The following is a 57671-nucleotide window of genomic DNA, read 5'->3' as shown; positions in this document are numbered from 1 at the left end:
TAGGTGTGACACATATTTGGTATACTGGTGTTCCACATCATGATGTCATTACAGATTATACAAAATACGGAATTTCAAATGATGATCCAGATATCGTTAAAGGTCGTGCAGGTTCGCCTTATGCTGTGAAAGATTATTACAATGTGAATCCAGATTTAGCCAATAATGTAGAGAATCGTTTGCAAGAATTTGAAGATTTAATAGAACGTTCTCACAAAGCTGGATTAAAAGTGATTATTGATATTGTGCCAAATCACGTGGCAAGAAATTATCAAAGCTTAACCAATCCTGAAGGTGCTTCAGATTTTGGAGCAGAAGATGATAAAACAGTGGTTTACGACGTCAATAATAACTTTTATTACAATCCAGGTGAAGACTTTATAGTGCCCAATTGGAAAAATGATTACAAACCTTTAGGTGGAGAAAATCATCCAATGGCTGATGGAAAATTTGAAGAAATTCCAGCAAAATGGACAGGTAATGGTTCTAGAGCATCACAACCAGATATGTATGATTGGTACGAAACGGTAAAGGTAAATTATGGTGTTAGTCCTGATGGTAAAAAAGACTTTGATGAGCTGCCAGAAGGTTCTGAAAATGAAGATTACAAATCTCATTTCGAATTTTGGAAAGGTAAAACCATTCCTAGTTCGTGGAAAAAATTCAAAGATATTACATTGTACTGGACAGAAAAAGGTGTTGATGGCTTCCGTTATGATATGGCAGAAATGGTTCCTGTTGAATTTTGGAGTTATATGAATTCGCATATTAAAATGAAAAATCCTGATGCTTTTTTATTAGCGGAAGTTTATAATCCTAGTTTATATAGAGATTATGTCAAAAAAGGAAAAATGGATTATCTGTATGATAAAGTCCAACTTTATGATACACTAAAACATGTGATGCAAGGTCATGGGAAAACGGATAATATTCCACCTATACAAGAGGATTTAAAAGATATTGAACACCACATGCTTCACTTTTTAGAGAACCATGATGAACAACGTATCGCAAGTTCTGATTTTGCTGGAAGCGCAGAAAAAGGAAAACCAGCAATGGTAGTTTCAACAACAATTAGTTCATCGCCAACTATGGTGTATTTCGGTCAGGAATTTGGAGAAGATGGAGCTGAAGATTTAGGTTTTGGAGATCCTACTCGAACATCGATTTTTGATTATGGTTCAGTGCCAAGTTTAGTACGTTGGATAAACGAAAAAGCCTTTGATGGTGGTCAATCAACTAAAGAAGAATTAGCACTCAGAGATTTTTATAAACGTCTCTTGAACTTTACGATTAATAGTTCTGCCTTAGCTGGAAACTATCAAGATATTCATCAATACAATCGACAAAACACAGAATGGTATAATGATAAAGTATTGTCTTTTGTGCGTTGGAGTGCTGATGAAAAATTAATTGTGATTTCTAATTTTAATGCTGAAAACACTTATGGTTTTGAGTTGCAATTACCTGAAGATATTGTGTCAAAATTACAATTGAAAGATGGTGAGTATTCCGTTTCCGATCAATTATTTAATGAATATAAATCAACTTTAAAAGTTGAAAATGGAAAAGCTAAAGTAAGAGTAGATATTAAACCATTGGAGTCATTCATATTAAAAATAAAGTAATATGAAGAAGCTAATAGTATTAACTTTAATCTTATTGACATTGAGTTGTAAAGACACAAATGTAAATGATAATCAATCTAAGGCTGAAGATTTAGATTCAGAACATATTGAACGCCCTTTTGTTTGGGAAGGAGCTAATTTGTATTTCTTATTAACAGATCGGTTTAATAATGGAGATACATCTAACGATGTTAATTTTGATAGAACTAAAGAAACTGGTAAGCTTAGAGGTTTTGAAGGTGGAGATATAAAAGGAATTACTCAAAAAGTAAAGGAAGGTTATTTTTCAGATTTAGGTATCAATGCCATTTGGATGACTCCAATAGTTGAACAAATTCATGGAGGAACAGATGAAGGTACTGGTGTGTCTTACGGTTTTCATGGCTATTGGGCTAAAGATTGGACAAACATTGATCCAAATTTTGGAACCAAAAAAGACTTGCATGAACTAGTTAAAGAAGCGCATGCTCGAGGAATTCGTATCGTTTTAGATGCTGTAATTAATCATACAGGACCTGTTACTGAAAAAGATCCAGTTTGGCCAGAAGAATGGGTGAGAACTGATAAGCAATGTACTTACGATAACTATGAAAATACTATTAGTTGTACACTTGTAGCAAACCTTCCTGATATTAGAACTGAAAGTAATGAAGATGTCGAATTACCTCCTCAACTCGTTGAAAAATGGAAATCTGAAGGTCGTTACGAACAAGAAGTTGCCGAATTAGATGCGTTTTTTAAGCGTACAGGTCACCCAAGAGCACCTCGTTTTTATATTATGAAGTGGCTTACAGATTACATCACAGAATTTGGCATAGATGGCTACAGAGTAGATACCGTTAAGCATACAGAAGAATATGTTTGGCAAGAATTTAAAACAGAATGCGATTTTACATTTGCTAAATTCAAAAAGAATAATCCAGAAAAAGTAGTTGATAACAACGATTTTTATATGGTTGGTGAAGTTTATAATTATGGTGTAAGTGGTGGACAATTATTCGATTTTGGTGATAAAAAAGTGAATTATTTTGATCCAGCAAGTTTTCAAAGTTTGATCAACTTTGAGTTTAAATGGAATTCAAAAGAAATGGGTTACGAAGCTTTATTTAATAAATATTCAAAGGTTTTAAATGGTGATTTAAAAGCATTTGGAACCCTTAATTATTTAAGTTCTCACGATGATGGAAGCCCGTTTGATCCCAATAGAGAAAAACCAATCGAAACAGCTAATAAGTTATTGTTGTCACCAGGAACCTCACAAGTGTATTATGGAGATGAATCTGCTCGTTCTTTAAAAATTGAAGGCACTGTTGGTGATGCCACATTGCGTTCGTTTATGAATTGGGATGCTATTTCTAAAGATTCAAACACAAAAAAAGTACTGAGTCATTGGCAAAAGTTAGGTAAGTTTAGAGAAAGACACCCTTCGATTGGAGCAGGAATACATCTAATGATCTCACAGAAACCTTATGTGTTTTATAGAGGGTATTCAAAAGATGATTATACAGATTCTGTTGTAGTTGGTTTAGATTTAGGTAAAGGAAAAAAGATTTTAAACGTTTCAAAGGTTTTTAAAGATGGAATGGTACTTCATGATGCCTACTCTAATCAAGATGTGACTGTAAATAATGGAGAAGCCATGTTAGAAACAGAATTCGATATCGTTTTATTAGAAAAGAAATAAAGTTAAACAATGAAAGCTATATTAATAGTCATATCTGCCTTTTTAGTGTTGTCATGCAACGCTTCCGAAGTACATGCTTTGAAGGTGAGTTCGCCTAATAATATTCTTAAAGTTAGTTTTAACCTTTCAGAAAATGGCCAGCCTTTTTATCGAGTTGTCAAAGATGATAAGGTGATTATTGATGCGTCGTATTTAGGGTTTGAGTTAAAAAATAAACCTGCTCTCGATAAGAATTTCATCATAAAAAAGTCTAATAATGTTGCATTTAATGAAACTTGGCAAATGCCTTGGGGAGAACAATTAGATGTTGTAAACAACTACAATGAATTAAAAATAGAGCTTGAGGAAACTTCAGAATTAAACCGAAAACTAAACATAGTATTCAAAGTTTACGACGATGGTATCGGATTTAGATATGAGTTTCCAGAACAAGAAAATTGGGATGAAGTCCTTATTACAGAAGAGCGTACGCAATTCAATTTAACTGAAGATTATAAAACCTTTTGGACTCCTGGAGATTGGGATATTTACGAACATTTATACAGTACAACAAAACTTTCAGAAATTGATGCACTTAAATATTTAAATCAGCCAGTTGCACAAACTTATATAGCAAATAATGCTGTAAATACACCAGTAACTATGGTTGGGAATGATGGAATTCATTTGAGTTTTCATGAAGCAGCTTTAATTAATTATTCAGGTATGACTTTAAAAGTAGATACCAAAAATTTAAGCCTTGAAAGTCATCTCGTTGGTTCAAAAAACACCAACTATAAAGTTAAACGAAACTTGCCATTTAATACACCTTGGAGAACCATTCAAATTACAGATAATGCAACAGATTTAATTGAATCGAATTTAATTGTTAATCTAAATGAACCTAACAAAATTGGCGATGTGTCTTGGTTTAAACCTATGAAGTATACTGGTGTTTGGTGGGAAATGCATTTAGGGAAGTCATCTTGGGATATGGCATCAGGAAAACATGGTGCAACAACAGAAAACGTAAGAAAGTATATCGATTTTTCTGCAAAAAATAATATTAAAGGTGTGCTTGTTGAAGGCTGGAATACAGGTTGGGCCTCAGAAGAAGATGGATTTGATTTTGTGACACCTTATTCAGATTATGATTTAAAGGAAGTTCTAACCTATGGTAAAGAAAAAGGAGTCAATTTAATCATGCATCATGAAACCTATGGAGATGTTGAACGTTATATCAAACAGCAAGATACAGCTTATGCTTTGATGCAAAACCTTGGGATTCATTCAGTGAAAACAGGTTATGTCGGGAATCTCAAACCTAATGGAGAATACCATCACGGACAATTTATGGTGAACCATTATAACAATACAGTTGAAAAAGCTGCTAAATATCAGATTGCAATAAATGCACACGAACCTATAAAACCTACAGGTTTAAGACGTACCTATCCAAATACAATTTCCCGTGAAGGCTTAAGAGGTCAAGAATTTAGTATTTGGGGTTTAAAAGGTGGAAATCCACCAGAACATTTGCCTATTGTAGCTTTTACCAGAATGTTAGCTGGACCAATAGATTATACGCCTGGAATTTTCAATATTAAATTCGATGAGTTTAAAAAAGAAAACCAAGTCAATACCACTTTAGCGCAACAATTGGCATTATATGTTGTGATTTATAGTCCGATTCAAATGGCTGCAGATTTAATAGAACACTATGAAGCCAATCTAGAACCACTTAAATTTATAAAAGATGTTGGAGTTGATTGGAGTGAAACAAAAGTGCTCAATGGAGAAGTTGGTGATTATGTGACTATAGCAAGAAAAGAACGCCTAACTGATGACTGGTTTTTAGGAAGTATTACTGATGAAAATGCCAGAACATTTGAAATTAGTCTCGACTTTTTAGATGACAATCAGGATTATATTGCTACAGTTTATAAAGATGGAAAACATGCACATTGGGACACTAACCCTTTAGATATAAAAATAGAAACGATAACCGTTAATAGTCGCTCCAAATTGACTTTAGAACTCGCCGAAGGTGGTGGTACTGCAATAAGTATAATTAAAAAGGATTGATTATGAAGAGTATTATAGTAGCTTTGTTGAGTAGTTTATACTCATTTGCTCAAGTAGGTATAGGAACAACATCACCTCTAAGCACATTAGATATTAACGGAACTCTGTCTGTTAAACATGTCACATTAACAGGAGCAGCTACAACTACACTAATTTCTGATACTGATGGTGTTTATATTTCTTTAAATCCAACTGCAAATGATCAAGATTTTGAGTTGCCAGATCCTAGACCAATTCCAGGAAGAGTCTACATCATAAGAAATGTGCATGACACTAATAATGCAGATATAACTTTAGATCCTGCAGTCATTACTGATGGTGTTTTATTCTTTGCAGGAGATAGCAGTACAGGTTATGCAGGACCTGTAGATATGGATACAACAGTAGGCGGAAACAATAGAACAAAGACCCTCATATTTATTAGTGACGGTTCAAACTGGACCTATGGAATCTTAGGATTTTAATACTTTTAATTTTATCAATTTATATTTTTTTTCTTGTAACATTTTGACAGTAAGAAAGTCTTATTTATAGCGACTAAGCTATTAATTTGTAACTTTGTGTGTTTCAAAATGTCATTATGAAAGATCTCAACGATAATTTAGAATCGCCTTTTAAACTTTTAGTTAGTTTTAATAAACTTTTGAAGCATTACGAGGCTTTAGCCGAAAGTGATGATGAATTTATTGTTGCTAAAGCAAGGCGTGTTTTAAAAACTGCGGATGCTTTTCCAATTTTGCGTGATGGATTTAGTGATGTTTCTATTTTGAAAGAGCGAGAAAAGGAAATTGGTATTATTCTTCAAGATTCTTTTAGCCCAGTCTTAACTAAGAATGAAATTAAGACCGCATCTGTACCTATTCATAATCTTATTTTTAATTCTTCTGAACGATTTAAGAACATCATAAAAGAGGCAGGTGACGATTTTCAATTAAAGATAAAAAACATGCCTGAAGACGATAAGTACATTATTGCCTGTACTATTGTTTTGGCATTTTGTTATGGATTTGATATAAATTTTAAACGTCCTTTTTATTACGAAATTCCAAATGCTAAAGGGATCATGCAATATTATAAAATATTGTATAATGCAGATTTTACTGAAATTATTCCTACTAAAAATGCTCCAAAAATCACTCAAAACGATGTCGATGAACTGTTAGATAATTTTGACAATATTGAGTTATGGAAAGAAAAATTCCCTAAAGATAGCTACACATTTAAAGGGTTTGTAATTTCTAATGTTTTTAATGTTACAGATGATCAATCGATTTCAAATATTAAAACAGCTTTAATTGGTGAAGAAAAGAGACAAAATGAAGGTTTTATGAATGATTTTCATAAAATATTTCAATCGCTTTTAGGCTTAAAAAATATTAAAGTTGGATTCTCAATTTATAATGAAGAAGAAGATCGATTCGAACGTGTATATGGAGCTGAAATGAATAGCTTTTTGCTTAATGATTTAGAATCTAATTCGTGTTCGGGTACTTTATGTAGTATGTCTTATCGAACCTTGCTTAAAGATAAGAAGTTTTATTCAGTCTCAGATGTTGACAAATATTATGAGTTATCAAAAGGAAAAGCTCCTCAATATAAAACACTGAAAGAACAACATATAAAAAGTGCAATTTTTGCGCCTATAGCTAATGAAAAAGAATTATTGGGAATTCTTGAAATTGTTTCAGAAGAACCTAAAGTTCTTAATAGCATTAATGCTAATAAGTTGAATGATGTGATGTCGTTTATTGTCACAGCTGTTGAACGCTCTAAAAATGAAGAGGAAAACTTAATTGAAGCCATCATTCAAACCGAATGTACATCGATACATCCAAGTGTGCATTGGCGTTTTAAAAAAGAAGCTAAAAATTTTATCAAGGAACAACTTAAAGGCAACGAACCTAATTTTAATAAAATAGCCTTCGAAAATATTTATCCATTATTTGGTCAAATAGATATTAAAGGCTCTTCAGAAGCAAGAAACTCAGCGACAAGAAAAGATTTATCAATTCAGTTAACCGCTATAAAATCTATTGTAACTAACGCATTACAAATTGAAAACTTGCCAATTTATGAGCAATTCTTGTATCAAATTAGTACATATTTAGAAGGTTTAGAATCCAATTTTCAAGTGGATAGTGAGCAACAAATATCAGCTTTTATTAAGCATGATATTGATCCAGTTTTGAACCATTTAAGAGTTATAGGTGCTTTAAAAGATAAAGTTCAAAATTATTTTAATAGTATAGATAATAAAGTTGAAGGTTTATATCTTCATAGAAAAAACTACGATGATACTATTGCTTTAATCAATAAAGAAATGGCTGCGCTTTTAGATAAAAAACAAGTTGATGCTCAAGAGATGTATCCACATTATTTTGAACGTTTTAAAACTGATGGAGTCGAGCATAACATGTATATAGGTGAATCTATTACTAAAGAAGATAGCTTTAATCCTATTTACTTGTACAACTTAAGATTGTGGCAATTACAAGTCATGGTTGAAATGGAAAATGCATTTTATTTAATGCAAAAGAGCTTTCCGGTTTCACTAGATGTAGCTTCAATGATTTTGGTATTTAATCAACCATTATCTATTAGTTTTAGAATGGATGAAAAACAATTTGATGTTGATGGAACTTATAATGCTCGATATGAAATTGTTAAAAAGCGAGTAGATAAAGCTTACATTAAAGGAACTACAGAAAGAGTTACTCAAAAAGGAAAAATTAGTATTGTATATTCTCAAAAACAAGATGAAATTGAATACTTACGATATATCAAATTCTTACAATCTAAGAAGTATTTAGATGATGATATGGAAATTGTAGAACTACAAGATTTACAAGCAGTGACAGGCTTAAAAGCAATTAGAGTAAGTGTTCTATATCATAAAGAAAATAATGATAAAGACTTTTATACTTATGATGATTTAATGAAAGAGATTAAAGTTTAAGAATTTCTAAATTAAAGGACTTGTTGATCCAGTTTCAGCTAAATGAAAAGCAACTCCAAAACAAATAACACTGATAACAATTCCTATCATAAATACGGTATAGGTTAAACGAAGTAAATTATATTTTCTATTTAAAACCAAACCTAAAAAGTACAAATCTTTAGTAAGCGAGCTATAAAGGTAGTCTCTATCCTGCATCATTTCATGCATTGCCCATTCAAATTCATCTAGCTTCATTTTATGAAAATTCCCAAAGAATAAAAGGTTTACTTTTTTATTAGCAACATCGTCTTTTGTAAATTTTCCTTGAGTTACATTTGGTCGTGTTGCGAGTACAGATAAAACTATGGATGCAACAGTAAATAATGCAAAAATAACAGTCGGCCAAATTAGATAGTGATTTGAAGGATTGTCTAATTTTGATACCAGATTTGAAAGTACTAAAGAGATGATAATTGCATTCACAGATAATAAAATATTAGCTTTTGTATCTGCAATATCACTCAAAGTAATATGATTCCGAAGCGCAACTCTAAACATGGTTTCAATACCGCGTTCTGGTAATTCTAATTTTTCTTTTTTAAACTGTAATTCTGCTTTTTTTTGCTTTAACTTGTTTGTACTTTCTTTAATTTTATTTTGACCTTTTAAAAGATTTGCTAAGTTTTTTCCTTTTCGTTTTTCCCATTTTGCTGATGCTAGCGCAGAATGAAATGTATGATTGGTAATAAACTTAATGTTTTCTTGTAACCATTCAGATTTAGTCACTTTTTTGCCTAATGTTAATTCCCACTCTTTTCGTAAAAGTGAGGCATAGTCTTCATAATTTTTACTAGACACATGAGCGCAATCGGCATCTTTAATAAGTCCTTCCAAATTGTTTTTTGGCTCATAGTTCATTTGGGTTGCCATTATAATTTCTGAAACACTTTTAATAGTTTCTTCTGAAACGTTTTCATCTTTTAAAAAATCTGAAGCAATTTTCACACTTTCTTTTTCATGACCATCAATGGTTTTTGTGAATCCAGTATCATGAAACCATGCAGCCAATAACAATTGCTCCTTTTCAGTATCACTTAATTTTAACTCTTCTGCAAGTTCATGTGCTTTAGCGACAACTCTTTGGGTATGAGCAATATTATGATACACATATGTTGAATCTAAATTATCATTTAAATACTTAGTGACAAATTGCTCTGTTTTAATAATAAGAGGACTCATAGAAATGATTTTTAGTAAAAATACTAAACTTTAGTTAATGTAAAATACACGCTTTTATTTGTCGTAAATTTATAAAATGCTTTCATATGAGTTGGAACAGATTTGATTGTAAGAAATTAAACTTTTTTTCGACTATTATTTAGTTGAAAGCATATAGTATTAACTAATAAAAGAAAGGACCCATTTTATGCTTACTTGGAAAGACGTTATTAGCTTTTCCGTAAAAGGAAATCCTACTCCAGACAAACGAGTAGAAAAATCAGAAGCCATATGGCAAGCTCAATTAACTCCAGAGCAATTTAGAATTACTAGACAAAAAGGAACTGAGCGTGCTCATAGTGGAGACTTGTGTAGTATTTATGATGAAGGACAATACAACTGTATTTGTTGCAACACACCTTTGTTCGATTCTACGATTAAGTTTAGTTCTGGATCTGGTTGGCCGAGTTTTACACAACCAATTAAAGAAAATGCCATTAAGTATGAAAGAGATGCTTCATTCGGAATGGTTAGAGTAGAAGTGATGTGTAATACTTGTGACGCACATTTAGGACATATTTTTCCTGATGGTCCAGAACCTAGTGGATTGCGTTATTGTATTAATTCTGAATCTATGCAGCTCGAAAAGGAGATGACTAATGACAACTAAAAAATTACAAACCGCAACTTTAGGAGGTGGATGTTTTTGGTGTACAGAAGCAGTATTTCAAGAAGTAAAAGGTGTTGAAGAAGTGGTTTCTGGCTATTCTGGCGGAACTGTTCCTGGTCATCCAACATATCGTGAGATTTGTTCTGGATTAACAGGTCATGCTGAAGTTATTCAAATCACCTTTGATGCTAATATCATTTCATTTGAAGATATTGTTATCATTTTTATGACCACGCATGATCCTACAACTTTGAATCGTCAAGGTGCAGATCGTGGTACGCAATATCGTTCAGTGATTTTTTATCATGATGAAACTCAAAAGGAGATTTCTGAAGTTGTTATTAAAGAACTTCAACCTTATTTTGAAAACCCCATTGTCACTGAGATTTCACCTTTAGATGAGTTTTATGAAGCTACAAAAGAACATCAAGAGTATTATAAAAACAATCAAGGTAATGGGTATTGTAGTTTTGTGATTACTCCTAAATTAACAAAGCTGAGGCAGTTTCATGCTGATAAACTCAATTAATTTATGTTCCTAAATGAAAAACATAATTAAACTTTATGGCACCGAAAGGTGCCATAAAACTCAGTATTATAAAACGTTTTTTGAGCATCGAAATCTTGATTATAGGTTTCTTGATGTAGAAAAAAACTTAGATTTTGCTGAAGAATTATGTAACTTATACAGCAATAAGAAGCTCAATTTTCCTACCATAACTATAACTACAAAACGATTAAGAAATCCATCAGAAAAAGAACTCTTAAAATGGCTCGATAAATACCTATGAACCTAAATTTAAAACATACATTCACAAAAGAATTACCAGCAGATTCTATTTTAGAGAATTCTAGACGACAAGTTAAAGACGCCTGCTTTTCTTATACAAATCCAAAACAAACCAAAGCTCCAGAAGTGATTCATGTTTCAAAGGAAATGGCCTCAGTTTTGGGTGTTTCAGAAAACGATTTGTCAAATGAATTGTTTACTAAAATAGTCACTGGCAATGAAGTTTTACCAAACACAAAACCTTACGCTATGTGTTATGGTGGTCATCAGTTTGGACATTGGGCAGGACAATTAGGAGATGGTAGAGCTATTAATTTGTTTGAAGTTGAACACAACAATAAGCAATGGGCAGTTCAGCTTAAAGGCTCAGGAGAAACGCCTTATTCAAGAACTGCAGATGGTTTGGCAGTTTTGCGTTCTTCTATTAGAGAATACCTGTGCAGTGAGGCCATGTTTCATCTTGGAGTACCAACAACTAGAGCTTTGTCTTTAGCATTAACTGGTGATGAGGTTTTAAGAGATATGCTTTACGATGGTAATCCTGCTCATGAAAAAGGAGCAATTGTGTCTCGTGTTTCACCTTCGTTTTTACGGTTTGGGAGTTATGAGATTTTTGCAGCTAGACAAGATCATAAAACATTAAAAACATTAGTTGATTTTACTATTAAACATCATTTTTCGCATTTAGGAGCACCTTCAAAAGAGGCATACATTCAATTTTTTGCTGAAGTTTCCGAACGTACCTTGCAAATGATTATTCATTGGCAACGTGTTGGTTTTGTTCATGGTGTGATGAATACAGATAATATGTCAATTCTAGGCTTAACAATCGATTATGGTCCTTACGGTTGGCTAGAAGGTTTCGATTTTGGATGGACGCCAAACACAACCGATAATCAACATAAAAGATACAGATATGGAAATCAACCGAATATCGGACTATGGAATTTATACCAACTCGCCAATGCGCTGTATCCTCTAATTGAAGAAACAGAACCTATAGAAACTATTTTAGAATTGTATAAAACGGATTTTGAAGCAAAGTCCTTACAAATGATGAAATCAAAATTAGGATTAGAAGCTAGTGACGATAAGGATAAGACGCTAATTGAAGCGTTAGAAGATGCTTTACTTCTAACTGAAACTGATATGACTATCTTTTTCAGAAATTTAAGCAACTTAAAAAAAAGAGATGGTAAAAAAGGTTTAGAGATTGTAAAAGACGCTTTTTATGTGCCAAATGAAGTTTCAGATAAGATTGCACAACATTGGAAAGATTGGTTTGAACGCTATGATTTCAGATTAGAAAAAGAAGCATTATCTGATACTGAACGGCAATTAAAAATGAATGCTGTAAATCCAAAATATGTACTTCGTAATTATATGTCACAATTAGCCATCGATGATGCAAATAAAGGAGATTACAAATTAATTGATGAATTATTTCAACTACTAAAACAACCTTATGAAGAACAACCAAATCATGAAAAGTGGTTTGCTAAACGTCCAGATTGGGCTAGGCATAAAGTAGGTTGTTCAATGTTATCTTGTAGTTCTTAAAAACGTATGACTATTTTATGGAATCCATTCAGAATCAAAAATATGGTTTAGGTACTGCAGCTTTAGGAAGACCTCAGTATATAAATGTTCGTCAAGAATCTAATAAAAATATCGATTTAGCTTCTTTTAAAGCTCAAGGGTTAGAGGTTTTAGAAAAGGCTTACCAACTTGGTGTGCGCTATTTTGATACAGCTCCTGGCTATGGATTAGCTGAACAGTTACTTTTCGATTGGCTAAAAACTAAAGATGATAGTACGATTCAAATTGCTACAAAATGGGGCTACACTTATGTGGCAAATTTTAATCCAGACGCGTTAGTTCATGAAATTAAAGAACATAGTGTAACTAAACTAAATGAACAATGGAGTATCTCAAAAGACTTCCTTCCAAATTTAAAAGTGTATCAGATTCATTCTGCAACATTAGAAACAGGTGTATTAAAAAATGAAGCCGTATTAAATCGATTAGCATATTTAAAAAATGAATTCAATATTCAAATAGGTATCACAACTACTGGACTAAACCAAACAGAAGTCATCAAAAAAGCATTAGATGTTACTATTGATGATAAACAGTTATTTGATGCCTTTCAGGTGACCTACAATATTTTAGATCAAAGTTTAAACACCATAAAAACGGATTTAAATTCTCAAAATAAAACAATAATTCTCAAAGAAGCTTTGGCTAATGGTCGACTTCTTAAAAATCACAATTTCTCACATTATGCTGATTTATATAAGGTATTAGAAGAATTATCTTATAAATATCGAGTAGGAATTGATGCCATAGCTTTAAAGTTTTGTGAGCAGACCATTAATAATAGTTTGGTGTTAAGTGGAGCTTCAACTATTGAACATTTAAAAGCAAACTTAAAAATAGAGTCATTTAAATTATCAAATACAGACATTGAAGAACTTAAGGATTTCAAAATAAAACCGACAAACTACTGGAATGAACGAAAACAATTAAATTGGAATTAATAAATCAAAATTTATTTCTCTAGAATTTTAAGGTCGTTTTAGATCAAGATAAACCACTAATTATGAAAAACGAAAAACTACAAATAGTAAATAAAAAAGGAATCAAGCTTCAGGCGTATTTAGAATTACCTGCCAATCAAAAACCAAACTATTTTGTCATTTTCGCTCATTGCTTCACCTGTAGTAGTACATTAAGTGCAGTAAAGAATATTAGTAGATCTCTTACAAATCATGGTTTTGGTGTATTGCGTTTTGATTTTACAGGTTTAGGAAGAAGCGAAGGGGAGTTTGCTGATAGTCATTTTTCAGCAAATGTTGATGACCTCATTGCTGTAAATGATTTTTTAAAAGAGAATTATAAAGCACCATCATTACTAGTTGGTCATTCATTAGGTGGAGCAGCTGTTTTAGTTGCAGCTTCTAAGTTAGACAACATCAAAGCTGTTGCAACTGTTGGAGCTCCAGCAGCTGTCGATCATGTAAAACATTTGTTTTCTCATGGGATTGATCAGATAAAAAATAAAGGTAAAGTTGAGGTGAATATTGGCGGACGACCTTTTAAAATTGATGAAGAATTTGTTTCAGACTTCGATAAAACAGACTTACTAGACATCGTAAAAACCTTAAGAAAACCATTACTCATTTTACATTCCCCAATTGATACCATTGTTGGAATTAAAAATGCAGAGCAATTGTATCATAATGCACATCACCCAAAGAGTTTTGTGTCATTAGATAATGCAGATCATTTATTATCAAAGTCAGAGGATAGCAAATATGTAGGTAATATCATTGCAACTTGGGTGGAACGTTATTTTAAAGCAAAGGAAAACATAATGCTAGAGACCAATGGAGAACAATTAGTTGGCCACTTAAATCTAATCGAAGATAACTTTACAACATCAATTCAAACTAAAAACCATTCAATGTTAGCAGATGAACCAAGTTCTTTTGGAGGTGACGATTTTGGGCCTTCGCCATATGAATATCTCAACGCAGGATTAATAGCTTGTACAGCAATGACTTTAAAATTATATGCACAGCGTAAACAATGGGATTTAAAAGAAGTATTTGTTTATGTTACACATTCAAGAAAGCATAGTGATGATTTAGGAATTGAAATTGATAGACCAACGTATTTAGATCATATAAGCAAAAAGTTAAAATTTATAGGCGATTTAAACAATACTCAAAAAGAGAGATTAAAAGAAATTGCTTCAAGATGCCCAGTTCATAAAACAATTGCAAGCGAAGTTATTTTTGAAACTTCAATTTTGTAATGAATTGGTTTTTATAAAAATTAGGATTTTGTTTATCTTTAAATCGACCAACACCAACACCAACAATAATGAAAAACCAACTAAAAGTAATAGCCTTATTTTCTCTTACTTTACTTCTTAACGCTTGTGCAACTTTAAAACCACAATACCAAAATAATTATGTAGAGTCGGTTTTTCCTGATAAAGAAATAGAACATTCATTTTACTTAATTGGTGACGCTGGGAATTATGAACTAGGAGCATCTTCTGAAGTTTTAAAAGCTTTTAAAACCGAATTAAAAAAGGCAACTAAAAACAGTACAGCAATTTTTTTAGGTGATAATGTGTATCCTATCGGAATTCCAGGTAAGAACCATAAATATAGAGAGGTTGCAGAGAAACGTATAGAAGCGCAAACAGACCTTGTTAAAGAATTTTTAGGACAAACTGTTTTTATTCCAGGAAATCATGATTGGTATTCTGGAATTAAAGGGTTAAAGCGTCAGGAAGAATTTGTTGAAAAAGCCTTAGGTAAAAATACATTTTTACCAGAAAATGGTTGCCCTATTGAGAAGATCCATGTAACCGAAGATATAGATGTTATTTTAGTAGATAGCCAATGGTATTTGACAAATTGGAACAATAAACCAACGATAAATGATGATTGCGACATAAAAACTAGAGACGCATTTTTAAATGAGTTTAGCAGTCTTATTAAAAAGGCTAGAAGCAAAACTACAATTGTTGCGATTCATCATCCTATGTTTTCCAACGGTCCACATGGTGGGCAATTTGGTTTTGTAAGCCATATGACTCCTCTTCCTGTTGTTGGAAGCTTAATTAATGTATACAGAAAAACGAATGGATTACTTGATGTAGATTTGCAAAGCAAGCATTATAATGAACTAAAACAGCGTTTGGTTACTTTAGCTCAGGCCAATAAAAAGGTTGTTTTCGTTTCTGGTCATGAACATAATTTACAATATTTAGAGAAAGATAATTTAAAACAAATTGTTAGTGGCTCTGGTTCTAAAATAACGAGAACACGAAATGTTGGAGCTGGTTTGTTTTCTTATGGATCTCCAGGATTTGCAAGACTAGATGTGTTTAAAGATGGTTCTTCATATGTGCGATTTTATTCTGTTACAGATGATGAAATTGTTTATGAAAGTCAAGTGTTTCAACCAGATGTAAACAAACATGAAACTTACAATGATAGTTATCCTGATTCTGTTATGGCTTCAGTGTATTCAGAAGAAGAAACCAATGCTTCTAAAACACAAAAGTATTTTTGGGGAGATCGTTATCGTAAATATTTTAGCACTAAAGTAAATGCATCTACGGTAAATCTTGACACTCTTTTTGGTGGTTTAAAACCTGTTCGGAAAGGTGGAGGAAATCAATCTAAATCTCTTCGACTTGAAGATAAGAATGGTGCACAATATGTGATGCGTGCATTGCGAAAACAAGCAGTACAATATCTACAGGCCACAATATTTAAAGATCAATATATAGAAGGTCAATTTGAAGACACAGCAGTCGAAGAATTATTAATGGATGTTTTTACAGGATCACATCCTTATGCACCTTTTGTTATTGGTGACTTATCTGATGCAATTGGTGTTTACCATACTAATCCAGTATTATATTTTGTGCCAAAACAGAAAGCACTTGGCGATTTTAATGATGATTTTGGAGGTGAATTATATATGATTGAAGAACATACATCAGAAGGTCATAGTAACTTGGCAAGCTTTGGGTTTCAAGATACTATTGAGAGTACAGATGATATGATTAAGACGATTCACGAAGATGAAGATATTGTTATTGATGAAGCGGCTTATATTCGTGCACGTTTGTTTGATATGCTAATTGGTGATTGGGATAGACATCAAGATCAATGGCGTTGGATTGAGTTTAAAGAAGATGGTAAAAAAATATATAGACCTTTGCCACGTGATCGAGATCAAGCGTTTTCAATTATGGGTGATGGTGCTTTGCTTAGAACTGCAATTAAATTAATTCCAACGGCACGTTTGTTAAGAGAATATAGTGATGATCTTAAAGATGTAAAAGGCGTTAATGTTGAGCCTTACCCTTTAGATATGGAACTTATTCAACATGCTACTAAGGAGGTTTGGGATGCGCAAGTGAAAATTATTCAAGATGGAATTACTGATGAAGTCATTGATAATGCATTTTTAAATATGCCAGAGGAAGTTCGTGATGAAACGGTTGATGAAATTAAAAGAAAGTTAAGAGCTAGACGTGGTAATCTTCAGAAAATTTCAGACCGCTATTTTAAACTTACAAATGAATTAGCTGTTGTGAAAGGAACCAATAAAGACGACTGGTTTGATGTTGAACGCATGCCAAACGGACAAACTAAAATTACTGGATACCGAATTAAAGATGGTGAAAAGGCAGATGTCTTTATTAATCGTACATACAATAAATCAGAAACTAAAGAAATATGGATTTATGCTCTAGATGATGACGATGTTTTTCATGTCTATGGAAATGGAGACAATTATATTAAAGTACTACTGCTTGGTGGTCAAAATAATGACACCTATGATATTGAAAATGGTAGTAAATTAAAATATTACGATTATAAATCGAAGCCTAATACCTTTAAAAATAATAAAGTAACGCGTAAGTTAACGGATAATTATCATACGAATGTTTTTAACTATAAAAAACTAAAAACGGGAACAACTCAAATATTGCCTAGCCTTGGTGCAAATCCCGATGACGGATTTAAAATTGGAACGGCAATTACACAAACAAACTATAATTTTGAACGTAATCCATTTACATCAAGACATAGTTTAAAAGCAGCCTATTATTTTGCAACTAGTGGTTTTGATTTTGGATATAATGGAGAGTTTGCAAATGTGTTTTTTCAAAATGTAAATTTAGCAATAGACGTACAATTTAATAGCCCAAATTACGCAACTAATTTTTTTGGTTATGGAAATGAAACTGCTAACCCAGAGGCTGAAGAAGATGATGGCTTAGATGTTGATTTAGATTATAATCGAGTTAAGATAAGAACATTAAAAGTAATGCCATCTTTGGTATGGAGAGGGTATTCTGGTTCTGAAGTTAAAGTTGGATTAAGTTATGAATCTAACGAAGTACAACGTACAAAAAACAGGTTTATTGAAACTTTTCCAAAAGGAAACGATTTGTTCGATAAACAAGATTTTTGGGGAGTTGATGCTAAATATAGTATTGAAAATAAAGACAATGAAGCATTCCCTACTTTAGGCTTCCAATTTAGTTTACAAGCGGGTTACAAAAATAATGTATCTACCGAAAAAGGATTTTCATATGTCATCCCAGAACTTGGTTTTGATTATAAATTAATTCCTAGTGGTAATTTAGTATTAGCTACTAATTTTAAAGGACATCTTAATTTAGGAAATGAATTTCAATTTTATCAAGCTGCTAATTTAGGTGCTAGTAACGGTTTAAGAGGCTATCGTAATCAACGTTTTACGGGTAGAAATGCGTTTGTTCAAAGTACAGATTTAAGATTAAATTTATCGCAAGTTAAAACAGGTTGGTTTCCATTATATGTTGGCGTTTATGGAGGTTTTGACTACGGACGAGTATGGTTAAAAGATGACAATTCTGAAAAATGGAACAACTCAATGGGAGGTGGTGTTTTTCTTAATGTAGCTAATATGCTAACTGGAAATATTTCTGCTTTTAATAGTAATGATGGTCTACGCTTAGCTTTTAAAATAGGTTTCGGATTTTAATTAATTTAGATTAAATCGATATATGTTTCCACCTTCATTTTTAGTTCTTTCATCAGTAATAAGTACTTGGTTGTTATTTGTGAAATTAACACCTTCTTTTTGAGAATCATGCTCAAATCTTAAAGCTTCGATAGTTCCATTGAAAAAATCATCATTTGAATAATTTGTTAATTTCCAGAGCTTATCATGATTTAGTAAAACTACAATTTTACCATCATTACTAATGTCTGCTGAAGTAACTTTGGTGTGTTTGCCTTTTAGTTTAACTTTTGAAATGTAACTAGCTATATGATTACCTTCCTTATTAGGTACTTTAATGAGTTTACATGTTTTATTGTCTTTACTAAAAATATAAAAGAAACCATTATGTAAAAAAAACGATTCAAAATCTACAGAATTCATGCCTTTTGGAAGTGTAAAATTAATTAAGCTTGCATTTGCTGAAGATGTTATGTTTTCAGGATTTGAAATTTTATAAATAGTGAAATTTGTCCTGTTTTCATTATTATTTCCGAAATCACCTATATACATATTGCCTTCTGAGTCAGACGTCAAATCTTCCCAGTCATTATTTTCACCATTTTTAATTGAAATGTCTTTTATAATAGCTCCTTTTAGACTTAGTCCATATAAATGATTGTTGTTTCCTGCGTCCTGAATTACCCATATCGTATTAGAATCGTTAGTTTTTTCAATAGCAGAAGTTTCTTTTAAACTTGATGGTATATCAGCCAAAACCTTTAATTTACCTGTGCTGCAAGAAATAAAAAAGAGACCAATCAAAATAAGTTTGATAAATGTTTTCATATTATGCAATATAAAAGAGTTGTGATGAATCAGAAATTTTTAATCTTAAACTAATTATAAAATTTACTTTATTATTCAATTAGAGTAAGCATTTTTTTAGCTTTGAAAAAACTAATGTATATTATGAATTCAGCTCAAGATCTATTACAACTAATTCAACTTAAACAAACTGAAGACAATAAATTTCAGGGTTTTAGTAAATCGGTTGGAAGTCCGAATGTTTTTGGAGGTCAAGTACTAGCTCAGGCTATAAATGCTGCAACTCGAACCATTACAAATGGTCGGATATTACATTCATTACATTCCTATTTTTTAGAACCTGGCCATTTGGAAATTCCAATTGTTTATGATGTAAGCGTTGTTAGAGATGGAGGAAGTTTTTCAGTACGACGTGTCACTGCTCAGCAACATAAGAAAATTATATTTATTTTATCAGCCTCATTTCAAAGAGAAGAAGAAGGTTATGAGCATCAAATTGAAATGAAAAGTAACATTAAATCACCTGATGAACTAATGAGTTGGACAGATTTACTTGAAACGTATCGTGATGTGCTTCCAAGTAGAATAAAAGGGTTTTTCGAAATTGAACGCCCAATTGAATTCAAGCCAACTCAAATAGTAAATCCATTTGATGAAAAAGATTTACCACCATTTACAGATGTTTGGATAAAACTTAAAGGCGATGTTTCAAATTTAAGCAGAAGTGATAAACAACAAATCTTAACCTATATTTCAGATTATAATATTCTCACAGCAGCAATGAATAGACATGCTAGTAAAGCAAATTGGAATAATACGCAAACAGCAAGTTTAGATCATTCCATGTGGTTTTTTAGAGATTTTGATTATGACGATTGGTTGCTCTATTCTATCGAATCTCCAAACACGTCAAATGCAAGAGGTTTTGCAAAAGGGAATTTATTTACAAGAGATGGTGTTCTAATAGCTTCTGTGGCTCAAGAAGGTTTAATGCGCCCGAAATAATGTCAAAAAAAGCATTGAAAATAGGTCATAGAGGAGCAAAAAATCATGTTGCTGAAAACACATTAGCTTCCATCGAAAAAGCTTTAGAATTTAAAGTTGACGCTATAGAAATTGATGTTCATAAATGTGCTTCTGGTGAATTGGTTGTCTTTCATGATTTTACTTTAGATAGAATGACAAACGGCTCAGGTGAAGTTTCAAAACATACTTTAAAACAACTAAAAAACCTTAAGGTAAACGACCAATATGAGATTCCTACTTTAGAAGATGTTCTAAATATTATCGATAAAAAATGTATGCTCAATATTGAACTTAAAGGAAGAGATACAGCTTTTACAACTTGTAAAATAGTTTCAGAGTATATCAAAACGAAACAATGGGATTTAAATCACTTTTTGATTTCAAGCTTTCAACATCAAGAATTAGAAGCTGTTTACAATTATAATAATCAGTTGCGTTTAGGTGTGTTAACCAAAGCCAGTGTTTCAGATGCTATTGAATTTGCTAAAACAATTAATGCTTTTTCAATACATCCAAATGTGGCATTAGTTACAAAAGATAATGTAAGTTTGGCTCAAAATAAAGGCTATAAAGTCTTAACTTGGACAGTTAATGACCAACCAACTATTAAACGTATGAAAGCGTATGGAGTAGATGGTATTATTTCTGATAATCCTGATTTAATATGAATGTGTACGATGTTATTATAGTTGGAGGAGGAGCAGCAGGTTTTTTTGCTGCGATTAATATTGCTGAGCAAAATTCAGATCTAAAAATTGCCATTCTAGAACGTGGAAAGGAAGGACTTCAAAAAGTCAAAATTTCTGGTGGTGGACGATGTAATGTCACTCACGCTGAGTTTATTCCTTCAGAATTGGTGCTTAATTATCCAAGAGGTGAAAAAGAATTGTTAGGACCATTTCATCAGTTCATGACAGGTGATACCATCGAGTGGTTTGAAAAAAGAGGTGTCGATTTAAAAATTGAAGAGGATGGCAGAATGTTTCCTGTTTCAAATTCATCTCAAACCATTATAGATTGCTTTTTAAACGAAGCTGAAAAACATCAAGTTGACGTTTTATATAATCATTCCGTAAAATCTATTCATCAAATTAATACTGCAGATGTCATGCTGAGCGGAGTCGAAACATCTCAAACACGAAAAATGTTTCATATAGAAACCAATCAAGGCGATTTTTCTTCAGAAAAACTGCTAATTGCGACTGGAAGTAATCCTAAGATTTGGAATCTTTTAGAGGAACTAAATCACACGATTTCTCAGCCTGTTCCGTCATTATTTACTTTTGATATTAAAGATGAACGCATTAAAGATATTCCTGGTGTTGTTGCTTTAGATGTCGACGTTGCTGTTGTTGATTCTGATTTATTTAGCGAAGGCCCATTGTTGATTACTCACGTAGGAATGAGTGCACCATCCATTTTAAAACTGTCTGCTTTTGGTGCTATAGAACTAGCAAAACGAGATTATAAATTTGACATTGAAATTAATTTCATCAAACAAGATTTTGAAGATTGTATAGAACAATTAAAAGTTTTAAAACAAGATCTAGCCAAGAAAACAGTATATAAATCTGCTCAATTTGATTTGCCAAAACGCTTATGGCAAAAATTAGTAGTGGCTTCAGAAATGACCAATGAAACACGATGGGCAGATTTGAATAAGTCACAATTAGAACAGTTTACAGCACAATTGACAAAAGCCATATTCAAAGTCACAGGAAAAAGTACGTTCAAAGACGAATTTGTAACAGCTGGAGGCATCAATCTTAAAGAGGTGAATTTTAAAACTTTTGAAAGTAAACTTTATGAAAATCTTTATTTTGCAGGAGAGATTTTAAATATTGATGCTGTAACTGGAGGTTTTAATTTTCAAAATGCTTGGTCAGGAGCTTATATTGCTGCTAAAGCTATTTCAAAATCATGAACACATATATCGTACTTTTAAGAGGAATTAATGTTGGTGGACATAAAAAAGTCCCAATGGCTGAATTACGTGAATTACTTGCCAAATCTGGTTTTGAAAATGTAAGAACCTATATTCAGAGTGGAAATATTATTTTCAAATCTTCATTTTCTGATATAAAAGAAATAGAAATTAGAGTTCAAAAGTCAATTATTGACCATTTCGGTTTTGAAGTTCCTGTAATTGCCAAAACAAGAAAAGAATTACAAGTCATATTTGATGTTTGTCCATTTTCAGATGAAAAAAAAGAAAACAGTTATTTTGTGTTGTTGCATGACATTCCTAAACCTGAATTAGTTAGTATGGTAAATGATATAAGCTTCAAAAATGAAGAATTTGTAATCATTAAAAATTGTCTTTACTTTCATTCTTCAATAGGTTATGGGAATTCTAAATTCAATATGAATTCATTTGAAAAAAAATTGAACGTAAAAGCCACATCTAGAAATTATAAAACAATGCTAAAGTTATTATCTTTGTCGTCTGAAAATTGATTCATGACAGAACAAGATTTTATTCCAAAACCCTATTCTAAAACTTTAGAAAACGGAAGTGTAAACTGGTCATCACCAAGCAATATCGCATTAGTTAAATATTGGGGAAAAAAGGAGCATCAAATCCCTGAGAATCCATCGATAAGTTTTACGCTAGATCATTGTAAAACAACAACAACACTTAGTTTTTCTAAAAAAGAGACTAGTGATTCGTTTTCATTCGATGTGTTTTTAGATGGCGAACAAAAAGACAGTTTTAAATCCAAAATTGAAACATTTTTTAAACGAATAGAATGCTATTTGCCATTTTTAAGAGATTATCATTTCAAAATAGAAACCTCTAATACATTTCCTCACAGTTCAGGTATTGCTTCTTCGGCTTCGGGAATGAGTGCTTTAGCATTGTGTTTGATGAGTATTGAGAGAAACCTCTCGTCTGCGCTCGAGGAGACAGACAAATACTTTAATCAAAAAGCATCATTTTTAGCCAGATTAGGCTCAGGAAGTGCTTGCAGAAGCATTGAAGGTGATTTAATTGTTTGGGGAGCACATAAAGAGATTGATGGAAGTTCAGACTTATTTGGTGTAAAATATCCTCATGGAGTCCATCAAAATTTTAAAAATTATCAAGACACGATTTTATTGGTCGATAAAGGAAAAAAGCAAGTCAGTAGTACAGTTGGACATGATTTAATGCACAATCATCCATTTGCAATTCGACGTTTTGAGCAAGCACATGAAAACATGTCTAAATTAATCAATATTTTCAAAAATGGAGATGTAGATGCCTTTGTGAAAATTGTTGAAAGTGAAGCCTTAACACTACACGCAATGATGATGACAAGCATGCCTTATTTTATATTAATGAAACCAAATACCTTGGAAATTATCAATAAAATTTGGGCATATCGAAACAAAACGAATTCAAAAGTGTGTTTTACTTTAGATGCAGGAGCTAATGTTCATGTACTATATCCTGAAAATGAAAAGGAAACTGTGCTTGAGTTTGTTAAAAACCAATTAGTTGAATATTGTCAAAACGGACATTATATTAACGATCAAATTGGTTTTGGTGCTCAACAGATTGGTGAATAAAATCAAAAATTTATAATCGACTTAGCTGTTGATTGTAAACCAAATAGCAGAATAATACGTATATTTGTTAAAGCAAATGGCTAGACATATATGAAAGGACCTCTTTTTTACTCAAAAATCTTACTCTTCGGAGAATATGGAATCATCAAAGATTCTAAAGGGTTATCTATTCCTTATAACTTTTATAATGGCGCTTTGAAGACAGATGAAAATCCGTCTCAAGAGGCTATAAATTCTAATGAAAGTTTAAAGAAATTTGTGTCTTATCTAAAAGAGATAAATGAAGAATTAGTGACTTTCGATATCGAGGTTTTAGCTCAAGATGTTAAGGCTGGAATGTATTTCGATTCGTCCATTCCTCAAGGTTATGGTGTTGGAAGTAGTGGTGCTTTAGTCGCTGCAATTTATGATAAATATGCGCATGATAAAATCACAGTTTTAGAAAATTTAACAAGAGAAAAGTTATTAAAACTAAAAGTGATTTTTTCTGAAATGGAATCGTTTTTCCACGGAAAATCTTCAGGTCTCGATCCATTAAATAGCTATTTAAGCATTCCTATTTTAATAAATTCTAAAGATAATATTGAAGCAACTGGAATTCCTGCACAACAAAGTGAAGGAAAAGGTGCTGTGTTTTTATTAGATTCAGGCATCACTGGAGAAACAGCTCCTATGGTTCATATTTTTATGGAAAATATGAAACAGGAAGGATTTAGAAGCATGCTTAAGGATCAGTTTATCAAACATACAGATGCTTGTGTTGATGATTTTTTAAAAGGTGATGTGAAGTCGCTTTTCAAAAACACAAAGCAATTGTCTAAAGTAGTGTTGAATCATTTTAAACCTATGATTCCACAACAGTTTCATGAACTTTGGAAAAAAGGAATTGAAACCAATGAGTACTACCTGAAATTATGTGGTTCAGGAGGTGGAGGTTATATCCTAGGATTCACTGAAGATATTACTGTTGCTCAAAAATCACTTAAAGACTACAAATTAGAAGTGGTTTACAACTTCTAATCTTCTCTTTGTAACTCTGAGCGCAGTCGAAGAGCCTCATTTTATCATAAGAATATGCTGACTAGAAAACAAAAACATATCCTACTGAAGTTTTTTAGTATGTTTTCTGTGGTTCGAGGTTATAATATTCTTGTCATAGTTATTGCGCAATACTTAGCATCTGTGTACATTCTTGCGCACGATAAACCTTTAAAAAGGGTTTTACTTGATTTAAATTTATTGATGTTGGTGTTAGCTTCAGCAGCAACCATTGCAGCAGGTTATATCATTAATAATTTTTATGATTCTGAAAAAGATTTAATAAATCGTCCTAATAAATCTAAATTAGATCGATTAGTGAGTCAGAACACAAAACTGTCTTTTTATTTTGTACTGAATTTCACTGCTGTTGTCATGGCAAGTTATGTGTCGTTTAATGCCGTTTTGTTTTTCTCGGTATATATCTTTGGAATTTGGTTTTACTCACATAAGCTTAAGAAACTTCCATTTGTTGGAAACTTGACGTCTGCGATATTAACCATTACACCATTCTTTGCTATTTTCTTGTATTACAAAAATTTTGAAACTGTTATTTTTGTGCATGCTATTTTCTTGTTTTTAATAATTTCAATGCGAGAACTTACAAAAGATTTAGAAAATATGAAAGGTGATCTTTTATTAGGTTACAAAACGATTCCAGTAGTTTATGGAGAAAAAACTTCTAAATTAATGCTGACTATTTTAGTGTTATTGACAAGCGTTCCAATTTATCTACTTTTAAATCGGTATGATGTAGGACATATGTATTTGTTTTTTTACTTCTCTGTAATTTTATTGCTTATTTTCTTACTATTGCTTTGGAAATCAAATACCAAAACTCACTATTTAATACTACACAATATTTTGAAATTCATCATTTTAGCAGGTGTGTTTTGTATCGTTCTTATTAATATAAATGTTGTTTTAAACCAAATCTAATGAAGCATATTCTTAAAGTGGCACTTGCACAAATTTCACCAGTTTGGTTGAATAAAATTGAGACGCTTCAAAAGGTTGAAAATTCAATAATTGAAGCATCAAAAGAAAATGCTGAGCTTATCGTGTTTGGTGAAGGTTTAGTTCCAGGTTATCCATTTTGGTTGTCTTTGACAGGAGGAGCTGAATGGAATAAAACTATAAATAAAGAGCTTCATGCACATTATGTTAAGAATTCTATTACTATTGAAAAAGGAGATTTAGATGCTGTTTGTGAGTTAGCCAAAAAACATGAAATTGCTATCTATTTAGGCATTATTGAACGACCATTAGATCGTGGAGGTCATAGTGTTTATGCCTCTTTAGTTTATATTAACAATGAAGGTGTTATTCAATCTGTGCATAGAAAACTTCAACCAACATATGACGAACGCTTAACTTGGGCATCAGGAGATGGAAACGGACTAAGAGTGCATTCGCTTAAAGAATTTACTGTTGGTGGATTAAACTGCTGGGAAAATTGGATGCCATTACCTCGTGCAGCATTGTATGGTTTAGGTGAAAATTTACATATTGCAGTTTGGCCTGGTAGTGATCATAATACTAAAGATATTACACGATTTATAGCTAGAGAATCACGTTCATATGTAATTTCTGTTTCTAGCTTAATGGCAAAAGAAACCTTTCCGAAGACTACACCACATATTGAAAGCATTTTAGATAAATCGCCTGAAATACTTGCAAATGGAGGAAGCTGTGTTGCAGGACCAGATGGTGAATGGATTATTGAACCTGTTTTGCACAAAGAAGGTTTGATTTACGCAAACTTAGATTTTAATCGTGTATTGCAGGAACGACAAAACTTTGATCCTGTTGGTCATTATTCACGACCAGACGTTACAAAACTATCAGTAAATCGTGAACGTCAATCTACAACAGAATATTTCGATTCGTAAAGAGTAATATATTACCTTTGCGCAAAATTAGTAACCATGAGCAGAAACCAAGGCACAAGCGGAAAAGGGAAACCTTCAGGAAGAGGACCAAGTAAACCTACCAATAAAAAATCGAGTAGAGGACGCGATAATGCTAAAAGTAATAGCTTTTCTAGAGGGAATGCTCCAATTAAGAAAAATCAGTTGCCTTCAAAATCTTCTAAGTCGTCAAACCCTGATGAGATGCGTTTAAATAAATACATTTCCAATTCAGGAATTTGCTCAAGACGTGATGCAGATATGCATATTTCAGTCGGAAGTGTCACTGTTAATGGTAAAGTTATAACCGAAATGGGTTATAAGGTTAAATTGGATGATGAAGTGAAATTTGATGGTGCTCGTATCAATCCTGAAAAGAAAACCTACGTATTGTTGAATAAGCCTAAAGGATTTGCAACAACTACAAGTGAAAGTAAAGGGAAAACGGTTATGGATTTGGTTGCTAATGCTACGTCTGCACGTATAAAACCAATTGGTCGTTTAGGACGAAATTCTACAGGATTATTATTGTTTACAAATGATGATGTGATTGTTAAAAAATTCACGAATTCTAAAAATGGTGTGGAACGCTTATTCGAAATAGAATTAGATAAGAATTTAAAATTTGAGGATCTAAAAAAGATTCAAGAAGGTATTAAAATTGAAGGTAAACTAGTCCCAGTTGAAGAAATTAGTTATATCGAAGATGCACCAAAATCAAAAGTTGGACTTAAGATTAAAAATACAGGAAATACTATTCTACATACTATTTTTGATTATTTGAAATATGATATTGTTCGAGTAGATTGCGTTTCAATTGGTCATCTTACCAAAAAAGATTTACCACGTGGTCATTGGAAACATTTAACAGAACAAGAGTTGAATACGTTGAAGATGTTATAAATCTTGATTTTAATCTTCAACTTTAAAAGTGTAAGTTACTATCAAATTTTCTCCTATTAAAAAATGGGTATCATAATAGCCAGTTTTGTTAAATTGGTATTCTAAAGTCAAAGATAAATCATCGATAACTACAGATTTTGGTTTCGTAGTAATTGTATTATATCCATTATCAATAATAAACGAAATCTGTTCTTTGTCAATAGGTTCTATGAGTTCATACTTAAACGTTATCGTTTCGTTTTTTTGAATCGTATTGTTTAATGTATTTGGTGTTAGATGCGCTGATAAATGTTTATAAGCTTTTCCATACAAAATAGGGTTTTCTAAAAAGGATTGAAACGTAGGTATTTCATTATCTAAAAACATCCATTTTGATTCAATAGGATAGTGTGTAAGCGCAAAAAATTCTGGACTTGTAAGAAAGAGTCCGTTGTTATAATTAAATTTAAATCCATAATTAAAAGGATGTACAATTCCACTTGCCCAAGTTGGATCGCTCAAATACCATTTATTATCTAGTTTTACAGCATTCCAAGAGTGGTTTGGGGCATTAAAGTTATCAATCGAAGTTGTACTTGTTCTTCCAAAACCATTAACCATTCTACAATTAATATTTGCTAATCTTGAAAGTTCGCTAACTAAATAGGCATAGCCAGAGCAAATCGTTTTTTTTCGCTTTCTAAGTTTGCTAAATAATTTCTTTTTGAAACTTTCATTCCAAGCTTCAAGTTTAAGACTATCGTCTTCAAACTTTTCACGCTTTTTTTTATTCTTTAAATACAATCCGTAATCATTAGCTACATTTGTACAAACCCAAATGTAAATTGCTCTAAAACGTTCAACATCTGAATCTAAATTAGACGTTAGATTATGTGATAATTCTGGTAGATTTTTGAGATCATCGCCTTTGTATACCAAGGCAATGCTATCAGCTTTTTTGAAATCGATATGATCAAAATCAGACAATTGAGCATTAGCTTGTAAAGCAATAAAGATACTAAATAAAAGTCCTAATGTTTTCATCAAATCAAGACTGTATTATTTTAAAACAACCGTTTTGATTTATATGGTTTGTCAACAGCTAAGGCACCAACAATATCAATGGCTTCAGAGACCATTTTAATGTTTAAAAAGTTAGTATCTGCTTTAATTTTAATTCTACGTGTTTCATAACCTAGGTAGCTAAAGACTAAAATGTCATTTGGTTGAAGCGATTTTGGGAAAATAAAAGTACCATCAGTATCTGTAATAGCTCCATCATTGCTTCCAAGAAGAGCAATATTTACACCTGTTAATGGTCCATATTCATCGCTAACCATTCCTTTTACACTAATTTCTGCATTTGATGTTGCTTGTGCATATATTGAACTGAAAGCTACAGATGCAATCATAAAGATTCCAACTAATAGGTGCTGAATCATTCTATAACTTATTATGTTTTCTCGTTTTTGTGTAAGAATTACGTGTGTTTTCATCTTTTCATAATTTTGTTTGAATCAAATCTACATTATGTGTTAATTGATATCAACAGACTTTTAGTTAACTAATTGCTCCACTTAGTGAAACCCTCTTTTCAATGAGTCTAAGATACATTGAAATTGTAATAAAATAAGATTTTTAACTTTTTTTCAAAAAAAATATAAAAATGTTTTGCGTGTCAAAAAATAAATTACATTTGCTTCGCATTTTAGCTGAACAATTTGAGACGTGTTTTTACGTTCGGGTTTTTGAACATTAGGAAGTCATATTCAAAAGCTGCTTATAGATTAAGTAACCGAATTTTAGAGCTAACTTCCGCATACTACATTTTAATGAGCCAACATTTGTTTGGATTTATTCCTACGACTCATCCTCAAATTCAGGTTTGATTTATAATTCTATTTAAAGTTTTGATGTCAAAATGTTTATGCAACATTATTTGATATTCAATTATTGTTGGCTTAACATCAAGTTAGCCATCACAATTTACATTTAACTTTTTTTAAAATTATAATGAATACAAAATATATAGACTTGGTGAATCAAACTTTTGATTTTCCACAACCAGAATTTAAACTTGAGAATAAAACTTTAGAATTTCATGATGTCAATCTAATGCAATTGGTTGAACAATATGGAGCACCTCTAAAATTCACTTATTTACCTCAGATTTCAAACAATATCAATCGTGCTAAGCAATGGTTTGCAGATGCTATAAAAAAGAATAATTATAAAGGAAAATATAATTATTGCTATTGTACAAAAAGCTCTCATTTTAAGCATGTTTTAGATGAGGCTTTAAAAAATGATATTCATATTGAAACGTCTTCGGCATTTGATATAGATATTGTAGAACGTTTAAAAGCTGAAGGTAAAATCACTGACCAAACGTTTGTAATTAGTAACGGATTTAAACGTGCTCAGTATGTGACTAATATTGCGAGATTAATTAATAATGGACATAAAAATGCGATTCCTATAATAGATAACTATGAGGAAATTGACTTGCTTTCTGCCGAAGTTAAAGGGAAATTTAATGTTGGAATTCGTATTGCTTCCGAAGAAGACCCAAAATTTGAATTCTATACATCTCGATTAGGAATTGGATACAAGAATATTGTTCCGTTTTATAAGAATCAAATTCAAAACAATGAAAAGGTAGAGCTTAAAATGCTTCACTTTTTTATAAATACGGGTATTCGTGATAATGCCTATTACTGGAACGAATTAGCTAAATGTTTGAAAGTTTACACTAGCTTGAAGAAAATTTGTCCATCATTAGATAGTTTAAATATTGGAGGTGGATTTCCAATTAAGAATTCACTGGTTTTCGATTTTGATTACACTTATATGGTAGATGAAATTGTGAACCAAATTAAATTGGTTTGTGAAGAAGAAGACGTAGATGTGCCAAATATATTTACCGAGTTTGGAAGTTTTACTGTAGGTGAAAGTGGAGGAGCAATCTATGAAATATTATACCAAAAGCAACAAAACGATCGTGAAAAATGGAACATGATTAATTCCTCATTTATCACAACATTACCAGATACTTGGGCAATTAATAAACGTTTCATTATGTTGCCAATTAACCGTTGGAATGATAGTTATGAACGTGTGCTTTTAGGTGGATTAACTTGTGATAGTGACGATTATTATAATAGTGAACAACATATAAATGCCATTTATCTTCCTAAGTATAATAAAGAAAAACCATTGTACATAGGCTTTTTTAATACAGGAGCTTACCAAGAAACTATTGGAGGATTCGGTGGTTTGCAACACTGTTTAATTCCTTCGCCAAAGCATATTTTAATTGATAAAAATGCTGAAGGAAATATCACTACAACACTATTTAGTGAGCAACAAAAAAGTGAAGACTTACTTAAAATTTTAGGGTACAACCAAGCAACACAACCTAATTCTGATAGCACAAAAGAAGCGTCAGAATTAACTGAAATACTCAATAACTAAATTAATGAATACTAAAACTTACGCAGGAATAGAAGACCAATATTCTAAATTAGAAAGTTCTAAAATTGTTTTAATTCCAGTGCCTTATGATGGCACAAGTACTTGGCAAAAGGGAGCAGATAATGGGCCAGAAGCATTTTTAAATGCCTCTGAAAACATGGAGCTTTATGATATTGAAACAAAAACCGAAGTGTATAAGCAAGGTGTTTTTTTAGCAGATCCTGTTACAGAAAATATATCGCCAGAGCTTATGGTTGATGCTGTTCATCAAACCGTAAAATCATATATCAAAAAGAATAAGTTTGTGACCACTTTTGGAGGCGAACATTCCGTTTCTATTGGAACCATTAGAGCGTTTAACGAATGTTTTGATAACATAACTGTTTTACAATTAGATGCACATGCCGATTTACGTCAAACATATCAAGGTAGTAAGTGTAATCACGCTTGTGCTTTATATGAAGCAAGTCAAACGACAAATCTAATTCAAGTTGGTATTCGTAGCATGGATGTTATTGAAACCACTGTGATGGATCAAGATAAAACCTATTTTGCTCACGAGATGGCAGAAGATGACAGTTGGATGGATTCTGCTATAGATCAAATGACAGAAAACGTTTATATCACTATAGATTTAGATGCTTTCGATCCTTCTATTATGCCTTCAACTGGAACGCCAGAACCTGGTGGATTGTTATGGTACGAAACATTAGACTTTTTGCGCCAAGTGTTTGAGGAAAAAAATGTTATTGGATTTGATATTGTTGAATTATGTCCAAATCCGGATGAGAAATCTTCAGACTTTCTTGCAGCAAAACTGTATTACAAAATGCTTAGTTATAAGTTTTTGAACGAAGATGTAGATGACGATTTCGATAGTAATTTTAATGAATATAACGATAAATCTAACAAGGTTTCTAAATTTAATGATGATGAAAATAACTAAAGGAGCAATTTCACAGTTTATTGAAAAGTATTATTTACACTTTAATGCAGCTGCTTTGGTTGATGCAGCAAAAGGGTATGAAGGTCAGTTAAATTCTGGAGCAAAAATGTTAGTGTCATTAGCAGGAGCTATGAGTACTGCAGAATTAGGGAAGATTTTTGCTGAAATGATTCGTCAAGATAAAGTACATATCGTGTCTTGTACAGGAGCAAACCTTGAAGAAGATATCATGAATTTAGTTGCGCATACGCATTATAAGCGCGTGCCTAATTATCGTGATTTAACGCCTCAAGATGAATGGGATTTGTTAGAAAAAGGGTTGAATCGAGTTACAGATACTTGTATTCCAGAAGAAGAAGCTTTTAGAAGAATACAAGAACATATTGTAAAAATATGGAAGGATGCTGAAGCAAAAGACGAGCGCTATTTACCTCATGAGTATATGTACAAATTATTATTATCTGGTGTATTAGAAGAACACTATGAAATTGATTTAAAAGATTCTTGGATGTATGCAGCAGCTAAAAAAAATCTGCCAATCGTTTGTCCAGGTTGGGAAGATAGTACAATGGGGAATATTTTTGCGAGCTATGTGCTTAAAGGCGAATTGAAAGCGAGTACCATGAAATCTGGAATTGAATATATGACCTTTTTAGCTGATTGGTACACAGATAATTCGCAAAAAGGTATTGGTTTTTTTCAAATTGGTGGAGGAATTGCAGGTGATTTTCCAATTTGTGTTGTGCCAATGTTGTATCAAGACATGGAACGTCCAGAAACACCATTTTGGAGTTATTTTTGTCAGATAAGTGATTCGACAACAAGTTACGGATCGTATTCTGGAGCTGTACCAAACGAAAAAATTACTTGGGGAAAATTAGATATTAATACACCAAAATTCATAATAGAAAGTGATGCAACAATAGTTGCGCCTTTAATTTTTGCTTATCTCCTTGATATGTAATGGAAGATCATAAAATTGAAAATATAGAATTAAAGTATCTAACGGTTGATGATTTTGAGGAATTAAAATCAGCAACCCTAGAATCTTATGGAGGTGTTTTAGATTCTTATTGGAAAAAACACCACATAGAAAAGTTGACTACGATGTTTCCTGAAGGGCAAGTCGTCATCAAAATTGATGGTAATATTGCAGGCTGTGCTTTATCACTGATTGTTGATTATGATAATATTGACGATAATCATACCTATGCAGATATTATTACAGGTGATTCGTTTAAAAATCATGATCCTGCTGGTGATGTACTCTACGGAATAGACGTCTTTATTAAACCTGAATATAGAGGTTTACGTTTAGGAAGGCGTTTATATGATTATAGAAAAGAGGTTTGTGAAAACTTGAATTTGAAAGGAATTGTCTTTGGCGGAAGAATGCCTAACTATCATAAAAATAAAGAATTAACACCAAAAGAATATATTGAAAAAGTAAAACGAAAGGAAATTCATGATCCCGTTTTAAACTTTCAGATTTCAAATGATTTTCATCCAGTTCGCGTTTTAAAAGGCTACTTAGAAGGTGATACGGCATCCAATGAATATGCAGTTTTGATGGAATGGGATAATATTTATTACACTAAAAAAAGTAAAAAGGCGAGTACTGTAAAAACTGTGGTTCGATTGGGCTTAATTCAGTGGCAAATGCGAACTTATAATGGTTTGGATGAATTGATGCAGCAAGTTGAATATTTTGTTGATAGTGTTGCTGCTTATCGTTCAGATTTCGCACTGTTTCCTGAGTTTTTCAATGCACCTCTAATGGCTAAGTATAATCATATGCACGAGCCAGATGCAATTAGGGAATTGGCAAAATATACGACTATTATTGTTGAAAAAATGCAGCAATTATCTATTTCATATAATATTAATATTATCACTGGAAGCATGCCAGAGTTAATTGAAGATAAGTTATTTAATATTGGCTATTTATGTCGTAGAGATGGAAGTTTAGAACGTTATGAAAAAATCCATGTTACTCCTGATGAAGCTAAAGTTTGGGGAATGCAAAGAGGTCATAAATTACAAACTTTTGAAACAGATGCTGGTAAAATAGGAATCCTAATTTGTTATGATTCTGAATTCCCAGAACTTTCTAGATTATTATCTGATGAAGGCATGGATATTTTATTTGTTCCATTTTTAACAGATACACAAAATGGCTACTCTCGAGTACGCTTGTGTGCTCAAGCGAGAGCTATTGAAAATGAATGTTATGTTGCTATTGCAGGAAGTGTGGGTAATTTACCTAATGTGAATAATATGGATATTCAATATGCACAGTCTGCGGTATTTACACCTTGCGATTTTTCATTCCCAAGTAATGGTATTAAAGCAGAAGCGACTACAAATACAGAAATGATATTGGTTGCAGATGTTGATTTGAGTTTGCTGAGAGAATTACATTCTTTTGGTGCAGTGAAAAATTTAAAAGATAGAAGAAAAGATGTGTATAACGTTATACGTGTAGAAAAATAAATACTATCTTTAGACTAAATTAGCTCCAATTATTATATTAAAAAAATGAAACACAAAGACGCAAATTTAAAACGAGTTATCGTTGATTTTAAGAAATTAACTCCTGAAATACTAGCTTTATTAGTAGAGAAATATCCTCATGGTTATGATGATGATCATGTCATATCATTTAAAAATGCTAATAATGACACGATAGAGGCCGTTGAAGTAACTACTGAAGATACTAAGTATTTAGTCAAGGTAAGTACAAAGTTAGAAGCTACAATGGAGAATTATGATGAAGAGGATTATGAAGATTTTGAAGACGATGATCCAGATGCAGTTCAAGACCCAGATTTAGTTGCTGATGATGACGATGAAGATTAGTGTCAATACATAAAATTAGGTCAACTCTCTGGGTTGACTTTTTTATTTGATCTGTTTTTTATTATGTCCCAAATTAGAACCGAATACACAACGAAATATTCAATAGCTATAATCCAAAGGTTTTCAGATTTATCGGCTTTGTTGAGGTTGATATATGCCAAATAACTGAGTATAATTACAAAACTCCAAACCAACGGAAATTTGTAATTAGTAAATACACTTAAAATTAATAGTGTTGCAATATACCAAGGATGAATTGTTGTGCTTAAAAACAAATAAAAGGAAAACGCAAGAAGCATATTTGTAATCAGTGTTTTGGTACAGATTCGCCTGGTGTAAAATGACAAGCCTAAAACAAATAGAAAAACTAGAACAGGAAGTGTTTTTCCAATAATTGCAATTTCGTTATAGCCTGTAATCCAATATCCAATTTCACGTACGACATAATAAATGCTTGCATTAAATTCGAAATTCTGAAACCAAAGCGCAACAGTTTGCGCATAGTTATTTAAAAATTCTGAATTGTAAAAAGGAGCAAATAAGATTAAAGTTGTAATGCCAATAATAGCATTAAAAATCAATAGTTTTAATGTTTCAAAAGGTCTTGACTGCGCTCGACCTGACATCGATTTGTCACCTCGAGCGCAGTCGAGAGGTCTATTATCTAGTTCGTTTTTGTTATCAAAAGATTTCTCGACTTCGCTCGAAATGACTGAAGGTTTTTTAAACCACAAAATAAGCAAAGGCAAAAACAATAATGGAATTAATTTTACAGAAATAGATAAAGCAAAAACAACGGCTGCCCATTTCCATTTCCCAGAATGTAAGAGGTACAAACTCCAAACCAAAAAGAAAATCATTACACCTTCAAAATGTAAATTTCCAGTCAATTCAATAATAATAAACGGGTTTAGAATATACCAAAAGATATTTTTTGTAGGAATATTTAATTTTTTAAGCAGTCGCTTTCCGAAGACTAGTGTTCCTAAATCTGCAGCGATAATTAATAGTCGTAATACTATTGCTGAACCTAAAATGCTGTGTCCGGAAAATAATCCAGTAATTAAAAAACTCAATTGATTTATTGGAGGATAATTTGTAAAATGACTACCATTTAATTGTCCCATTCCTGTATATAATTCTTCAGCTTGAGCAACTGGAAATTCTTGGGTTTGTATAAATGATTCTGGTGTGTATAAATATGGATTGAAACCTTCTAGAAGCATTCGTCCGTCCCAAATAAAGCGATAAAAGTCTTGTGATAAATTCGGAATTGCTAGAATAAATACAGCTCTACATATAAATGCAATGGCTGTTAAAAATCGAATATTGTCTTTAGTGTATTTTAAAAGTAAAATGAACACCAACCAAAGTAAACTATACAACACAATAAGTTTTGTATAATCTGTACGAATTAAATCATAAGCAAAAAGCCAATAGAAAAATAAGCTAACACAGGTGAGCAGCAAAGGAATTTTATTAAATTTCCAGAACTGCATTACATCTTAGAGGATATTGATTTGAAGAAAACATAACCAAAACCTAAAAATAGCATCAAATGAAAAGGAAATAAACCGAAATCACCACCTTGATCTCCAACAACAAAAGCGCTGTATAATCCAAATGCAAAATAGAGCATGAGGATGCCTTCTAAAATGACATGAGGAGATAATTTTTTTCTGAGATATTTGTTGCCTTTCCAAGAATCTTTTATAGTGCTAATATTAAACTTTGGTGTACGAACAAATTCACTACGTTTTCCGATGTGTCCTTCTATAACAGCAATGGAGTTATGTAGAGAAAAGCCCATAGCTATTGAGAAAAATGTAAAAAACATTCCTACATAGCTAAAGAATTTTTTAAAACCACTACCATAAATTTGTTTATACATGAACCAATAACAAATAAAGAAAATTACAGTACTCATCACGAAGAAACTCATAAAGTAAAAGTAAAAACGTAAGTGTGAGTATTCATTTTTGATATACAGCATTGGTATGCTTAACACCGCAACAATAAATATGTTTAAAAACATTGTACTGTTTAATAAATGTAACAGCCCATGAGTTTTAGTTTTAACAGAAATGTTTTTAGAATTTACAACACGTTTAAACATTTTTCTAAAATTTTCTGCTCCACCTTTATTCCAACGAAATTGTTGCGAACGTGCTGCACTAATCACTACAGGTAATTCTGCAGGAGTTTCTACGTCTTCTAGATATTTAAATTTCCAATTTTTTAGTTGTGCTCTATAGCTTAAATCTAAATCTTCAGTTAAGGTGTCTCCTTCCCAGTTTCCAGAATCAATGATGCAATCTTTTCTCCAAACACCAGCAGTACCATTAAAATTGATGAAATGCCCTTTGCTATTTCGTCCAACTTGCTCTAGTGTAAAATGTGCGTCTAAAGCAAAAGCTTGAATTTTTGTAAGTATAGAATAATTGCGATTAATATGGCTCCAACGTGTTTGTACAACACCAATTTGATCATCTTTAAAATAAGGAATGGTTCGTTTTAACCAATTGGGTTTCGGCAGAAAATCGGCATCAAAAATGGCAATAAATTCACCTTTGGCAATTTTTAAGCCTTCTTTTAATGCGCCTGCTTTAAAACCAGACCTATCAGTTCTGATGATGTGTTTTATGTCAAGACCTGTCGCTTTAATTTCTTCAATATGTTGTTTAGTTGTTTCAATGGTCTCATCTGTCGAATCATCTAATACTTGAATTTCTAATTTATCTTTTGGATAATCAATAAGTGCAATGTTATCTAACAAACGATCCATAACATACATTTCATTATAGACAGGTAGTTGTATAGTCACAAAAGGCACTTCTTCCAATTTTGATAAATCAAAAGTATCACAATATTTATTAGCTTTTTTTGAAGATAGATAGTTGAATAGCAGGTTGAGTTGAGCCAAAGAATACATGAAAATAAGTACTATGGCTATAGTATAAATTACAATTATGATATATTGAAGGTAGATCACTTAAAGCTATATTTAAAAATCCATGCTAAGATTTTAACGCCTGCAAATATAGCACCTTTTACGGTACCTGAAACTTTTGAGATGCCTATTCTATTTCTATAGTTTACAGGGATTTCAACATAACTTAGTTTTTGTTTTAAAACTTTTAACTGCATTTCAACTGTCCAACCATACGTTTTATCTTCCATTTTTAAGTTGAGAAGCTGTTCATATTTTATAGCTCTAAATGGTCCTAAATCTGTAAATTTTGCTTTAAAAAATAGAGACATTAACGAGGTAGCAAGCCAATTTCCAAATATCTGAGGCATTGTCATCGATCCGTTTTCTCTTAATCGATTGACTCTAGCACCAATTACAAAATCGATATTGTCATTTAAAATTGGAGCTACGATTTTTGACAACTCTTCAGGGTAATCACTATAATCACCATCTAAAAAAACAACTATCTCTGGTTTTATATCTTGTTTTGAAATGTATTCCATTCCTTTTAAACATGCATAACCATAACCTTTATTAGTTTCAGTAAGAACAGTTGCTCCAGCATTTTGAGCATTTATAACTGTATCATCATTTGAGTTATTGCTCACTACAATAATTTCATTTACAATATCTGGAATGTCTTTTATGACATGTGCTATAGAATCTGCTTCGTTATATGCAGGAATGATAACTTTTATTATGGACATTTAGTTGGTTTGAAAGTGCAAAAATACAATATCTTATTTCTGATTGACTAAATCCATTAAATCCACATCATTTCCTAATAAGATTTCAGTTGGATTAATTCGTCCATTCATGCTATCATTTTCTAATTTCAATACTCCTCTTGGGCAAACTGCTGAACAAATTCCACAGCCAACACAACTTGAGCGGACAATATTTTCGCCTTTTTGAGCATAGTGACGTACATCAATTCCCATTTCACAACTGTTTGAGCAGTTTCCGCAAGAAATACATTGCCCACCATTTGTAGTAATTCTAAATTTTGAAAATAAACGCTGTTGAAAGCCTAAAATTGCTGCCATTGGACAACCAAAACGACACCAAGATCGACTACCGAGAATTGGATAAAAACCGGTTCCAATAACTCCTGAAAATATTGAGCCTATATAAATTCCGTAAGCAGAACGTAAGGTTCCAGCTTTTGCATAGAAAACATGATCTGTAGTACCAGTAAAATGCATGATAACTAATAATGCAATGACGACAAATAAGCCAATAGCTCCATATTTTGCATCTTTTCCTAATTCATGTCTTTTAAAAATCATGACTCCAGTAAATACAATTATCAGGAATCCAATGACCAAACTAATGAACACGCCTTTTGTTAACCAAAAATTATTACTGTCATAGCCCAAATAGGTATAAATCATTGCTGTCGTCATAACTACAGAGAAGACTAAAACGAGATGAATTAACCAACGTTCTAATTTCCATGCTGACATTTTTTTTGATGATAATTGTCTGAAAGAATCTCCTGCAGTTTCTGCTAATCCACCACAACCACAAACCCAAGAGCAATACCACCGTTTTCCATATTTATAAGTTAAAATAGGAGTAATGACAAAGATTGAAATAATACCAAATAAGATTAGTGCTAATCCAATATTTCCATTAGATAAGAATCCTTTTACCGACCATTCATCAAAAATATAATAGTTAAGAGGCCAAACACTTTTTAAATCGTAGTACGGTAAATCATTATTCATGACATACATAAATTCAGGAATTAAAAAGGCAAAACCCAATTGAAAAAACATCACTGAAACGGTTCGAATTTGTTGGTATCGATTGTGTCTGTATTTAAGAATGAATTTATAACCAAATGCCAAAATAGCAATGGTGTAAAGCGTTCCGTATACAAACCACTGACTCGCATTTCGTCCGCTTAAAAGTTGACTTAGTGGATCAAATAAACTTATTAGTCCAGTATTGACCGCTCCATCAGCTCCTAAGCCTAAATATTGTGGAAAAAAATAAAGCACAATATAAAAGGAGGTGAGGATAATGCCAACAAGCCAACCCCAAATTCCGCGAGATGAAATGGATTTGAACCAAACGCCATCATTTTTAATGCCTTCTAATTTAGTTAAATACGCTTCTCTCGAATAAACTATTATCCCTAGAGATATCATTCCTAATGCTAATGTTAAAAACACGCCTTGATTAGGAAAATTTGTGTTAAACAGTGCTAAGACAAAAATTAACAAACCTACAATTCCGATAGCTAAAGCGATTTTTTGTTTAGTAGTAATATCTAAAGCATCTGGTTTTGCTAAAGACATACTATGATTAATTTTATTACTCATGGTTATGTAGTTTGTAGTTGTTTGTTGTATGCAGATAAGATTTCAGCTTCATAATGGTTATAAAATTCAGGATCGAAATTTGCTTCAGAAAGATGATTCATCACAAAATCAACATCTCGTTTTTCTGTTAGCCATGTATCAAATGTTTCATGGCGCATACGAATTCCGAAGGTGTTGATTCCTAAAAAGTCATTGGTGTTTTTATTAAAAGCAACTGTGATACATTTAGTGTCATCTTTGTGTTTCCAATGGAAATGTTGTTCATAATCTGGTCTTCCCTTTTTTCCAAAAACCCATCCATAGGTTTGGTATTCTATATCTAAAAATTTAGCAGAATTAAACCAATGTCCAGGTTTGTATTCCATTCGATTGCCACAAATAGTTTGTGCTAAAGTTTCTCCCATCATGCGACCTGTATACCAAACGGCTTCAATAGGTCTTCGGTTTCCAATGGCTTCATGTTGCTCTGCACAATCTCCAATAGCATACACATCAGGAATATTTGTTTCTAGAAAACGGTTGACTTTTACACCTCTTCCAGTTTCAATTTTTGAAGATTTTATAAATTCAATATTTGGAGAAACACCAGCTGTTAATCCAACAACATTACAATTTATTTCTTCTCCTGTTTCTTCAATGATGACTGATTTTACGTTTCCGTTGTTATCAGATTTTATTTCCTTTAAGTTTGTAGACAAACGTAAATCGATATGGTGATTTTTGATGTGTCTATTAATCATTTCACTTTCACCTTGAGGCAAAACACCATTCCAAAAACTAGATTCACGTACTAAGAATGTTACAGGAATACTTCTTGAATTCAACATTTCGGCAAGTTCAATGCCAATAAGTCCACCACCAACTATTACTGCACGATTGCAAGCTTCTTTGTTAGGTGCTAGAGATTCTAAATTTTCTAAATCCTGTTTGTGATACATTCCCATTACACCTTTAAGGTCTTGACCAGGCCATCCAAATTTGTTTGGTTTACTTCCAGTGGCAATAATTAATTTATCATACTTAAGATTTGAACCATTTGCGAGTTTTAGGGATTTGTTGTCTGTATTTATCGCTTCAACATACGCATTGAGTAATTCGATTCTATTCTTCTTCCAGAACCAATTTTCATAAGGTTGCGTGTGTTCAAATTTCATATGTCCCATATACACATACATAAGCGCAGTACGTGAAAAGAAATAATCAGTTTCTGCCGAAATGATTGTGATTTTTTTGTCTGAAAGCTTTCTGATATGTCTAGCTAATGTGACTCCAGAAATTCCATTTCCAATAATTACAATGTGTTCCATAAAGTTTGGTTGTTATGACGATTCAGTCGAAACTAAAGATAAGAACTTAATTGTGTTATCTAATTTATATCAGTTTTAAATTATAGATCTTCTGTAAGGTTTTATGTTTTAAGCAGACGTGAATTTTTTTAAATATCCTGTAAGTAAACATGTTTTCAACGACTTACTAAATGTATATTTTTAATTCAAGGACTTATGAAAAGGTACAAACTCTTTGTGTTTGCAATGTTATTTGGAATAAGCAGTAGTTTTTCACAAAATACTTCAGTTTTTTTTAAATTAGCAGACGATTTTTTTAAATCAAATGTTTCAAATGGAAAGGTTGCCTACTCAAAAATTGTTGCAAATCCAGAGTTGTTAAATCAATTAGTCAGTTTCGCTGAAAATATTTCAGTATCAAAAAATGACACTAAAACCTATCAGGCTTTTTATATTAATGCGTATAATATTTCAGTAATAAAAGGAATTATTGATAATTATCCATTAAAATCTCCACTAGACTCATCTGGTTTTTTTGATAAAATAACCTATCAAATTGCTGGAGAATTAATAACACTCAATGATATCGAAAATGTAAAGTTGCGAGCTCATTTTAATGATGCACGTTTTCATTTTGTGCTTGTTTGTGGAGCTCTTGGTTGTCCTCCTTTAATTGATTCGGCTTATTTTCCAAATAGTTTAGAGTCGCAATTACAAGAACAGGCTGAAATTGCACTTAATAATGCAAGTTTCATAAAATATTCTAATAATGAGCTTCAACTTTCTGAGATTTTTAAATGGTATAAAGAAGACTTCGTGAAAAGCGGAAATGAAATTGATTATATCAACAGATTTAGAGCAAATAAAATTGATTCAAACGCTATAGTGTCATATTATTCATATAACTGGAATCTAAACAAACAATAATAGTAGTAAGTATGGTTTTGTAGGTTTTCGATGAATATTTAACATTGGTTTAAGAGCACTATTCTAGTCTTTATCTGTAAATTAGGAGTCTAATTTATAATTCATGACCATTTTTAGAATCTTGTTTTTAGCTTTTATAGTAAGTTCTTGTGCAGCTCAAAAAGAAAAAGTCAACGGACTTAGTTTTGTTGCGTCTCCTGAAGCAATTACAGATTTGCATACAAAACCTGTGATTGAAGTTGGTGCTAATTATACTGCAATTATGCCATTTGGGTTTATGCGAAATTTGAATTATCCTGAGATTATTCATAATACAAATAAACAATGGTTTGGAGAAACTAAAGCTGGTGCAAAACAATACATTAAGGAATTAGAAAAAAAGAATATTAAGATCATGATCAAACCTCAAATTTGGGTTTGGCATGGTGAATTTACTGGCAATATAAAAATGTCTTCTGAAGACAACTGGAAAACTCTAGAAGCAACATATTCTAAATTTATTCTTGAATACGTAGAACTCGCACAAGAAACTAAAGCTGACATCTTTTGTATTGGTACAGAATTAGAAAATTTTGTCAATGAACGTCCTGAGTATTGGCATAGTTTAATCAAAAAGATTAGAGCTATTTATAAAGGAAAACTAACTTATGCTGCTAATTGGGATGAATTTAAGCGCACACCTTTTTGGAGTGAAGTTGATTATATAGGAGTAGATGCTTATTTTCCTGTGAGTGAAAAACAAACACCAACAATTGAAGACTGTAAAGCTGGCTGGCAAAAACATAAACAGATGATTAAATCACTTTCTGAAACTCATAATAAACCAATTCTTTTTACCGAATATGGCTATCGTAGTATGGATTTTACAGGAAAAGAACCTTGGGAAAGTGATCATACCATTGAAACATTAAATTTTGAAGGTCAGTCTAATGCTACACAAGCACTTTTTGAAGAATTTTGGAATGAAGATTGGTTTGCTGGAGGTTTTATTTGGAAATGGTTTCATAATCATGATAAAGTTGGAGGAGAAAAAGATAATCAGTTTACCCCTCAAAATAAACCCGTAGAAATAGTCATTCAATCCTTTTATAAATCTGAATAAAATAAATTGTTTATGAAATAGTAAGGAATGTACTTGTGACCGACAAAAGTTTATATCAACTACCACATGAAATATTTAATTACGCTACTTATTCTGTTTTCAGTATTTGCAAATGCTCAAGATAATACTGTTACCGATTTGAAAATTCAAGGGAACAAAAAACTCAAATCGTCTTTCGTAAAGAAAATAATTCAAATTAAATCTGGAGTAAAGTTAGATTCTACCATTATTGAAGCAGATATAAAACTTTTAAAACGGTTGCCATCAATAGCTCATGCCTATTATCAGGTGGTTCTTGTTGGAGAGCATTCATATAATGTTTTTTATAATATAGAAGAAAATTTCACGATTATTCCTTCAGCAAATGTGTACACAACAAACGACGATGAGTTTGCTTATCGATTAGGATTGTATGAGTTTAATCTATTTGGTGAAAACATAACTTTTGGTGGCTTTTATCAAAAAGATATTTATAACTCGTACGCTTTGAAATTTAGAGCACCTTTTTTGTTTTCTAGACAATTAGGATTAGCCGTTAATTATCAGGATCTAACAACGCAAGAACCCGTGTTTTTCGAAAACAATACCGCCGAATATAAATACAACAATGAGTCTGTTGAAGTTTTAGGTTTATTCCAACTTAATTTTACGAATCGTTTTGAAGCTGGACTAAATTATTTTACTGAAGATTATGAGTATAAATTTGGAGCAAAAAACCTTAATATACCTCAAGAATTGAAAGTTCATAAGCTAACCTATAAACTGATTTATGAATATAATAACCTTAATTATGAATATCAATATGTTGACGGATTTAGAAGTATTTTAAATTTTCAATATGTTACCTCAAATAATGACACACTATTGCCTGATTTTGCAATTGGATGGAATGATTTTCAATATTTTAAAAGATTCGGAAAAAGAGGGAATTGGGCAAGTAGACTGCGTTTAGGAATCGCTTCAAATGATGATACGCCTTTTGCACCTTTTGCTGTAGATAATAATTTAAATCTAAGAGGTGTTGGAAATACGATTGATAGAGGTACTGGAGCTATCGTTTTAAATACAGAATACCGACAAACATTATATGAAAAAAATTGGTTTTCCCTTCAAGGAAATGCCTTTATAGATGCTGGAAGCTGGAGGAATCCAGGTGGTGATTTTAGTGATTTTGGTGAGAATCATAATATTCGGATTTATCCAGGCCTTGGATTGCGATTTATTCATAAAAAAATCTTTAATGCCATTTTTAGAATTGATTATGGAATAGGAATCACAGATGGCGCGACTCAAGGGCTTGTTTTTGGAATCGGACAATATTTTTAACCTAAATTTAATTTTAGATACTAATAGTCGTTTATTTATATTCTAGATTTGTAAAAAAAATAAAGACATGCGAACACTTGCCATTGGAGATATTCATGGAGGATTAAAAGGATTGAAACAACTATTAGAAATTGCTAAAGTAACCATTGAAGACCAACTTATTTTTGTTGGTGATTATGTAGATGGTTGGAGTGACTCTGCTCAAGTGATTCAATATTTAATTGAATTGTCTAAAACTCATGACTGTGTTTTTATTAAAGGAAATCATGATGTTTGGTGTGAAGATTGGTTGCGAACTGGTGATGGTGATCCAGTTTGGTTAGCTCATGGTGGTCAAGAAACGGTTGAAAGCTATGCTTCATTTTCAGAAGATGAAAAAAAACAACATTTGTATTTTTTTGCTGATATGAGCCTGTATCATATTGATGACCATAAACGATTATTTATTCATGCAGGTTTTACTTCTATGCATGGTGTTGAAAAAGAATATAACTTCCGAAATTTTTATTTTGATCGTACTCTCTGGGAAATGGTTGTAACTATGAATAATAATCTTAAACAGGATTCTGAATTATATCCAAATCGGTTGAAACATTATTCCGAAATTTATATTGGTCATACACCAACAATTAATTTCTATGTAGATAAACCTATGAATGCTGCTAATGTTTGGAATATTGATACTGGTGCAGCTTTTACAGGACGGCTTTCTGCTATTAATATTGATACAAAAGAAATCTTTCAAAGCGACGTCTTAAAAGATTTATATCCTGATGAAATAGGAAGAAATAAAAGTTAAATAGTAAATTAGCCTTTGTAAGGTCATCAAAACGTTGAAGGATAAAAAATTTAATTTATATATTTCTTATAGTAAGTAAATAATTCGTCTGCTGAAGCCCCAAACCATTTTTTGATATAGATGGTCCAAAAGTGATATTGCAGTTTCCAAATGCCATGTTTTTTGTAGAGTCTTGCTGAAGTACTAATCTTTTTATTTATAACCACAAATTCTTTTCGAGTGTATAACTCGTTAATTAAAATATTGTCTTCATAAATGATATAGTTTTCATTATAGCCTCTAATATCATTAAAAAGTTCTCTGCTAATAAACTGACTTTGATCACCACCTCTGCATGCTCGCCATGAAAACTGAGTTAACCAACTCGCTAATCTTAACCACCAATGATTACTGTCAAATTGCATTCTGAAACAACCTGCTTTATTGCCTTTTTTTACTTCGGAAATGATAAGTTCATCAAAATGTTGAGGCGGAAAAGAATCGGCATGTAAGAAATAAAGAATGTTACCCGAAGCTTGTTTTGCTCCAAGATTCATTTGCTTGGCTCTTCCTTTTTCAGAATTTAAAAGCTGAATGTTTGTGTAAATGGTTTGCATGTATTTAATTGTCATGCAGGTGTTGTCTTCGCTTCCGCCATCGACTATAATGATGTCACTAATATTTGACTTTGATGAGTTTTCGTTTAAATGAACAAGCAGTTTACCAATGTGTTTTTCTTCATTTAAAACAGGAATAACAATAGAAATCTTATTCATTCAAATTCCAGTTATAATCTTTGTAGCTTTTTTTTGCTTTGTCTGAAATAGTAACGTCTGAGTATTCATTTAAAAAGTCGATTAAATCCTTTCCGTTTGATTTGAAATCACCACCATACCATTTGAATATTTTCGACAATTTGATTTCATTTTCAAAAATTTCATTTTTAGATGAATCACTTAAAAATCCTTTAGTTAACAAAACAAAATCGGCTTCTAGGTTTTTTGCAGTGAATGCTTTATTGTATAATTTCGGACAAGAAACTGCGGCACAAACTAATGCAAAATGGATACGTGGTTCATCCATTTTACGTATAATTTTATGCTCTACATCATTAAGTGTATACCATTTATCTCCTATTTTAATAAAACGATGATTCCATGGTCCATCGATATCTTTAATACTATTTATAGGATAGTTGTCTAAAATTAATTTGATAGTAAAAGCATTGTAAACATTCATCCAATAGGCTAATGTTTCATCTTTGCTCCATGAATCTTGAGGAGGTGTTTCGGAAAGTGATTTTAAGTAAGAATTGAATTCAGTTTTATCAGCTTTAAAACCTTTATAGTTGACATTGCCTTGGTCTGAAACGTGTTTCTGAAGCAAACTGTTCCATAGGTCATGATTAAATGTTTCTGTTTCAGTTATTTTATGTTCAACTTCAACTTCTTGAATGGTTTCAATTTCTCTCACTTCAATTTCGGAAGGTGTTTCAATAATTACAGTTTCTACAACTTCTTGTACAACGTCTATATCTGATTTTTGATCTTCTTTCTGAATAGTGTTTTCAGTTTTAGTAGTGCTAGCAATTTGTTTAGAACTTCCGCAAGAGAGGGTTAATAAAACTAATGCTAAAATTGAAATAGGTTTAATGTGCATCTAATTTTTCTTTAATGGATATAACTCCTGACTAATAAAATCTTTAGGGAAGTGTTCGTCACCTTCAAAACCAAGTTCTATGTCTCTTCCGTTATGCGGAACATAATCTGTTTTAAAAATGTAATCCCAAATACTTAAGGTTAGTCCGTAATTTACTCCAAACCTAACATGCTTTGGTAGTTCTTTTGCGTGATGCCAAATATGCATCTTTGGATTATTGAAGATGTATTTTAAAATTCCGTAATCCCAACCCAAATTTGCATGGTTAAGATGGCCAATTGCAATCGCAAAGAAATATACAATGGCAACATCTTGAGCGTCAAATCCTCCAATAATAGCAATAGGAATATAGAGTAGTGATTTGTAAACCACTGGTTCCATCCAATGATAGCGTAAATGCGCCGCAAATCCCATTTCTTTTACACTGTGGTGTACTTTGTGAAAGTTCCAAAGCCATTCAAAACGATGCAATAATCGATGTGTATTCCATTGCACAAAATCACTGATCATAAAGAAAACGAATAGTCCAAGCCATCTAGGCAAATTATCAACATCAAATAACTGAAAATTAGAAATCGAGAAACCTATAAGTCCTAAGATGTCGTTAAAAAATGTTGCAGCTGCATTTGATAATGCAATGAGTACAATTAAATTCAGAAGAAAAAAATTGAAAAACATATAAAAGACATCTAACCAAAAGTCCTTTCTAAATAAAGCTTGATTTTTTCGCCAAGGAAACGCAATTTCAAGCAGCCAAACGATTAGTGAGATAGCAATTAAGCCATAAAAATAGTTGTCCCAATTATTTTGAAATAACACCTCGTTTTTAAGGTAATTCCAATAATTAGAATAAGAGTTTTTTATAATGTCAAGATACTTTTCCATAGCCCTTAAAGATACATGTTTTAAAAAAAAATTGTCAGGCTCATGTAACCTTTTTGTAATTTAATGGTCTTCATAACAAACAACCATCAAAGAGAATTGAAAAAACTAACCGACGAAGAACTAATGCTCGATGTAGCTCGAGGTAATTTAGATGCTATGGCTCATATTTTTGAACGCTATAACAAGCGGTTGTATAATTTCTATTTTCAGATGATAAGAGATAAAGCTATTTGTGAAGATATGACTCAAACTGTTTTTTATAAAGTTATGCGTTACAGAACATCTTATAAAGGTGGACAATTTGTGTCATGGATTTTCAAAATTGCTAGAAATGTGTTTTCAGACCAGTATCAAAAATCTAAAAAAACCTCAAATACCGAAGATCTCGAATTTGTTGCGAGCAAAAAAACAGATAATAAAATTGAAAGAAATGATGATGTTGCTCATCTGCATAATGCCTTAAATAAATTGAATAAAGAGGAGAAAGAATTAATCGTTTTAAATCGATTTCAAGGCATGAAATATGATAAAATCGCCGAGATAATGGGTAGTAGTGAAGGTGCAGTTAAAGTGAAAGTACATCGTATTATAAAAAAATTAAAAACCGTTTATTTAGAAACCATATAATCATGGATTGTAAAAATTTAGAACAACATATCGTAGATTACATTGATGAACAATTGTCTGCGGAAAAATCTCAACAGATCGCAAACCATATTGCTTCATGTGATAATTGCAAATCTATTTACGAAGAGACAAAGGCGCTTTTTTCAGCATTTAAAAATGTAGAAGAAGAAACACCTAGCGATAATTTAAGAACAGGATTTTATAAACTCTTAGAGGAAGAAAAACAATTACTTGATGACCGAATTGTAGAGCTTCCGAAGCAGAAAAAAGAATTCCCTTGGAAACAGGCATTTCAAATTGCAGCTTCAATTATATTTATGTTTGGAGGTTATTTTTTAGGAAGCCACAATTCTAAACAAATTGCTAATAATGAAATTTCAGCATTGCAACAAGAAACTGTTGAGTTAAGAGAAGATATGATGTTGGCAATGATAGAAAACCAATCACCAAGTAAGCGAATTCAAGCCGTTAGTTTTACAGAAGATTTTGTGAAACCAGATGTTAAAATATTAGAAGCTTTAATAGGACGTATGCAATATGACGGAAATATGAATGTGCGACTTGCTGCAGCAGAAGCATTATCAGAATTTCCAAAATCAACTATTGTGAAAGAAGCGTTTATTAAAGCACTAACTGCCCAGAAAGATCCAAGTTTGCAAATTGCAATTATTCAATTTTTGGTAAAAATCCAGGAGAAACGCGCGATTGCTCCTATGCAACAATTATTAGAGCATGAGGACACACCGAATTTTGTAAAAGACCAGGTAAACGATGGTATTTCGCAAATTATTTAATAAAAATCAATTAAAAAAAATCAGTAAAATGAAACGAACAGGAATTATAATAAATTTTATAGCAGTATTCTGCTTTATGTTTTCCAATGCTCAAGAAGACTATATCAAGAGTTTAATCGGAATTACAAAAGTGAAAATTGAAACAGGTACACATGTTAAGATAATCACAGGAACCACAAACGAATTAAGGTTCACAAAATATGTGTATGATAACGACGATCACAACCATGATAATTGTGACCATGAACATCATGAAGAATGTCACGATTGCGAGGAAAATAATAAGGATGATCGTTCTAAAGGTCTAAAAGCAGTGTACTCTGGAGGCGTAGACAATACAGGTTTTGGAATGTCTATAGAACAAGAAGGTACTGTGTTACGCATTAAAGATTTGAAATCATGGATGCAACGTAAAGGACTGCAAATAGTTTTGCCGAAAACCATGGATATTCACTTAGATTGTGGCAATCTTGGGAGTGCGGTTTTAAGAGGGTTTTCTTCAGAAATTGAAGTGAATACAAATGTTGGTAGAATCATCCTTAAAGATGTTACAGGTCCAATCACAGCGCATTCAAGTACTGGAACTATTGATGTTAATTTTTCTAGTGTTAGCCAGTCGTCACCAATTACTTTGAGTAGCTCAACAGGTGCAGTAGATGTATCACTTCCAGTAAATACAAAAGCCGATTTAGAATTACGTTCCAATATGGGAACGATATATACCGATTTTGATTTGCAGAGACCATCTGAAGATGATATGAAAGTGGTAGGAGCTACTCGAAAAATTGAAAGCAAACTAAATAATGGAGGCGTTAAAATTGTATTGCGCTCATCTACTGGAAACGTATATCTAAGAAAACAATAATCAATCAAAAACACAATCAAATGAAATATCTCATCCTAATTGCATTATTAAGTGTAACGACACTTCATGCACAACGAAATGTTGAAATCAATAAAAGTCTATCAAAAAATCAAGATGTATTTCTCGATTTTAAATTTGCTCAAGATATAAGAGTAGAGCACGGAAATACTAATGAGGTAAAAGTGAAAGCCTCAGTTAATATTGATGATGGAGAAGGTAATGAGTTTTTCAGCATAAAAACAGATAACGCTTCAGGACAATTAAAATTATATTCAGATTTTGGAGCTTATTTTAAAAATCAATGGAAAGATAAAAGCAGAAATAATTGTAACCTCACTACTGAAATTAACTATGTAGTTACAGTGCCTAAAAATATCAACTTAAAAATTAAAAGCATTTCTGGAAGTGTCTTTATGGATGCTTTTCAAGGAGATTTGGTTACCGATTTAATTTCTGGAGATGTAATCATCAAAAAATATGATGGAGAACTTAGACTAAAAACCATTAGTGGAGCATTAGATGTTACGGTTAGAAAAGCTGAACTTAATGCGAAATCATTGACGGGAACTATTTACTCAGATATAGAATTTGAAAAAAACACGTCTGCCAAGTCATACAATGGATCACACAATAGAGTTTCAAAACAAATTAATGGAGGCACACTTTCTTTAGAGATGGAGACCATTTCAGGAAATATTTATATCAGGAAAAGTTGATTTGAATTCAATTTTAATTGAAACAAAAAAGGGAGTATCATATACGATGCTCCCTTTTTTATGTAACATAAATAACAAGTATCGTCTAACAACAACCTCCACCATCATAATGAAAAGTAGATTCACTAAAATAGATATCGTCTCTTCCTAATGCTTGCAATGCTCTAGCTGTTTTGTCACAAATAGCTAAGGGTTGATTTTTAAGTAAAATATGTCCAACTTTGTCGTCAAAATAATCAGATTCACCATAATAGATTGCCGCTTTTCCAGTGAAAACACAAGGGCCATCACTTGGCATTGGATCTTTAATCGCAGCAACTTCAATAGATTCAATATAAATTAATTGATCAGTTGGATACTGTTTTGGGTCTAAAATACGATACGGTTTTCTTGCTCTAATTTCAATAGTTCCAAAACCAGCATCAGTTAAAGCTTTTACATAGTCTGCAATTGGTAAGCTTCCGCTTAAACATAAAGCTCTTAATCTGTCATCATTTCTAAGTTCGTCATTCATTGGTTGCTCACAAGTGGGATCGCTCATGACTAAGCGTCCATGAGGTTTTAAAACACGATACATTTCTTCAATGGCTTTCTTTAAATCTTCTGCCTTAAAAATATTAAACAAGCAATTTTGAGCAGCCACATCAATACTATTATCTTCAACAGGAAGATTCATTGCGTCGCCTTTTTTTAGATCTACAAATTCCGATTTAAACCAATCGTTTTGTGCTTCAGCTTCAATGAAATTTTTACGAGATGCTTCTAACATTTCGTCAACAACATCAACACCAATAACACCAGCTTTTTGACGATTGAAATATGAAAACTGTAATAATTCCATTCCGCCTCCAACACCAACGTAAAGCATTTTTGGATTATTAGTTAAATCACGAGCATGAACAGTGCTTCCGCAACCATAATTCATTTCTTGCATGATTCTCGGGATTTTTAATCCTGGTAATTCCCAAATAGGATTCGTAGTACAACATAAACCAACATCTGGTGTTAATGCGGCTTCTTTATATAAATCGTTAGTTGCATTTAAGTAACTCATAGTTTATAATTCTTTTATTAATTCTTTAAAAAGGGTAATCATATTAGGTTCAGCTTTTCCAGCTGTTGCTATTATTTCTGAAATATCTACAGGTTTTAAATTGTCTGGATCACATTCGTCTGTTAATACAGAAATAGCAGCCACTTTCATATTTAAATGGTTCGCGACAATAATTTCAGGAACTGTACTCATACCAACAGCATCTGCGCCTATAATTTTAAGCATTCTATATTCAGCTCTTGTTTCTAGTTGAGGTCCAACGACGCTGGCATAAACCCCTTCGTGTAATTTAATGTTATGAGTTTTTGCAATGCTTTTAAACTTTGCATTGATTTCTAGATTGTAAGGTGCACTCATATCTGTGAAACGTTCGCCTAATTCTTCAACACCTTTAAATGCTAAAGGCGAACTTCCTTGTAAATTGATATGATCATCAATCAACATTAAGTCTCCTTTTTTAAAGTTAAGGTTGATGGCTCCAGCTGCATTTGAAACTAGTAATGTTTTAATTCCTAATTTTTCCATAATGCGAACAGGAAAAGTTACATCTTGCAAAGAATAGCCTTCATAAACATGAAAGCGACCTTGCATGACGACTACTTTCTTTCCGGATAAATGTCCATAAATGAATTTTCCTTTATGAAACTCAACAGTAGCCGTTGGGAAATTTGGAATGTGATTATAACTCACTTCGCGAATGACTTCAATTTCGTTTGTGAGCTGACCTAAGCCAGTTCCTAAAATAATTCCTATTTCTGGATTTTCAAAACCTTTATCAACCAAGTATTCTGTGGTTTCTGTGATGAATTTAATCATTTAATTGTTTGATTTTATATTGTAATTCTATGCTGTTTTTATAAAAATCTGAAGCTTCTAAATCCTCAAAAGTATCAATGTCATTTAAAACCTCTAAGGTAGAAAATGTTGTGTTATTATGTTTTAATTCTGAAAGTGTTTCAGTTAATAAATGGCTTTGGCTCCAAGGTTTATTTTCAAATACTTTGGTGTTCATTTTAGACATTCCAATAAGGTAATAACCACCATCTTCTGCAGGTCCAAAAACGACTTCAGAATGCTCTAAAGCTTCTAGTCCGTTTTTTATATGAGTTGCACTAATATCAGGTAAATCAGATCCGATTAAAACAATACGATTATAGCCATCTTCAAAACCTTTTAAGAATGCATTTTGCATGCGTTCACCTAAGTCTTTTCCTTTTTGAACTGCTTTATGTGCCTTTTCCCATTTAGTGTCTACAATAGCATCAGAAAAATAAACACGAATTGGAATTTCAAGATGTTCTGTTGCAAGTTCTGTGACTTTCACGAGTGCTTTATAAACTTCAAATGCAGCTTGATTGCCAATGGTTTTAGCAAGTCTAGTTTTTACTTTTCCTAGTTTTATGTTTTTCACAAAAACAATAACGAGTTCTTTATTCATGAATTTTTATACCATTATTTAACCATTTGCTCCATTCCTTTGAAAAGGTATGAATGCTATCTGTTTCTTTTTCTTGAGTGTTGTAAATTGAAAAATTCTTGTTCTTCCATTCGAAAATTCCACCATATAGGTTTTTAACTTTTGTATATCCAGCTTTTTTCAATTTGTTAGCAATTACTTCTGAACGAATTCCTAAAGAACAATACACTATGATTTCTTGATCTCTTTTTGGGATGTGTTTTTCAATAGTTTCTATATTAAAATTATCATATCCAACAGATATAGCATCTTTAATATGACTTACTTCATATTCTTGAGGTTCTCTTGAATCTAAAATAATAGCGTCAGTTTTAGGCATGGCTAATTCTTCTACTGAAATATAAGGAATACCCTTAGAATTGTGTTTTTTGAGTAATTCTGAAATCGTATCTTGAGAAAACCCAAGAGTTGAATACAGAATGAATATGTATAAAAGACGTGTTTTCATTTTATGCGACTACACCTTGACAACTACTTCCTGCTCCTGCAGTACAACCATAACAATGTTGTGAGATGACGATATTGCGTCCTTCTAATAGTTCTTCATTAAATTCTGAAATATGCTTTGCTTTACTATTTACAGGTAATTCTAACATTTGGTTGAAATCACAATCGTATAAATAGCCATTCCAACTTATTGATAAGGTATTTGTGCACATTACATTTGCAACTGCTGAAGGATTATAAGCTTCAACTAATTGATACATATAATCTTCATAGTTTTCTGAAGCAATTAAGTAATCTAAAAATCGTGCAATTGGTAGATTAGTAATTGCAAAAAGATTATGAAATTGAATTCCGAAGTCTTCAAGTAATGCCTTTTTGAAATCTTTTTCCATAGACATTTGGTCACCTGGTAAAAATGCTCCTGAAGGATTATAAACCAAATCTAATTTTAAATTACTATCTGGCATTCCGTAGCCAACAGCATTTAATTCCTGTAAGGCTTTAATGGATTTGTCAAAAACACCATCACCTCTTTGTTTGTCAGTTTTACCTCTAGTCCAGTGTGGCATTGAACTCACCACATGAACATTATGTTTTTTAAAGAATTCAGGTAAATCGTAATACTTTTTGTTGGCTCTAATAATGGTTAAATTAGATCTTACAATAAAATCTTTAATACCAACTTTCGCAGCTTCTTCAACAAACCATCTAAAATCTGGATTCATTTCTGGAGCTCCTCCTGTTAAATCTAAGGTATGTGCACCAGAATTTTTGATGACTTCCAAACATTGTTTCATTGTGTCTCTAGTCATAATCTCTTTTCGGTCTGGACCAGCATCTACATGACAATGATCACACACCTGATTACACATATAACCAACATTGATTTGTAGAATTTCAAGCTTCTTTGCTTTTAAAGGGAATTGATTGGTCTCAGAAATTTTAGCTTTAAATGTTGGTAATTCACCACTTTTAAAAATACCATTTGAGAGTATTTCAATTTGTCTATTGCTGTTAGCTAAATCACTTCCTGATTTTTGTAGGGATTTTGTTGCCATTAAAATTTATTGAGTTTTAATCTTTATTCTGTCACCTCAAGCGCAGTCGAGAGGTCTCTCGGCCTGATAACTTTGTTTAACCATCTAATTTATTCACTTTATTCATCATTTGTACGCCATGCACTAAAGTTGCACCACTTTTTATTGCTGCGCCAACATGTATTGCTTCCATCATTTCTTCTTTAGTTACACCACGTTGTAAAGTGTCTTTAGTGTAAGCGTCAATACAATATGGACATTGTTCAGTATGAGAAACAGCTAATGCAATTAGTGATTTTTCGCGAGCAGTTAAAGCGCCTTCTTCAAATACCTTTCCGTAATAATCAAAGAATTTGTTTCCTAGTTCTTCACTCCATTCAGTGATGTTTCCAAATTTGCGTAAATCTGCAGAATCGTAATATGGTTTAGACATAAAGTTGTTTTTTTTATTTAGAAAAATCAATATAATATATTAAGTCGAAGTTAAATCTTAAAGATTACAGAAAATTTTAAAACTTATAATTTTATAAAGTGTTTTTAGTCTAGTTTTAATAATTGAACATGTCTTATGTTAAAAAGTCTTACTTTTAAATTCTCTTTTTACAACAAATGAAGAATTGGATAGAACAATTATCGGAATTTAAAAAAAAGCAACAACCTGTCGCTCTAGTTACTGTTACAAAATGTTTGGGATCAACACCATGTGTTGTAGGCTCACGAATGATTATCACAAACGATAAACAACTTCATGGAACAATAGGTGGTGGGAAATTAGAATATAAAGCTACAGATGAAGCCATGACTGCGCTTCATGAAAACAGAATTATCGAATCTAGTTATACCTTAGGTCCAGAGTTTGAACAATGTTGTGGCGGAAAAGTAGAATTTATGATAGAACCTATGAATCAATCACCAGAATTATTTTTATTTGGAGCAGGACATATTGGTGTTGAAATTGTCAAAATATTAGTCGATACACCATTTAAGGTTCATCTAATAGATTCTCGTGAAGATTGGTTTAAAGATGTTACATTAGATGACAGCATTGATTGTTGTCAAGTTAATATAGATGACTTTAAATCGTTTAGAGATGTTGTAAAATGGGGAAAGAACTGTTATGTTTTGGTACTTACTCATGATCATTCTATCGACTTTGATGTTGTAGCGATGGCGCTTCAAAATGAAACTAAGTATTTAGGCTTAATAGGAAGTAAAACCAAACGTGTTCGATTTAATAATATGCTCATTAGAGAAATGAATTTAGAGGAAGGTATGAGTAACGTAGTTTGCCCAATCGGATTGCAAATTGGAGGAGATACTCCAAAAGAAATTGCGATTAGTGTTGTTGCGCAATTATTAGAAGTGCATTACAAAGAATGAAAAATAACAAATCCATCATTGATAAATTAACTGCACTTTGGGCTTTAAACGAATCTGGTCTTGGTGGTTTTTTACATGTATTTAGCACACCTTTTACTGGAATTATTGTTGGTGGAATTTCCATTTTGCTCATTAGTTTAATTACATATTATGCTGAAAACAAATGGCAGGCGATATTAAAAGCACTGCTCATTGTTTTAATTATAAAAATGGCTGTGAGTCCGTATTCTCCATTTGGAGCTTATGTTGCAGTAAGTTTTCAAGCACTTTTTGGAGCTTTATTGTTTTCTAAATTTTCATGGAAAGGCGCTGCATTAATGGTTTTAGGAATGGTGACGTTTTTAGAATCTGCGCTTCAGAAACTATTAATACTTACAATAGTTTATGGAACTGGTTTTTGGGATGCTATCAATATTTATGGAGCTTCCGTACAAAGGAAATTAGATTTTGTTTCTGAAACATCAGCAACGTCTGTTTTAGTGACGACGTATCTTTTAGTTTACGGAATTTGCGGAATTCTAGCAGGCTTTTTTATTAAAAGCATGATTAAGATTATTTCAAACAAAAAGCAAGTCGATTTTTATTTGGAGCCTAATGATGTAGATTCGGAAAATATGGTGTCAAAAAAGCCATTTAAAACCAAAGTTATTTGGGTTTGGTTGATAACAGTTACTATTATTGTTTTGGCATTTACATTTCTTGGAGGTGATTTGTTTGGTTGGAAAGAAGGTGTTTATATCATGCTTCGTAGTTTCTTGATTTTAATGCTTTGGTATTTAATTATTGGCCCTTTTTTATTGAAAATGGTTCAGAAATATCTTAGTAAAAAGAAGTCGAAATACCAAGAGGATATTTCAAATGCAATGGATTTATTTCCATATTTCAGGCAGATTATTTCGTTTTCATGGAATGATACAAAACACTTAAATGGCTATACGCGTTTCAAACATTTTATGGCGAATAGCATCTCTAATTG

53 protein-coding genes (2 of these 53 cut by a window edge) are annotated in these 57671 nt (G+C 32.0%); 35 read left to right on the top strand and 18 right to left on the bottom strand.

Features of this window, described 5'->3' with window-relative positions:
* From MUN68_RS14455 to MUN68_RS14435, 5 genes are all read left to right on the top strand, one after another.
* Nucleotides 1-1628: the 3' portion of an alpha-amylase family glycosyl hydrolase gene (locus MUN68_RS14455; RefSeq protein WP_249993629.1), read on the top strand. It extends 253 nt beyond the left edge of the window; the window shows 1628 of its 1881 coding nt (coding positions 254-1881); its start codon lies beyond the left edge, outside the window; its stop codon occupies nt 1626-1628.
* A gap of 1 nt (nt 1629) precedes the next feature.
* Nucleotides 1630-3312, top strand: a complete 1683-nt coding sequence (locus MUN68_RS14450; RefSeq protein WP_249993632.1) for an alpha-amylase family glycosyl hydrolase — start codon at nt 1630-1632, stop codon at nt 3310-3312.
* Nucleotides 3313-3321: 9 nt separating this feature from the next.
* Nucleotides 3322-5376, top strand: a complete 2055-nt coding sequence (locus MUN68_RS14445) for a glycoside hydrolase family 97 protein (protein WP_249993634.1) — start codon at nt 3322-3324, stop codon at nt 5374-5376.
* A 2-nt stretch (nt 5377-5378) separates the two neighbouring features.
* Nucleotides 5379-5840, top strand: a complete 462-nt coding sequence (locus tag MUN68_RS14440; RefSeq protein WP_249993636.1) for a hypothetical protein — start codon at nt 5379-5381, stop codon at nt 5838-5840.
* A 116-nt stretch (nt 5841-5956) separates the two neighbouring features.
* Nucleotides 5957-8332: a GAF domain-containing protein gene (locus MUN68_RS14435; protein WP_249993637.1), complete on the top strand. Its 2376-nt coding sequence runs from the start codon at nt 5957-5959 to the stop codon at nt 8330-8332.
* Nucleotides 8333-8338: 6 nt separating this feature from the next.
* On the opposite strand, the gene MUN68_RS14430 is transcribed toward MUN68_RS14435, so the two are convergent.
* On the bottom strand, nt 8339-9553 hold the full coding sequence (locus tag MUN68_RS14430; protein WP_249993639.1) for a Pycsar system effector family protein: 1215 nt from the start codon (nt 9551-9553) through the stop codon (nt 8339-8341).
* Between the two features lie 187 nt (nt 9554-9740).
* Between MUN68_RS14430 and msrB the strand changes: the two genes are divergently transcribed.
* The 6 genes from msrB (at nt 9741) to MUN68_RS14400 (ending at nt 18561) form a co-directional block, all read left to right on the top strand.
* Nucleotides 9741-10202, top strand: coding sequence for a peptide-methionine (R)-S-oxide reductase MsrB (gene msrB / locus MUN68_RS14425; RefSeq protein ID WP_249993640.1), 462 nt, complete (start codon nt 9741-9743; stop codon nt 10200-10202).
* Complete coding sequence (gene msrA, locus MUN68_RS14420; protein WP_249993642.1) at nt 10192-10731, top strand: peptide-methionine (S)-S-oxide reductase MsrA; 540 nt, start codon at nt 10192-10194, stop codon at nt 10729-10731. Before msrB ends, msrA begins: the two co-directional genes overlap by 11 nt.
* 258 nt (nt 10732-10989) lie before the next feature.
* The gene (locus MUN68_RS14415) at nt 10990-12552 is read left to right on the top strand and encodes a protein adenylyltransferase SelO (protein ID WP_249993646.1); all 1563 of its coding nucleotides are present in this window, start codon (nt 10990-10992) and stop codon (nt 12550-12552) included.
* Between the two features lie 17 nt (nt 12553-12569).
* Nucleotides 12570-13532 carry an aldo/keto reductase gene (locus tag MUN68_RS14410; protein ID WP_249993648.1) on the top strand — a complete coding sequence of 321 codons (963 nt, stop codon included), beginning with the start codon at nt 12570-12572 and terminating at the stop codon, nt 13530-13532.
* A 62-nt stretch (nt 13533-13594) separates the two neighbouring features.
* Nucleotides 13595-14812 carry a bifunctional alpha/beta hydrolase/OsmC family protein gene (locus MUN68_RS14405; RefSeq protein ID WP_249993650.1) on the top strand — a complete coding sequence of 406 codons (1218 nt, stop codon included), beginning with the start codon at nt 13595-13597 and terminating at the stop codon, nt 14810-14812.
* A 68-nt stretch (nt 14813-14880) separates the two neighbouring features.
* Nucleotides 14881-18561 carry a metallophosphoesterase gene (locus tag MUN68_RS14400; protein WP_249993652.1) on the top strand — a complete coding sequence of 1227 codons (3681 nt, stop codon included), beginning with the start codon at nt 14881-14883 and terminating at the stop codon, nt 18559-18561.
* On the opposite strand, the gene MUN68_RS14395 is transcribed toward MUN68_RS14400, so the two are convergent.
* On the bottom strand, nt 18562-19368 hold the full coding sequence (locus MUN68_RS14395; protein WP_249993654.1) for a hypothetical protein: 807 nt from the start codon (nt 19366-19368) through the stop codon (nt 18562-18564).
* A 123-nt stretch (nt 19369-19491) separates the two neighbouring features.
* Here MUN68_RS14395 and MUN68_RS14390 point away from each other — a divergent pair, with 123 nt between their 5' ends.
* From MUN68_RS14390 to MUN68_RS14350, 9 genes are all read left to right on the top strand, one after another.
* A complete protein-coding gene (locus tag MUN68_RS14390) occupies nt 19492-20352 on the top strand; it encodes an acyl-CoA thioesterase (RefSeq protein ID WP_249993656.1) in 861 nt (286 codons plus the stop codon).
* The gene (locus MUN68_RS14385; RefSeq protein WP_249993658.1) at nt 20352-21041 is read left to right on the top strand and encodes a glycerophosphodiester phosphodiesterase; all 690 of its coding nucleotides are present in this window, start codon (nt 20352-20354) and stop codon (nt 21039-21041) included. Before MUN68_RS14390 ends, MUN68_RS14385 begins: the two co-directional genes overlap by 1 nt.
* Nucleotides 21038-22297, top strand: coding sequence for a BaiN/RdsA family NAD(P)/FAD-dependent oxidoreductase (locus tag MUN68_RS14380; RefSeq protein WP_249993660.1), 1260 nt, complete (start codon nt 21038-21040; stop codon nt 22295-22297). Before MUN68_RS14385 ends, MUN68_RS14380 begins: the two co-directional genes overlap by 4 nt.
* Nucleotides 22294-22830, top strand: a complete 537-nt coding sequence (locus MUN68_RS14375; protein ID WP_249993662.1) for a DUF1697 domain-containing protein — start codon at nt 22294-22296, stop codon at nt 22828-22830. The genes MUN68_RS14380 and MUN68_RS14375 overlap by 4 nt, the downstream gene beginning before the upstream one ends.
* Before the next feature lie 3 nt (nt 22831-22833).
* On the top strand, nt 22834-23925 hold the full coding sequence (locus MUN68_RS14370) for a diphosphomevalonate/mevalonate 3,5-bisphosphate decarboxylase family protein (RefSeq protein ID WP_249993664.1): 1092 nt from the start codon (nt 22834-22836) through the stop codon (nt 23923-23925).
* Between the two features lie 90 nt (nt 23926-24015).
* Nucleotides 24016-24945 (top strand): mevalonate kinase family protein, encoded by a 930-nt coding sequence (locus tag MUN68_RS14365; RefSeq protein ID WP_249993666.1) that lies wholly within the window; start codon nt 24016-24018, stop codon nt 24943-24945.
* A gap of 54 nt (nt 24946-24999) precedes the next feature.
* Nucleotides 25000-25902 carry a geranylgeranylglycerol-phosphate geranylgeranyltransferase gene (locus MUN68_RS14360; RefSeq protein WP_249993668.1) on the top strand — a complete coding sequence of 301 codons (903 nt, stop codon included), beginning with the start codon at nt 25000-25002 and terminating at the stop codon, nt 25900-25902.
* Nucleotides 25902-26855 (top strand): carbon-nitrogen hydrolase family protein, encoded by a 954-nt coding sequence (locus MUN68_RS14355; RefSeq protein WP_249993671.1) that lies wholly within the window; start codon nt 25902-25904, stop codon nt 26853-26855. The genes MUN68_RS14360 and MUN68_RS14355 overlap by 1 nt, the downstream gene beginning before the upstream one ends.
* A gap of 36 nt (nt 26856-26891) precedes the next feature.
* On the top strand, nt 26892-27776 hold the full coding sequence (locus MUN68_RS14350; RefSeq protein ID WP_249993675.1) for a pseudouridine synthase: 885 nt from the start codon (nt 26892-26894) through the stop codon (nt 27774-27776).
* A 9-nt stretch (nt 27777-27785) separates the two neighbouring features.
* Here MUN68_RS14350 and MUN68_RS14345 read toward each other — a convergent pair whose 3' ends face one another.
* Both MUN68_RS14345 and MUN68_RS14340 read right to left on the bottom strand, forming a co-directional pair.
* On the bottom strand, nt 27786-28799 hold the full coding sequence (locus MUN68_RS14345) for a transglutaminase domain-containing protein (protein WP_249993678.1): 1014 nt from the start codon (nt 28797-28799) through the stop codon (nt 27786-27788).
* Nucleotides 28800-28819: 20 nt separating this feature from the next.
* The gene (locus MUN68_RS14340) at nt 28820-29251 is read right to left on the bottom strand and encodes a carboxypeptidase-like regulatory domain-containing protein (RefSeq protein ID WP_249993682.1); all 432 of its coding nucleotides are present in this window, start codon (nt 29249-29251) and stop codon (nt 28820-28822) included.
* 517 nt (nt 29252-29768) lie between these two features.
* Between MUN68_RS14340 and MUN68_RS14335 the strand changes: the two genes are divergently transcribed.
* From MUN68_RS14335 to MUN68_RS14315, 5 genes are read left to right on the top strand one after another with little or no spacing between them, the layout of a single operon-like run.
* Complete coding sequence (locus tag MUN68_RS14335) at nt 29769-31229, top strand: arginine decarboxylase (protein ID WP_249993685.1); 1461 nt, start codon at nt 29769-29771, stop codon at nt 31227-31229.
* 4 nt (nt 31230-31233) lie between these two features.
* Nucleotides 31234-32175, top strand: coding sequence for an agmatinase (speB, locus tag MUN68_RS14330; protein WP_249993689.1), 942 nt, complete (start codon nt 31234-31236; stop codon nt 32173-32175).
* The gene (locus tag MUN68_RS14325) at nt 32162-33139 is read left to right on the top strand and encodes a deoxyhypusine synthase family protein (RefSeq protein WP_249993693.1); all 978 of its coding nucleotides are present in this window, start codon (nt 32162-32164) and stop codon (nt 33137-33139) included. The genes speB and MUN68_RS14325 overlap by 14 nt, the downstream gene beginning before the upstream one ends.
* Nucleotides 33139-34668: a bifunctional GNAT family N-acetyltransferase/carbon-nitrogen hydrolase family protein gene (locus MUN68_RS14320; protein WP_249993696.1), complete on the top strand. Its 1530-nt coding sequence runs from the start codon at nt 33139-33141 to the stop codon at nt 34666-34668. Before MUN68_RS14325 ends, MUN68_RS14320 begins: the two co-directional genes overlap by 1 nt.
* A gap of 45 nt (nt 34669-34713) precedes the next feature.
* On the top strand, nt 34714-35034 hold the full coding sequence (locus MUN68_RS14315; RefSeq protein ID WP_249993698.1) for a hypothetical protein: 321 nt from the start codon (nt 34714-34716) through the stop codon (nt 35032-35034).
* A 20-nt stretch (nt 35035-35054) separates the two neighbouring features.
* Here the strand turns inward: MUN68_RS14315 and MUN68_RS14310 are convergent, their stop codons facing one another.
* The 5 genes from MUN68_RS14310 to MUN68_RS14290 are packed head-to-tail and all read right to left on the bottom strand — an operon-like array spanning nt 35055 to nt 41642.
* The gene (locus MUN68_RS14310) at nt 35055-36533 is read right to left on the bottom strand and encodes a mannosyltransferase (protein WP_249993701.1); all 1479 of its coding nucleotides are present in this window, start codon (nt 36531-36533) and stop codon (nt 35055-35057) included.
* Nucleotides 36533-37966: a cellulose synthase family protein gene (locus tag MUN68_RS14305; RefSeq protein WP_394357646.1), complete on the bottom strand. Its 1434-nt coding sequence runs from the start codon at nt 37964-37966 to the stop codon at nt 36533-36535. The genes MUN68_RS14310 and MUN68_RS14305 overlap by 1 nt, the downstream gene beginning before the upstream one ends.
* Before the next feature lie 56 nt (nt 37967-38022).
* Nucleotides 38023-38712: a glycosyltransferase family 2 protein gene (locus MUN68_RS14300; protein WP_249993704.1), complete on the bottom strand. Its 690-nt coding sequence runs from the start codon at nt 38710-38712 to the stop codon at nt 38023-38025.
* A gap of 33 nt (nt 38713-38745) precedes the next feature.
* A complete protein-coding gene (locus MUN68_RS14295; protein WP_249993708.1) occupies nt 38746-40335 on the bottom strand; it encodes a 4Fe-4S binding protein in 1590 nt (529 codons plus the stop codon).
* A gap of 2 nt (nt 40336-40337) precedes the next feature.
* Complete coding sequence (locus tag MUN68_RS14290) at nt 40338-41642, bottom strand: NAD(P)/FAD-dependent oxidoreductase (RefSeq protein ID WP_249993713.1); 1305 nt, start codon at nt 41640-41642, stop codon at nt 40338-40340.
* Nucleotides 41643-41837: 195 nt separating this feature from the next.
* On the opposite strand from MUN68_RS14290, the gene MUN68_RS14285 reads away from it, so the two are divergent.
* The 4 genes from MUN68_RS14285 (at nt 41838) to MUN68_RS14270 (ending at nt 45775) form a co-directional block, all read left to right on the top strand.
* Nucleotides 41838-42548 (top strand): DUF547 domain-containing protein, encoded by a 711-nt coding sequence (locus MUN68_RS14285; protein WP_249993718.1) that lies wholly within the window; start codon nt 41838-41840, stop codon nt 42546-42548.
* A gap of 103 nt (nt 42549-42651) precedes the next feature.
* Nucleotides 42652-43650, top strand: a complete 999-nt coding sequence (locus tag MUN68_RS14280; protein WP_249993723.1) for a glycoside hydrolase family 113 — start codon at nt 42652-42654, stop codon at nt 43648-43650.
* 66 nt (nt 43651-43716) lie between these two features.
* A complete protein-coding gene (locus tag MUN68_RS14275) occupies nt 43717-44976 on the top strand; it encodes a BamA/TamA family outer membrane protein (protein WP_249993729.1) in 1260 nt (419 codons plus the stop codon).
* 67 nt (nt 44977-45043) lie between these two features.
* Complete coding sequence (locus tag MUN68_RS14270; protein WP_249993733.1) at nt 45044-45775, top strand: metallophosphoesterase; 732 nt, start codon at nt 45044-45046, stop codon at nt 45773-45775.
* Nucleotides 45776-45825: 50 nt separating this feature from the next.
* Here MUN68_RS14270 and MUN68_RS14265 read toward each other — a convergent pair whose 3' ends face one another.
* The 3 genes from MUN68_RS14265 to MUN68_RS14255 are packed head-to-tail and all read right to left on the bottom strand — an operon-like array spanning nt 45826 to nt 48298.
* Nucleotides 45826-46530 carry a TIGR04283 family arsenosugar biosynthesis glycosyltransferase gene (locus MUN68_RS14265; protein ID WP_249993749.1) on the bottom strand — a complete coding sequence of 235 codons (705 nt, stop codon included), beginning with the start codon at nt 46528-46530 and terminating at the stop codon, nt 45826-45828.
* The gene (locus MUN68_RS14260) at nt 46523-47413 is read right to left on the bottom strand and encodes a DUF547 domain-containing protein (protein WP_249993751.1); all 891 of its coding nucleotides are present in this window, start codon (nt 47411-47413) and stop codon (nt 46523-46525) included. The genes MUN68_RS14265 and MUN68_RS14260 overlap by 8 nt, the downstream gene beginning before the upstream one ends.
* Nucleotides 47414-48298: a sterol desaturase family protein gene (locus tag MUN68_RS14255; protein ID WP_249993761.1), complete on the bottom strand. Its 885-nt coding sequence runs from the start codon at nt 48296-48298 to the stop codon at nt 47414-47416.
* A 96-nt stretch (nt 48299-48394) separates the two neighbouring features.
* On the opposite strand from MUN68_RS14255, the gene MUN68_RS14250 reads away from it, so the two are divergent.
* The 4 genes from MUN68_RS14250 to MUN68_RS14235 are packed head-to-tail and all read left to right on the top strand — an operon-like array spanning nt 48395 to nt 51300.
* Nucleotides 48395-48925: an RNA polymerase sigma factor gene (locus MUN68_RS14250; protein ID WP_249993767.1), complete on the top strand. Its 531-nt coding sequence runs from the start codon at nt 48395-48397 to the stop codon at nt 48923-48925.
* 2 nt (nt 48926-48927) lie between these two features.
* Nucleotides 48928-49719: a zf-HC2 domain-containing protein gene (locus MUN68_RS14245; protein WP_249993770.1), complete on the top strand. Its 792-nt coding sequence runs from the start codon at nt 48928-48930 to the stop codon at nt 49717-49719.
* 28 nt (nt 49720-49747) lie between these two features.
* Nucleotides 49748-50584 carry a DUF4097 family beta strand repeat-containing protein gene (locus tag MUN68_RS14240; RefSeq protein WP_249993773.1) on the top strand — a complete coding sequence of 279 codons (837 nt, stop codon included), beginning with the start codon at nt 49748-49750 and terminating at the stop codon, nt 50582-50584.
* 20 nt (nt 50585-50604) lie between these two features.
* Complete coding sequence (locus MUN68_RS14235; protein ID WP_249993777.1) at nt 50605-51300, top strand: DUF4097 family beta strand repeat-containing protein; 696 nt, start codon at nt 50605-50607, stop codon at nt 51298-51300.
* Nucleotides 51301-51385: 85 nt separating this feature from the next.
* On the opposite strand, the gene arsM is transcribed toward MUN68_RS14235, so the two are convergent.
* The 6 genes from arsM to MUN68_RS14205 form a co-directional block, all read right to left on the bottom strand.
* Nucleotides 51386-52354, bottom strand: a complete 969-nt coding sequence (gene arsM / locus MUN68_RS14230; RefSeq protein ID WP_249993782.1) for an arsenosugar biosynthesis arsenite methyltransferase ArsM — start codon at nt 52352-52354, stop codon at nt 51386-51388.
* A gap of 3 nt (nt 52355-52357) precedes the next feature.
* Nucleotides 52358-53170, bottom strand: coding sequence for a purine-nucleoside phosphorylase (locus tag MUN68_RS14225; protein ID WP_249993788.1), 813 nt, complete (start codon nt 53168-53170; stop codon nt 52358-52360).
* The gene (locus MUN68_RS14220; RefSeq protein ID WP_249993795.1) at nt 53163-53792 is read right to left on the bottom strand and encodes a TIGR04282 family arsenosugar biosynthesis glycosyltransferase; all 630 of its coding nucleotides are present in this window, start codon (nt 53790-53792) and stop codon (nt 53163-53165) included. The genes MUN68_RS14225 and MUN68_RS14220 overlap by 8 nt, the downstream gene beginning before the upstream one ends.
* Nucleotides 53785-54279: a rhodanese-like domain-containing protein gene (locus MUN68_RS14215; protein ID WP_249993800.1), complete on the bottom strand. Its 495-nt coding sequence runs from the start codon at nt 54277-54279 to the stop codon at nt 53785-53787. Before MUN68_RS14215 ends, MUN68_RS14220 begins: the two co-directional genes overlap by 8 nt.
* Nucleotide 54280: 1 nt before the next feature.
* Entirely contained in the window at nt 54281-55336 is a 1056-nt protein-coding gene (arsS, locus tag MUN68_RS14210) for an arsenosugar biosynthesis radical SAM (seleno)protein ArsS (protein WP_249993803.1), read from the bottom strand.
* Between the two features lie 76 nt (nt 55337-55412).
* A complete protein-coding gene (locus MUN68_RS14205) occupies nt 55413-55748 on the bottom strand; it encodes an arsenosugar biosynthesis-associated peroxidase-like protein (protein WP_249993808.1) in 336 nt (111 codons plus the stop codon).
* Nucleotides 55749-55924: 176 nt separating this feature from the next.
* On the opposite strand from MUN68_RS14205, the gene xdhC reads away from it, so the two are divergent.
* Both xdhC and MUN68_RS14195 read left to right on the top strand, forming a co-directional pair.
* Entirely contained in the window at nt 55925-56695 is a 771-nt protein-coding gene (xdhC, locus tag MUN68_RS14200) for a xanthine dehydrogenase accessory protein XdhC (RefSeq protein WP_249993815.1), read from the top strand.
* Nucleotides 56692-57671, top strand: partial view of a hypothetical protein gene (locus MUN68_RS14195; RefSeq protein ID WP_249993825.1) — the 5' portion only. The gene runs 28 nt beyond the window's last position; the window shows 980 of its 1008 coding nt (coding positions 1-980); the start codon lies at nt 56692-56694; its stop codon lies off the right edge, out of view. The genes xdhC and MUN68_RS14195 overlap by 4 nt, the downstream gene beginning before the upstream one ends.

This window comes from Psychroserpens ponticola, from assembly GCF_023556315.2.
GTDB lineage: Bacteria > Bacteroidota > Bacteroidia > Flavobacteriales > Flavobacteriaceae > Psychroserpens > Psychroserpens ponticola.
The sequence above is the reverse complement of the archived record's forward strand: the minus strand, read 5'-3'. Positions and strand labels throughout refer to the sequence as shown.

Coding starts and splice junctions, on each gene's coding strand:
- MUN68_RS14450 (WP_249993632.1), top strand. CDS start 1,630: ATGAAGAAGCTAATAGTATTAACTTTAATCTTATTGACATTGAGTTGT.
- MUN68_RS14445 (WP_249993634.1), top strand. CDS start 3,322: ATGAAAGCTATATTAATAGTCATATCTGCCTTTTTAGTGTTGTCATGC.
- MUN68_RS14440 (WP_249993636.1), top strand. CDS start 5,379: ATGAAGAGTATTATAGTAGCTTTGTTGAGTAGTTTATACTCATTTGCT.
- MUN68_RS14435 (WP_249993637.1), top strand. CDS start 5,957: ATGAAAGATCTCAACGATAATTTAGAATCGCCTTTTAAACTTTTAGTT.
- MUN68_RS14430 (WP_249993639.1), bottom strand. CDS start 9,553: ATGAGTCCTCTTATTATTAAAACAGAGCAATTTGTCACTAAGTATTTA.
- msrB (WP_249993640.1), top strand. CDS start 9,741: ATGCTTACTTGGAAAGACGTTATTAGCTTTTCCGTAAAAGGAAATCCT.
- msrA (WP_249993642.1), top strand. CDS start 10,192: ATGACAACTAAAAAATTACAAACCGCAACTTTAGGAGGTGGATGTTTT.
- MUN68_RS14415 (WP_249993646.1), top strand. CDS start 10,990: ATGAACCTAAATTTAAAACATACATTCACAAAAGAATTACCAGCAGAT.
- MUN68_RS14410 (WP_249993648.1), top strand. CDS start 12,570: ATGGAATCCATTCAGAATCAAAAATATGGTTTAGGTACTGCAGCTTTA.
- MUN68_RS14405 (WP_249993650.1), top strand. CDS start 13,595: ATGAAAAACGAAAAACTACAAATAGTAAATAAAAAAGGAATCAAGCTT.
- MUN68_RS14400 (WP_249993652.1), top strand. CDS start 14,881: ATGAAAAACCAACTAAAAGTAATAGCCTTATTTTCTCTTACTTTACTT.
- MUN68_RS14395 (WP_249993654.1), bottom strand. CDS start 19,368: ATGAAAACATTTATCAAACTTATTTTGATTGGTCTCTTTTTTATTTCT.
- MUN68_RS14390 (WP_249993656.1), top strand. CDS start 19,492: ATGAATTCAGCTCAAGATCTATTACAACTAATTCAACTTAAACAAACT.
- MUN68_RS14385 (WP_249993658.1), top strand. CDS start 20,352: ATGTCAAAAAAAGCATTGAAAATAGGTCATAGAGGAGCAAAAAATCAT.
- MUN68_RS14380 (WP_249993660.1), top strand. CDS start 21,038: ATGAATGTGTACGATGTTATTATAGTTGGAGGAGGAGCAGCAGGTTTT.
- MUN68_RS14375 (WP_249993662.1), top strand. CDS start 22,294: ATGAACACATATATCGTACTTTTAAGAGGAATTAATGTTGGTGGACAT.
- MUN68_RS14370 (WP_249993664.1), top strand. CDS start 22,834: ATGACAGAACAAGATTTTATTCCAAAACCCTATTCTAAAACTTTAGAA.
- MUN68_RS14365 (WP_249993666.1), top strand. CDS start 24,016: ATGAAAGGACCTCTTTTTTACTCAAAAATCTTACTCTTCGGAGAATAT.
- MUN68_RS14360 (WP_249993668.1), top strand. CDS start 25,000: ATGCTGACTAGAAAACAAAAACATATCCTACTGAAGTTTTTTAGTATG.
- MUN68_RS14355 (WP_249993671.1), top strand. CDS start 25,902: ATGAAGCATATTCTTAAAGTGGCACTTGCACAAATTTCACCAGTTTGG.
- MUN68_RS14350 (WP_249993675.1), top strand. CDS start 26,892: ATGAGCAGAAACCAAGGCACAAGCGGAAAAGGGAAACCTTCAGGAAGA.
- MUN68_RS14345 (WP_249993678.1), bottom strand. CDS start 28,799: ATGAAAACATTAGGACTTTTATTTAGTATCTTTATTGCTTTACAAGCT.
- MUN68_RS14340 (WP_249993682.1), bottom strand. CDS start 29,251: ATGAAAACACACGTAATTCTTACACAAAAACGAGAAAACATAATAAGT.
- MUN68_RS14335 (WP_249993685.1), top strand. CDS start 29,769: ATGAATACAAAATATATAGACTTGGTGAATCAAACTTTTGATTTTCCA.
- speB (WP_249993689.1), top strand. CDS start 31,234: ATGAATACTAAAACTTACGCAGGAATAGAAGACCAATATTCTAAATTA.
- MUN68_RS14325 (WP_249993693.1), top strand. CDS start 32,162: ATGAAAATAACTAAAGGAGCAATTTCACAGTTTATTGAAAAGTATTAT.
- MUN68_RS14320 (WP_249993696.1), top strand. CDS start 33,139: ATGGAAGATCATAAAATTGAAAATATAGAATTAAAGTATCTAACGGTT.
- MUN68_RS14315 (WP_249993698.1), top strand. CDS start 34,714: ATGAAACACAAAGACGCAAATTTAAAACGAGTTATCGTTGATTTTAAG.
- MUN68_RS14310 (WP_249993701.1), bottom strand. CDS start 36,533: ATGCAGTTCTGGAAATTTAATAAAATTCCTTTGCTGCTCACCTGTGTT.
- MUN68_RS14305 (WP_394357646.1), bottom strand. CDS start 37,966: ATGTATTCTTTGGCTCAACTCAACCTGCTATTCAACTATCTATCTTCA.
- MUN68_RS14300 (WP_249993704.1), bottom strand. CDS start 38,712: ATGTCCATAATAAAAGTTATCATTCCTGCATATAACGAAGCAGATTCT.
- MUN68_RS14295 (WP_249993708.1), bottom strand. CDS start 40,335: ATGAGTAATAAAATTAATCATAGTATGTCTTTAGCAAAACCAGATGCT.
- MUN68_RS14290 (WP_249993713.1), bottom strand. CDS start 41,642: ATGGAACACATTGTAATTATTGGAAATGGAATTTCTGGAGTCACATTA.
- MUN68_RS14285 (WP_249993718.1), top strand. CDS start 41,838: ATGAAAAGGTACAAACTCTTTGTGTTTGCAATGTTATTTGGAATAAGC.
- MUN68_RS14280 (WP_249993723.1), top strand. CDS start 42,652: ATGACCATTTTTAGAATCTTGTTTTTAGCTTTTATAGTAAGTTCTTGT.
- MUN68_RS14275 (WP_249993729.1), top strand. CDS start 43,717: ATGAAATATTTAATTACGCTACTTATTCTGTTTTCAGTATTTGCAAAT.
- MUN68_RS14270 (WP_249993733.1), top strand. CDS start 45,044: ATGCGAACACTTGCCATTGGAGATATTCATGGAGGATTAAAAGGATTG.
- MUN68_RS14265 (WP_249993749.1), bottom strand. CDS start 46,530: ATGAATAAGATTTCTATTGTTATTCCTGTTTTAAATGAAGAAAAACAC.
- MUN68_RS14260 (WP_249993751.1), bottom strand. CDS start 47,413: ATGCACATTAAACCTATTTCAATTTTAGCATTAGTTTTATTAACCCTC.
- MUN68_RS14255 (WP_249993761.1), bottom strand. CDS start 48,298: ATGGAAAAGTATCTTGACATTATAAAAAACTCTTATTCTAATTATTGG.
- MUN68_RS14245 (WP_249993770.1), top strand. CDS start 48,928: ATGGATTGTAAAAATTTAGAACAACATATCGTAGATTACATTGATGAA.
- MUN68_RS14240 (WP_249993773.1), top strand. CDS start 49,748: ATGAAACGAACAGGAATTATAATAAATTTTATAGCAGTATTCTGCTTT.
- MUN68_RS14235 (WP_249993777.1), top strand. CDS start 50,605: ATGAAATATCTCATCCTAATTGCATTATTAAGTGTAACGACACTTCAT.
- arsM (WP_249993782.1), bottom strand. CDS start 52,354: ATGAGTTACTTAAATGCAACTAACGATTTATATAAAGAAGCCGCATTA.
- MUN68_RS14225 (WP_249993788.1), bottom strand. CDS start 53,170: ATGATTAAATTCATCACAGAAACCACAGAATACTTGGTTGATAAAGGT.
- MUN68_RS14220 (WP_249993795.1), bottom strand. CDS start 53,792: ATGAATAAAGAACTCGTTATTGTTTTTGTGAAAAACATAAAACTAGGA.
- MUN68_RS14215 (WP_249993800.1), bottom strand. CDS start 54,279: ATGAAAACACGTCTTTTATACATATTCATTCTGTATTCAACTCTTGGG.
- arsS (WP_249993803.1), bottom strand. CDS start 55,336: ATGGCAACAAAATCCCTACAAAAATCAGGAAGTGATTTAGCTAACAGC.
- MUN68_RS14205 (WP_249993808.1), bottom strand. CDS start 55,748: ATGTCTAAACCATATTACGATTCTGCAGATTTACGCAAATTTGGAAAC.
- xdhC (WP_249993815.1), top strand. CDS start 55,925: ATGAAGAATTGGATAGAACAATTATCGGAATTTAAAAAAAAGCAACAA.